Source organism: Clostridium sp. CTA-1 (assembly GCF_054768215.1).
In genome coordinates this window covers 1-47,169 of record NZ_BAAAAP010000027.1, presented here as the reverse complement: position 1 = coordinate 47,169, position 47,169 = coordinate 1, and the positions used below count along the sequence as shown (strand labels likewise).

The window sequence follows — 47,169 nt, the reverse complement described above, 5'->3', positions numbered from 1 at the left end:
TATATATATTGGGTTAAAGAAAAATTTTTAATATAAAAAATTTTTTTATTTAATACTATCTTTATATAAACATAACAATAATAAAATTCTTATCCAGAAAATAAATATTTTTAACTGATTTGCTTATGATTAATATACCTCTTCAATTCTTTTTTTATAAAGTATTTTAAGAGTATTAGAATAGCGATTTGTTGGATAAAATATATGTTTTTACAGATAGTAAAATATATAGGGTTTAAGGGAGTGATTAATATGTTTCAATTTATAAAATATAAATTGAGGAAGGCTTTAGATGAAAAATTTGTTTTAAGTGCCTACCTGTTAACTATAGTATTTTTATTTATAATTAGTTTAGTCTATGATTTAGGGAAAAAAATAGGGGGATTTATAATGGTACTTTAAATAAATTAAATGAATGTATTATAAAATATAAGGGGAAAATAGTTAATGTAATTTAAAATAAAAGTTATAAATTAATTAACAGGATATAAGTTTAAATCTTAATGAAAACTTAAAGAATAAGTGCAGGTATAGGAGGACTTTATGAATACTAGAGATGAAATTAATAAAGATATACAGAAGGTATTTAAAGATATAGATGAGCATATTTTAAGGGATGAAAAACCTTCTGATTATATAAATAAATTATATGAAGAAGGAAAATTAGAAGGATATCCTTTTGATATGCTTACAACCTTAAAAAAAATAGATCAGTCACCTAAGTATCATCCAGAGGGAAGTGTTTGGAATCATATTATGATGGTTTTAGATAATGGAGCTAAGGAAAGGGAAAAAAGTGAAGATAAAAGGATATTTATGTGGGCGTGTCTTCTACATGATATAGGCAAAGGAACTACTACAAGGATAAGAAAGGGGAGAATAACTTCCTATAACCATGATAAGGAAGGGGAAGGATTAAGTATAAAATTTTTAAAATGTTTCACAAAAGATGAGGAGTTTATAAGGGGAGTTTCTAAACTAGTAAGATGGCATATGCAACCTCTTTTTGTTAATAAGAATTTGCCTTTTAAAGATATAGAAACTATGGTAAAAGAAGTTTCTATTAAAGAAATAGCTCTAATTTCTTTATGTGATAGATTAGGAAGAGGAGGTATGTCAGAAGGAAAAAGAGAAGAGGAAATTAAAGCAATAGATTTATTTATAGAGAAATGTTCCAATTATATGTAATAATATTTCCATTTGCATTATAATAGTATATATAATGTAAAGAGGGGAAATAGATATGGAAAGTATAAGAGATATGTTGAAAAAACAGAAGAGTTTTTTTGAGAAGGGATATACAAAGGATATAAATTTTAGAATAGAGGCTTTAAAAAAATTAAAACATAATATAAAGATGAATGAAACCAATATCTTTAAAGCTTTAAAGATAGATTTAAATAAATCAGAATTTGAAACATTTATAACAGAAATAGGTATTGTGTATGATGAAATAAATGGAGCAATTAAAAATATAAAAAAATGGTCAAAATCTAAAAAAGTAAAAACCTCAATTACTAATTTTCTAGCTAGTAGTTATATATATAATGAGCCTTACGGTGTAGCTTTAATAATGGCTCCCTGGAATTACCCATTTCAACTTATTATGGCTCCTTTAGTGGGAGCTATAAGTGCTGGTAATTGTGTTTTGTTAAAGCCTTCTGAACTAGCAGTAGAAACAGAAAAAATAATAGTTAAAATAATAAAAGAAACATTTTCTGATGAATATATAGGGGTTGTTACTGGTGGGGTAAAGGAAAGTGAAGCTTTGCTTAAAGAAAAATTCGACTATATATTTTATACAGGTGGAATAAATGTAGGTAAAATAGTTATGAGGGCAGCGGCAGAACATTTAACACCTATGACCTTAGAATTAGGAGGGAAAAGTCCCTGCATTGTTGATAAGGATGCTAACATAGATTTGGCAGCTAGAAGGATAGCTTGGGGGAAATTTTTAAATGCTGGACAAACTTGTGTAGCACCAGATTATTTAGTTGTGCATAGAAACATAAAAGAAAAATTAATAAGCTCAATAGAAAATTATATAATTGAGTTTTTTGGTGAAAATGCTTTTGAAAGTGAAGAGTATCCTAGAATAATAAATGAAAGACATTTTAAAAGATTAGAAGGGTATTTAAAGGAAGGAAAGATAATTTCTGGAGGAAAAACAGACATAAGTAATTTATATATAGAACCAACTATTATAGAAGGAATAAATTTTAAAAATAGAATAATGGAAGAAGAAATATTTGGTCCTATTTTCCCAGTTATAGAATTTGAAGGCATGGATGAAGTTATAGACATAATAAAAAATAATCCTAAACCGCTGGCACTATATTATTTTTCTGAAGATAAAGAAAAACAGGAATTTATCATTAAAAACATATCTTTTGGTGGAGGATGTATAAATGATACTATAATGCATTTGTCTACTTCTACATTACCCTTTGGTGGTGTAGGAAGTAGTGGAATGGGAAGCTACCATGGGCGAACTAGTTTTGAAACCTTTTCTCATAAAAAAAGTATACTTAAGAAGAGTAATTTAGTAGATATAAAAATAAGATATGCACCTTTTAAAGGAAAAATAAATTTAGCGAGAAAATTATTTAAGTAAAAAATAACATAAATAAATAAGAGGGGCTCTCAAAATAAAATCTATTTTGAGAGCCCCTCATTTGTTATTTAGCAAGCTTTTTCATTATTTTTATTATTCATTTTTTTTCCTGCTGGTGGATAATATTTTGGATCAGAGAAGAATGCTATTTTTAATTCTTTAACTTCTTTTCTCATAGCAAGTACACCAATCATGTTTGGTATAATAACTAGAGCTAAAAGAATATCAAGAATTGCAAATAAATTTTCTAGATTTCCAAAAGATCCATATATTATAGCACCTAGACAAATAAATCTTATTATTTTACTGAAAGTTGGGTTAAATAAAGCTTCTGCTTGTTTTTCACAGTAGAAAACTATAACTATTATAGTTGATAAAACAAATAACAATAAACTGAAAGAAACTATTGCACCACCAACACTTTTGCCAAATACTGATTGGAATGCTAATGCAGGCATAGAAGCTGCTTGGGATGCAGGTAGTTTTTGCCATATTCCAGTAGTTAAAATAACAAGAGCTGTCATAGTACAAATTAATATAGTATCAACTATAACTTCAAATACTCCCCAGAAACCTTGACGAACAGGGTGATCTGTAACTGCAGCTGAGTGAGCTATAGGAGCGCTTCCCATACCAGCTTCATTTGAGTAAGCACCTCTTGCGATACCACGGCTAATACTTTGTGCAATAACAGAACCACCAAAACCACCGGCGGCTGCCATAGGAGTAAAGGCTCCTTTAAATATTAATGCAAAAGCATATGGTAATTGTTTTATATTAATAAATACTATTGCAAGAGAGCAGCATATAAATGCTAAAGCCATTAAAGGAACTAATTTTTCAGTAACTTGTCCTATTCTTTGAATACCACCATATACAACTAGAGCTACAAGAATTGTAACTATAATACCAGTTGCTAATTTTGGTATTCCTATAGTTTCGGCAGATTCACATAGAGAAAGGGATTGTGTTGCAATTGAAGGAATAATTTCTAACATAAATGCGAAGGAGCACATAGTAGCTAGAAAAGGAGATTTTAAACCTTTTTTTAAGTAATAAACAGGTCCTCCAACGAATTCTCCATTTTCATTTTTTTCTCTATACTTTATTCCTAACACTATTTCAGAGAATTTAGTAGCTTGTCCTATAATTGCTGTTACCCACATCCAGAATATAGCGCCTGGGCCACCAAAGGCAATAGCAACAGGAACACCTATGATGTTAGCAGCACCAACTGATGAAGCTAGAGCGGAGCTAACAGCTTGGAAAGGTGTTATTGTACCTTCACCTTCAGGTTTATCAAATATTCTACCAAAGGTCTGTTTTAATATGAAAGGTAAGTATCTAAATTGAACAAAACCTAATGTTAAAGTTAGTATGATTCCGCCACCTACAAGTAAAATCATCATAGGCGGGCCCCAGATCCAACCAGAGATCTTTGAGATAATGTCTAAAAACGTTTGCATGATTAACCTCCTTAAAATATAAGTAGTTAGTTTTATGTTATAATTATGAATTTTATGTATATTTAAACGATAACATAAAAAAAAATGTTTTTCAATAGAAGATGGTTAATTTATTATTTAAAATGATATTAAAAACAGCATTAAAAAATTAAAAATATTGTTTTTTGTATAGAAAAAAATACATAAAAAGATATGATAAATTATATATAGGAATAWACATTATCTTTTATTATCTTAATAATTTAATGTTTTACTCCTTTTTAAGGATATGTGTAATTTAATGTAATATTATGTATAAAATTTAATAAAAACCACATTAAAACAAAGATATCAGCATAAAATTTAATAAATCTTTGTTAAATAATAAATATTTAAAAAACAAATGTATAAATATTTATAGTTTTTATACATTAATTAATATAAATATATATGTTTATTTGTTTATTAATAAGGAATATATATATTATTATTAATGAATTGCAAAAAAACATAAAAAATTCTCTTTAGAGAATTTTTTATGTTTAGATTTAAGAAACCCCTATGCAGATACATAGGGGTTATATTATTAAGAATCAGATTTTGAAGTTTTTGCTCCTGGGTAATATTTTGGGTCTGAGAAAAATTCTTCTTTCAATTCTTTTATTTCATTTCTCATAGCTATTAAACCAATCATGTTTGGTATAACAACTAGAGCTAAAAGAATATCAAGTAATGCGAATAAGAATTCTAATTTACCAACGGCGCCGTATATTATAGCCGCTAGACAAACAACTCTTATAATTTTTGAGAATGCGAGTCCAAATAAAGCTTCGGCTTGTTTTTCGCAGTAGTAAACTATAACTATAATAGTTGATAGAACAAATAATAATAAGCTGATTGATACTATAGCACCACCAAAAGCTTTACCAAATACATTTTGGAAAGCCATTGAAGGCATAGAAGCTGCTTGAGAACCTGGAACAGTATTCCACATTCCTGTAGTTATAACAACAAGAGCTGTTAAAGTACAAATTATTATTGTATCTACCATTATTTCAAATATACCCCAGAAAGCTTGGCGAACAGGGTGATCTGTAACTGCAGCAGAGTGAGCTATAGGAGCACTTCCCATACCTGCTTCATTTGAGTAAGTACCTCTAGCAGTACCCCATCTTAATGCTTGAGCAAGTGTAGCTCCACCAAATCCACCCACAGCAGCTTGAGGTGTAAAAGCACCTTTAAATATCAATGCAAAAGCATTTGGTAATTTTGTAATATTAAATAATAATATTATTATTGAGCAAATAATGAATATTAAAGCCATTATAGGAACCATTTTTTCAGTAACTTGTCCTATCCTTTGAATACCGCCATAAACAACTAGAGCAACTAAAACGGTTACAATTATAGCAGTAACTATTTTAGGTAATCCTATGGTTTCCGCAGTTTGGCAGACTGATAATGATTGAGTAGAAATAGATGGTATGATTTCAATCATAAAGCAGAAAGAACACATTGTAGCAAGGAAAGGTGATTTTAAACCTTTTTTTAAGTAGTAAACAGGTCCTCCTACATAGTTTCCCTCTTCGTTCTTTTCTCTGTACTTTATACCAAGAATTATTTCGGAAAATTTAGTAGCTTGTCCTAAAATTGCAACTATCCACATCCAGAAAACAGCACCAGGACCTCCAAAAGCTATTGCAACAGGAACTCCTATAATGTTTGCAGCTCCTACAGTGGATGCTAATGCTGAACAAGCAGCTTGAAAGGGTGTAATTGTACCTTCCCCTTCAGCAGGTTTGCTGAACATTTTACCAAAAGTTTCTTTCATTATATAAGGAAAATATTTAATTTGAAAAAATTTTAATGTAAAAGTTAAAATAATTCCTCCACCAACTAATAATATTAACATAGGTGGACCCCATATCCAGTTGGAGATTTTACTAATAAAACTCATAAATGTTTCCATTATACCCCTCCTAATATATTAATAAAAATRAGATTTATGTTAAAATTATATCATTTATTGTCAAAACTTTCAACCTATAAAAATAAATATATAATATTATTAAAATAACAATAAATATATAGTGAAAAGCTTGAAAAATAAAGGCTTTTCTTAAGAAAAAGATAGCGAGGGTATATGTATATTTTATCAAATAATTTGCATAAATAATGATGTATTATTAAAAAAAGAGGGTATTACCAACTATTTTAAAAGTTAAAATATAACTTTTATCGTTATATATTTAACAATATTTTATGATATAAAAATATGAATTTAAGGTTATTTGTTAATTTTAAAAGAGATAAAGGAAAATATTTGAATATTAGTTGCAAATACAACTAATTTGTGATATATTAAGTTGTATTTGCAACTATTATAAATTTAATGGAGGAGTACAAAATTGGGTAAAAATACGCAGTGCGTAGGTAGGTATATATCTATGTTATATAGAGCAGGCAATTGTTATATAAATAAGGAACTTTGTAAATATGGTATAGGTAGTGGACAATATATTTTTTTATTATATCTATCTAATAATGATGGATGTAATCAAGAAGAAATAAGTAGTGCTTTAAATATAGACAAAGGGACTACAGCTAGAGCATTACAAAAATTGGAGAAAGAAGGCTATATAAATAAAGAAATTGATAAAAATGATAGAAGAATTAATCATATAATAGTTACTAAAAAGGGTTTTGAAATAAAACATATTATAACAAAAATTCTAAATGCTTGGGACAAAATGTTGTATTCAGATTTTACGGAAAAGGAAAAAAAAGAACTTTTGAAATTATTGGAAAAAGCTTCTTTAAATTGTCACAATCATAAAGTTAAATAATAGATTGGAGGAATAAAATGGATAGACAAAAACAATTAGGAGAAGAAAGTGTAAAAAAATTATTGTTAAAATTTTCTGCACCAGCCATTATGGGAATGATAGTTAATGCTTTATATAATATTATAGATAGAATGTATATAGGACATATAAAGGATGTAGGATCTTTAGCAATTACAGGAGTAGGCTTAACATTACCTATAATGACTGTATTGATGGCCTTTAGTATGTTAATAGGTATAGGTTCAGCCTCTATTATATCTATAAGATTAGGACAGCAAAGAAAAGATGATGCAGAAAAAATATTAGGGAATGCTTTTACTTTACTCTGTATTATTATGATTTCTATAACTATAATAGGACTAATATTTATAGATCCTCTTTTAAATATATTTGGAGCTAGCACTAAAACATTTTATTATGCCAAAGAATATGTGGTTATTATTTTAATAGGCTCTATAACCAATGCTTTGGGATTCGGTTTAAATAATTCAATTAGGGCCGAAGGAAATCCTAAAATGGCGATGGTAACTATGCTTTTAGGAGCTGTATTAAACTTAATTTTAGATCCTATATTTATATTTGGATTTAATATGGGGATAAAGGGAGCAGCTATAGCTACCGTTATATCACAGACGGCTAATACTATATGGGTACTTAGATATTTTACTGGTAAAAAAAGTACTTTGAAGCTCAAAAAAGAAAATTTTAAAGTTGAAAAAACTATATTTTTAGAAATAATATCTATAGGTATGGCTCCTTTTGCATTACAATTGGCAGCTAGTATAATAACAGTTATTTCAAATAATGCATTAAAAAATACAGGAGGAGATTTAGCAATAGGGGCAATGACTGTTGTAAATAGTGTATCTTTAATGGTTTTAATGCCTATATTCGGTATAAACCAAGGTGCTCAACCTATAATAGGTTATAATTATGGAGCAGAGCAATATAAAAGAGTTAAAGATACTTTAAAAATAGCAATATTTTCTGCAACTATAGTGGTTACAGTAGGGTTTTTACTTGTACAGATATTCCCACAATATATTATAAAAATATTTAATAATGATGCTAAACTTATGGAAATAGGAATTAGTGGTTTAAGGATAGTTTTATGTATGTTACCTGTAATTGGATTTCAAATTGTTAGTTCAAATTACTTCCAAGCTATAGGAAAAGCTAAAATATCTGTATTTTTAAGTTTATTAAGACAAGTGATAATTTTAATACCATTACTTTTAATACTGCCAAAGCATTTTGGACTTACAGGAGTTTGGATGTGTGCACCTATATCAGATGGAATTTCTTCCGTAGTTACAGCTATATTTATTTACAGGGAAATGAGTAATTTAGGTAGAGAAAAATCCTATAAGATTAAGTGTTCTTATAAATAAAGTTAAATTTAATTAACAATTGCTTCATATTAAGGTTATAAATCTTTATAACTTATAATTAAAGCTTAGAAATAATTTTATTTAGTTATTTCTAAGCTTTTTATAAATTTAAAGGGAATATATACTAAGACGAATTTTAGATAGCATCAACAAATTTATTTAGAACTGTAGTATAATTAAAATGTGTATATTTTGTAAATAAATTTTGACCATATATATGGAGGTAAATAATGAATTTTAATAAGAAAAAATATTTTGTAATATTTTTTATTTTAGGATTAGTTTTGATGATTGTATCGGTCATTAGTTATAATTATGGTAAAAATGTTGTAATAAACAATCTTATTAAATCAGGAGATGTATATATAAATAAAAAAGAATATATTAAAGCCATAGCAGTATATGAGGAAGTAGTAAAATATGATAAAAATGATACTGATAAAAACATGTTAAAGTTAGCAATGTCTATGCAGAATTCTAGAAAATCCTATCATGATGGAATGATATACTATAATAGAAAGCAATACTTAAAGGCTTTAAAATGTTTTAGACAAGTTATGGAGAATGATACTATAAACTTTAATAAAGCTCAGGAAAAAATTAAAGAATGTACAGAAAAATATATAGAAGACAATTTAAAAAATGCAGAAAAATCTATACATAATTTAAAATATAAAGAGGCTAACGAATATTTAAATAATATTTTTAAATTAGATAAAGATAATGAAGAAGGCAAAAAATTAAAGAGCATATTAAATAAAAAATATTTTAATTAAAGTAAATAAAATATTTTCTAAAGGATAAGAATAATAAGTAAAAGCTATGGTAGAAATCATAGCTTTTATAAATTTACATTAAATGAGGTATTGATATTATGAGCAAACCTATTATAGATACATATATAAATAGATTTGAAAATAAAGAAAAAATATTTAGATATAATTTGGATTTATATCAATGTAAAAGTATAAATAAACTATATTATTATACTAGTATAAGTACTTTAGAAAATATAATAAGTAAGGAAAATATTTGGCTATCTAATAGTAAGTATCTTAATGATAGTACAGAAATAAATTACACTAACAATTTGATTTATGATATATGTGAAAAATATCTAAATGAGAATGAAGAATTTGATGAATTTTTCAAAGAAAATATAGAAATTTTGTTGCATACCATAGATATGGAATTAGGGGATACTTACATATTGTCTCTTACAGAAAATAAAGATTCTTTAGCTCTTTGGTCTAATTATTCTAATTATGATGGATATAATTTAGCATTTAATTGTGATTATTTTCAAAATATATTTACAGGAAAAAATTACAGGTTTATAGATAAAAATAAAAATTCTATCTTTTTAAATGAGGGAGAAGATTTTGTATGGTATTTTGGAGAGGTTATATATAATAAGAAACATCAGCAAAATATAATAAAGGAAAGAGTAGAATTTTTATATAATTTATATAAAAATTTTTATGAATTTAAAGAAGACGATGATTTTAAATCTTTAATAGTATATGTGCTTTATAATATAGCTTATATAGCTACCTTTTTTAAAGATGAGAGTTTTAAAGAGGAACAGGAGCATAGGTTAGTGTTTAGAGTTATTAATAAAAATATAAAAAAGAAAATAGTAAAACATAGAATTTCAAATAGAGTTTTTATTCCTTATATAGAATTAGGTCTTAATCCAAATACAAAAGAAGGAAATTTACCTATAGAAAAAATAACTATAGGTCCTAAAAACAATTTAGATATTGCAGAAATGGGATTGAGGTCTTTTTTAGAAAGTGAAGGATATTACAAAATAATTATAAAGAAATCTAAGATACCTTTAAGATATTAAAATATATAAAAAAGTGTGGGATAAGATCTAGGTAAATATAAGCTAGAAATGGAAATATAATAAGTGTAGTATTATAAGCTTGAAGTTATAAATGGTAGTCTGTAATGGATAAGTAAACTCATAAAAAGTAAATAGATTAAAAGTAAATAGCTGATTTAAATTATAATAATTTAAATCAGCTATTTAAGTAGATTTTAAAAGAAATGAATTTTCATCTAATTGAATTATTTGAATTTTTTCATCCTCCTTTCATTTATAATTAAGAATTAATTTTAGTAAAGAATATTCTGTAACCAAATTTAAATAATTTTGATTCAGAATCTATCCTTACTAAAAAAATAGCATATAATAGATTTTTACTAAAGTCCCAATAACAAAGTTAGTTATTAAGGTACCTTGTATAGAGGGGAGTAAATTCACCATTAAGTTATAATATCTAATTTAGAGATATTATAACTGCTCATTAATTATATGGTGTTTATACCTCTCTTTATATGATCTATTATGATTAAATTATACAATATTCAGATAATTTTGTCAAATGTAATTTTTAGAATATTATATATTTCATTAGTATGTTAAATATCGTTAAAGTTAGATTGCTATAAGTAGCCTTATATATAATTTATAGAATATTGTATATATTATCTTCAATATTAGGTGGTTTGTTATAAATCATAATATGCAAGAAGCTAAAAATATAATATGAAATATTAAAGAAGAGCAGTAGGGGTTTATAAACTTTGAATAGGTAAATTTATGGGAGAATAAGGGTAAATATGCTATAATGTGTATTGGTATATATAGTTATTTTTAAAAGGAGGATAAAAATGAAAAAATTTATAAGTATTATAATTACTTTTACAATGGTTTTTTCTTTAGTAGCTTGTGGTAATAAAAAAGAAAGTAAAAATGAAGCAGATTTAAAGAATAAAGATTGGAATTCTATAGTTGAAAAAAGTAAAGGAACTACTGTAACATTTTACGGATGGGGTGGTAGTGAACTTACAAACAAATGGATAGATGACCATCTAGCAAAGGAATTAAAAGAAAAATATAATATAACATTAAAAAGAGTACCAATGGATATTGACGATATATTAAATAAAATGCTTGGTGAAAAGCAAGCAGGAAATGATAAAGGAACAATAGATGTAGTTTGGATAAATGGAGAAAATTTTTATACAGCAAAGAAAAATAATCTTCTTTATGGACCGTTTTCAGAGAACCTTCCTAATTATAAAAAATACATAGATAAGGATTCAAATGACGTAAAATACGATTTTGGAAAGTCAGTAGAGGCTTTTGAAGCTCCTTATGGAAAAGCACAATTTGTTATGGTATATGATGAAGAAAAGGTAACAAAAGTGCCAAAAGATCATAAAGAACTATTAGAATTTGTAAAAGCTAATCCAGGGAAATTTACATATGCTGCACCACCAGATTTTACTGGAAGTGCTTTTGTAAGAAATATAATATACGATATAGTAGGCTTTGAAAAACTTATAAAAATAAAACCAGAAAAAGAATTAGTAGAAAAAGAAATAAAACCAGCTATAGATTACTTAAAAGAAATAAAGCCTTATCTTTGGAATAAGGGTAAAACTTATCCTGCTAATATAGCTATGCTAGATAACATGTATGCGGATAAACAAGTTATAAATACTATGAGCTATAATCCAAACTCAGTAACAGAGAAAATAGATAATGGGACATTTCCTAAAAAAACACAAGTGTCATTATTTAAAAATGGAACTATAGGAAACACACATTTTGTAGCAATACCATTTAACTCACCTAATAAAGAGGGTGCTATGGTTACTATTAATAGCATATTAAGTTTTGAAATGCAAAAATCTAAATATGATCCTAAAGTATGGGGAGATTTACCTGTATTTGATAATAAAAAATTAAGTGAAGAGGAAAAGAAAGAAATAGAAAAAATCAAAGTAGGTTCTGGTTCCCTTCCACAAAGTGAATTATTACCACATAGGCTACCAGAGCTGCCAGCAGAATTAGTACCAATTATAGAAAAAATATGGCAAGAAAATATACCAGGAGATAAATAAAGTGAAAGAAAAAATGAAACCTTATATATTATTATTGCCAGTTATAATAATAATAGTTTCTATATTAGGAGTAGGAATAATAAATTGCCTAAGTCAAAGCTTAGGCTATTTTCCTACAGTGGGCTTAAATGAAATTACACTTAAATACTATAAAGAAGTATTAATTTCTAAGGAATTTATAGAATCTTTAAAATTTAGTTTGTTTACTTGTACTATATCTTCTTTAATAGCTGAATTTATTGGGATTAGTTTAGCTTATATTATATTTATCCATAAGAAGAGGAGTAAAATTTTAGATGTTATATATAAGATGCCTATAATAATACCTCATACTGTTGCAGTTTTACTTATCATCAATATGTTATCCCAAAATGGAATATTGGCTAGAATATTATACAATTTAGGGCTAATAAGTTCTAGAAATGTTTTTCCTGCGCTTATAATGGATAGATTAGGTATAGGTATAATCATAACTTATGTATGGAAGGAGATACCTTTTATTATACTGGTTATCTATGCTGTGTTAACTAATATAGATGAAAAAATGTGGCATCTTTCAAGAACACTGGGGGCTAGCAAAACGCAAACTTTTTTTTATGTCATATTTCCTATGCTTGTGACCTCTATTTTATCTTCTTTTATAATAATTTTTGCTTTTTCTTTTGGAGCTTTTGAGGTGCCTTATTTGTTAGGACCAACTACTCCAAAATCACTTTCAGTTAAGGCATATATAGAATATTCTAATCCAGATTTAACCAATAGGCCTTATGCTATGGTAATAAATACTATACTTATAGTTATATCAACCTTCTTAATAATTTTGTATAGAAAATCTTTGGATATTTTAAAAAAAAGAAATCTAAATAATAAATAGGAAAGGAAAATATTATAGATGAAAAATAAAAAAATAATTTCTAATATAATAATATATAGCTTCGCATTTTTCTTCCTATTTCCTATAATAATATTATGTCTATGGAGTTTTGCAAAAAATTGGAGTTGGCCACTAGTTATACCAAAGGAATTTGGATTAAGAGGATTAAAATATGCATTAGATCCTAAATCTCAAAATTTAAGTATTTTATTTAAAAGTATAGGAATATCAACAATAGTAACTTTTGTAACTATAATTATAAGTATTCCAGCAGCTAAGGCTTTAGGAATATATAATTTTAAAGGTAAGAATTTTATAAAGATATTAATATTCTCCCCTATAATAGTACCTGGTGTTTCTGTGGCATTAGGAATTCATGTATCCTTTTTAAAATTAGGTCTAGCTAACACTATATTAGGGGTAATAATAATACATTTGATGCCTTGTATCCCCTATTCAGTGTTTATGCTTACAGATATTTTTGAAATAATTGGAGATAAAATGGAGAAGCAAGCTAAGGTTTTAGGAGCCAATAGATATCAATGCTTTTTTTATGTAACATTACCATTGATTTCTTCAGGGATAATGTCCACTGTATTTATGACTTTTATAATATCCTTTAGTCAATATTTTTTAACTTTTTTGATAGGGGGAGGACAGGTTATTACATATCCTATAGTAATGTTTCCCTTTATACAAAGTGGGGATAGAACTATAGCTTCTAGTTTTAGTCTTATTTTTATTATTACATCTTTAATTTATTTATTAATTATAAATAAATGTATTAAGTCTTATTACAAAATAGATAAATTTTTAAATGTATAGAGGTATATATAATGAAGGAAATAGAAGTAAAAGGAATAAAGAAAATATTTAATAATAAAAATGTATTGGATAGTATAAGTTTTTCAGTGGAAAAGGGAGAATTAATGTGTCTTTTAGGACCTTCTGGTTGTGGTAAAAGCACTACATTAAATATAATAGCAGGATTGTTGCAAGAAGATGGAGGAGAAATCTTAATAAGTGGTAAAAATATAAAAAATACACCTGTAGAAAAAAGAGAAATAGTAATAGTTTTTCAAGAATATATGTTATTTCCACATCTAAATGTATATAATAATATAGCCTTTGGACTTAATATGAGGAAAGAAAATAAAAACAGAATAAAAGAAAAAGTAAATAAGATATTAGAAATGCTAAGTTTACGAGGATTGGAACATAAATATCCAAAGGAGCTTTCAGGGGGGCAAAAGCAAAGAGTAGCTATAGGAAGAGCACTAGCAATAGAGCCCAAAGTTTTGCTTTTAGATGAACCCTTTACCAGTTTGGATATTAATATTAGAAATTCAATAAGGGAATTAGTTTTAAAAATACAAAAAAAATTAGGAATAACTACCATATTAGTTACTCATGATAAGGAAGAAGCTTTAATGATGTCGGATCATATATCTTTAATGATTGATGGTAAAATAATGCAACAGGGAACTCCAAAGGAAATATATGAAACCCCCAATTCTAAAGAAGTGGCTAATTTTTTTGGAGAAAGAAACTATTTTAAAGGAAAAATTATTGAAAATAAGTTTTATTGTGATTTTGGAGAATTTGAAGTAAAGGATAAAAAACAAGGTGATTCAGAAATAATGATAAACCCAGAAAATATAAAAATATATAAGGATTTAGAGAATAAAAATTGTATAGGAGAAGTAGTGTCCTCTAAGTACGCTGGAGATAGAATTTATTATGTTGTAAAATATAATGATAAAGATATAAAAATAATAGATTATAGTAATAATTTATTACAAATGGGAGAAAAGGTATCCTTTAGTATTGATTTTTCGAAAGGGGTATTAATTTAGTTGTTATATTAACATTATTTGATTTTAAGCATAAAATTTATTATAATTAAAAAATATTATTTATCCTATGACTACCATCCGTAATACTATTATCATTTTTAGGTGGAAGATGACGGTTGATATGCCTCTGGATAAGTTTTCCTAAGACTTAGATGGAAAGGGGTATTTCTCACAAGCAAACTCCATTTGAGCACAAGAATCACTTGATTCTACAATTTATAACTTAGTTAAAAGTAAAGATTTCATCTGAATTGAGTTTTACTTTGGATTATCTAATCTTTAAAAGAATATAAATTCATATAGATAAGGTTGCAAAAAATTAGTAATGAAAGTATAATATAAATAGATAACCCTTCTTATTCAATAATAAATATTCGAAGGGTTATTTTTTTAATATTAAAGTAGAGTAAGTTACTAGGAAATAAATATATTTATTAAAAGAGGGGATAGTGTGTTAAATTTTAAAAGATTAACTATTAATGATAAAAAATTATTTGAAAGCTATATAAAACCATATGATTTTTTAAATTGCGAGTATTCTTTTACAACTTTATATATTTGGAGAAAGGCTTTAGATATAAAGTATGCTATATATAAAGAAACTCTTATTATTAAAAAGAAGGATTTTAATGATGAATATCATTTTATGCAACCTTTAGGATATAAAAAAGAAAATCTAAAGGATATAATAGAAACTTTAATGAATTATAAAAAAGAAAAATGCATTAAATATCTCTTTAAAGATTTAAGATATGATTTTGTTAAAGAATTAAAAAATCTATACAAAGATGAAGAAATTTATAGTAATATAATGGTAGAAGAGGATAGAGATAACTTTGATTATTTATATGGGAATAAAAAACTTATAACTTTATCAGGTAAAAAGCTTCATGGCAAGAAGAATCACTATAACTATTTTATAAAAAATTATAACTATGATATAAAGGATTTTACAGAAGAAGGAGTTATAGAAGATAGTTTAAGAATTGCTGAGTTATGGTATGAAAAAAATGATACAAAGGATAAACATTTACTTTATGAGCTTCAAAGCATAAGAGATATGTGCTGTAACATGGATGTTTTAGGATTAGAAGGTATGGCTTTATATATAGACGAAGAAATTGCAGGGTTTAGTATAGGAGAAAAATTTAGTGATAATATGGCTATTATACACATAGAAAAAGCTAATAAGGATCTTAGAGGGGCTTATACCTTTGTAAATAAAGCTTTCGTTGAAAATTATTTTAGTGATATACCTATAATAAATAGGGAACAAGATTTAGGAATAGAAGGACTAAGAAAAGCTAAATTGTCCTATTCACCCCTAGATTTTGAAAAAAAATATATGGTGGATATATGCTGTAACTGTGGATGTAGTGGTAGGGAAGAAAGAGAAAGACAGATTATATAAAGGTAGATACTACATTTTGTTTGTAGGTAGTGTATTTATAAAATATTTAAAAGAAAACTGTGCATAATGTAATATACAAAATATTAAGGAAAGGAATGAGATTTATGTCTATAGATTCTCTTTTAGTAGGAAAAAATTTAAAGCTTACGGCTGTTGAAAAAGACGATATAGAAACTATAGCTTCCTGGTATAGAGATGTAAATTTTTTAAGACATTACGATATAATATCAGCATTCCCTAAAAATAAAGAGCAAGTAGAGGAAATTATAAATAGTTCCTATAAATCACAGTATGGTTATGTATTTGCTATAAGAAATATAAAAGATAACAAGATTATAGGTCTAACAGGTCTTGAAGATATAGTATGGAATAATGGAACAGCTATCTTTTATATAGGTTTTGGAGAGGAAGAAGCTAGAGGAAAAGGTTATGGAACCCAGGTTACAGAATTAGTTTTAAACTTTGCATTTAAAGAGCTAAATCTTCACAGAATTCATTTAACAGTGTTAGAATATAATCATAGAGCTATAAAACTTTATGAAAAAGTAGGGTTTAAAAAGGAAGGAACCTATAGAGAATTTATTCATAGAGATGGAAAAAGATATGATCTTTATATGTATGGCATTTTAAGAAGAGAATGGGAAAGCTTGAGGTAGCAGATTATTATGGAGGAAATAAAGAATATAGATTATGTAGAAAATATAATAAAACACAATTCTATGGTGTTAATATATTTTTCATCAAATGAAAAATGTAATGTCTGTACTATCCTTAAAGATAAAATAAATGTTATTGGAGAAAAATATAATATAAAAGTTTTCAATGTAAATATAGATAATTTTAAGGAGACATCCGGAAGATATAATATATTTACGGTTCCAACTACCTTATTTTATATAGAGGGGAAAGAAATATTAAGAGAAGGTAGATATATAAGTCTTATAGAATTTGAAGAAAAAATAAAAAGATATTGTGATTTATATGGGGATGTTTCAAAATAAAATATATTTTGAGATATTCCCTTATAGGGGGTATTTTATGTGGGCTATATTATTGTTTTTATTTTTAGGAATGTTAATAGGATACTTTAAAGAGTTTTCTAAAAAGGGTAAAAAGATAAATGGAATTTTACAGCAAATAGGGGTATTTGCGTTATTATTTTTTATGGGAGCCTCCATAGGAGCTAATAAATCTGTAGTAAAAGATATAAAAAATATAGGACAGGTTTCTATAGTATTTGCAATAACTACAACTATATTTAGTATAATAATACTTTATATAGTTTCTAAGAGATTTTTGCAAAAGGGGGAGGAATAATTGACTTTATTTATGTTTTTATCTGTATTGCTAGGTGCTTTATGCGGATATTTTTTTATTCCAGAAACCCTTATTCCTAATATAGAATTTATAAGCACTATAGCTTTAAACTTACTTATTCTGTTTGTAGGTATCGATGTGGGAAGTAACAAAAATCTAATAAAGGACTTAAAAAGGAATGGATTAAAAGTACTTTTAATACCACTATCAATAATAATAGGCAGTCTTACTGGGGGAATAATAACTGCAATGTTTTTTAAATTATCTATAAAATCAGCTTTGTCTATAGCTGCTGGTTTTGGATGGTATAGTTTATCTGCAGTTATGCTTACTAGTCTTGAAAGTGCCCAAATAGGTACCATAGCATTTTTAACAAATGTATTTAGAGAAATAATAGCAGTAATTACAATACCATTTCTAGCAAAAAAATTAAATCATTTTACAGCCATAGCTCCAGCAGGAGCCACATCTATGGACACCACATTACCTATAATATCAAAAAACACATCCCCAGAGGTAGCTATAGCATCCTTTATAAATGGGGTAATACTAAGTTCCTTAGTACCAATACTGATATCCTTCATATACACAATATAAGGAAATTGCTACCTAACAACCTTTAAAGAGTGAGAATTAAAACAAGAAATACTTTTAGTCAATAGATAGCTATAAAAATAAAGAATACTAATATTTGTGCCCTAATATTTAAGCTAACGCTCTAATGCCACGTCCTGTTTACTTCACGCTTAAATATTAGTTCACAAATAAAGCATTCTAATTATTTTTTTAGATATCTATTTTCTTTAAAAGTATTTCTTGTTTTAATACCTTTAAAAGTTGTTATAATAATTTCCTGCTGAAATAAAAACCTACAAAAGGATGATTTTGTTTCGCTCCTTTACACAAAATTTTTAATTATAATTATTCCACTAAGTTAATCATTAATTTAAAGACTGTAAGATTAAATTTGTTTGCTACCGTAAATGGTTTAAATTGTAAGTTCATGCATTATAAATCTTATGAAAAATATAGTCTCTTGACATGCTACCGCATTAATTTTCTATCGAAAATTTTTTTGAAGCCTTTACTGAAAAGAATATAAATAATTAAAAATTTTTTATGTGCGTACAATGATATAAATATCTTCAAAAAGTTATGCTAACTTCCCTTGGTTTAAAAAGATAGGGATATGTGGTGTAAAAGGTATTTGAACAAGATTAGAATCTCTTATTGAAGTGAGTTGCCCTTGTAACCACATATCCCTTTTTTAAACCAAGGGTAGCATTACCCTTATATGTATCCATTCATTCCTCTTACAGATATTTCTCCAGAGATTAGTGGTTTTATTTCTTCATTTTCAAATTGAACTAAAAGTTCACCATTAGAATTTAAACCCACAGCTTTTCCCAAACGTTCTTTATTTCTGTTTATTATTCTAACTTCTTTGCCAATTAGTATAGAATTTTTTTTGCATATTTCTATAGAAGTATCTATATTGTTATATTCTATAAGTTCTGTATATAGTTTTTCAAAATTATTTAATATGTCTGCAACTAAAATATTTCTTTTAAATTCTTTATTATCTTCTATTTTTAAAGATGTTGCCTTTGAAATTAAATCCTTTGGTATATCTTCTTCTTCACAATTTACATTTATGCCCATACCCACTACTACATAATTTACTTTGTTTATTTCTCCGCTCATTTCCGTTAGAATACCACATACCTTTTTATTGTTTACTATAATATCATTAGGCCATTTTATATAAGCTTTAATATTATTATTAAGTAAAGTTGTTATTACAGCAGCAGCGGCTACTTGAGTTATTTTAGGTACATCCATAGTGTTTATATCAGGTTTTAGTATGATGGACATATAGACACCTTTAAATTTAGAGGAGGACCAAGTTCTACCTAATCGACCCTTTCCTAGAGTTTGTTCCTCAGATATTATTACTGTACCGTCATTTTCAGAAGAGGCTATTTTTTTCGCTTTGTCATTAGTAGAATTAATAGAATCAAAATGAATAATATTTTGACCCAAAAATTTAGTTTTTAATAGACTTACAATTTCTTCAAAGGTTAAAATATCAGGACAAGAAATCAATCTATATCCTTTTTTGGATGCAGATTCGATATTATAACCTTCTTTTTTTAGCCCATTTATATATTTCCAAATGGCTGTTCTTGAAACACCTAATTTATCACTAATATATTGTCCAGATATAAATGTATGAGAACTATTTTTTAATATATTTATTATGGCTTCTTTCAAACTATTTGCCTCCTTAGTTTATAGCTAAAAGTTTCTTTACTATATTATACTACATAAAAATATTTATAATATAATATTTTAAACTTAAATTGTTTTATTATAAATATTTTCAATGATAAAGAAAATAATAAACATATAGAATCAAAAAGAAAGGGGAATTTTTATGAATAATTTACATTTAAATGTATCAGGAATGGCAAATAATGAAAGTAAAACTAGATTATTAAATGCTTTAGACAGGGTTAAGGGTGTTCAAGAAGTTGCTATAGATTTAGCTAGAGGTACTGTGGAGGTAGGCTATGATAAGCCTACAAATGAAATGGATATAAAAAATTGTATAGAACATACTGGATATAAAATAATATAGAGGAGATTGTCCTAAAATTAAATATATTTTAAGATATAGATACTCAAAATTATATGTTATATAATAAAGGTAAAATATTAAGTTACTATAATTTAGCACGAAGTATATAAATGTAAATGATAAATATATATTTATTAAATTTTAATGAATATAATATTATCATATAGGATTTTTTTATTTTATATAGAAATATATATAATGGTTTTATTTTTACAAGTTTAAAGGGGGGAATATATTTCTTATATAAAACTAAATTATAGAAAGGAATATATATGAATATAGCGTTTTTTCTTACACCTAAGTTAGAAGTGATTTATGAAAATGAAAATAGTACAATGAGGCAGGCACTAGAGAGAATGGAATATCATAGGTATACAGCTATTCCACTTATAGATGATAATGGTAAATATGTAGGCACTTTAACTGAAGGAGATATGTTATGGAAAATTAAAAATACTCCATATATAAGTTTTAATGACACAAATAAAATAAGTTTAAAGGATGTTCCAAGGCATACATATAATAAGCCTGTTCATATTAATGCTGAAATAGAGGATTTAATATCTTTATCAATAAATCAAAATTTTGTTCCTGTGGTAGATGATAATCATATATTCATAGGAATAATAAAAAGAAGTCAAATTATAAATTATTGCTATGATTGCATTAAAGAAAAAAAGGATATTATAATAAAAGAAGGCAAGAGCTAAAGTGCTCTTGCCTTTCTTTTTTTAGATAATAAATAAATTAGAAACAAAATGTTAATTTATTTTAAATTTTAAAACCAATAAAAGGAAAATAATAGAAATAGTTGAATTATTTATATATAATGTAAAAATATGCATATATTAAAAGGGGAGTGGGGAAATGGAAAATATAAGTACTGTAATTATTAAAGAACAACAGGAAGTTATAAAGAAATTTTTACCCATAAGATTTATATTAATTAACGTGGTAATTGTTTTTATTTATGTAAGTCATGTTAAATCAGATTTAGAATCTTTTTGTATTTTTAATATTGCAATGGTAGAGGGAATAATAGCTAATAATATATTGTATGGATTTTCTAGTAGAGATATGAAAAATTTTAAAAATAAATTTAACAGTAAGTATAATAATAAAACAAAAATATATAAAAATTTTATTAATAATATTATTTCGCCTATAATAATATTAAAAGATGAAAAAATTTATTTTATGAATGATGAAGCTAAAAAATTTATAAAAATTAAAAAGAACATAAATTTTAATAATATAAATATATATGATTATTTAGAAGAGAAATTTTATAAAGAAGGATTATTAAAGATAAATAATATAAAAAATTCTACAGGTGTTACTTATTTAAATGAAAAAATTATTTTAAAAGATGGAGAAATATTGAAGGTAGATTTAAGATGCTTTGTTTTAAACTTAAATGACGAAGAATTTGTAAGTATATCTATTAAGAATAATATCTTATTACAAGAAAATAAAAAATTATATGAAGAGTTAGAAAAAAACAAAGTAGAACATAGACAAAGAGCTGAATTTTATGCTAATATATCCCATGATTTAAAGACACCTATAAATATTATATATTCTGCTATTCAGGTTATGAATATGGCTTTAGACAATAAAAAAATAGACACTATTGAAAAATATATTGGAGTAATAAAACAAAATTGTTACAGACTTTTAAGACTTGTAAATAATATAGTTAATACCAATAAAATCGAATCTGGATGTTGCAAAATTAAATTAAATAATAATAATATAGTTAGTTTAGTTGAAGATATAGTTACATCTGTTTCTACATATGTTGAGAATAATGATATGGATATAATATTTGATACAGATACAGAAGAAAAAATTATAGCTTGTGATAAGGATATGATAGAAAGAGTTGTATTAAATCTTATATCAAACTCTGTTAAATATAAACAAAGTGGAAGAGGCTGTATACAAGTCACTGTACAAGATAAAGAAGATAGAGTTATTATTTCTGTTAAAGATAATGGTATAGGCATAGCTAAAAATATGCAAAAGAATGTGTTTAATAGATTTGTACAATCTAATAGAAAAGAATATGATTTAACAACTTGTAGTAGTGGTATAGGTCTTGCTTTAGTTAAATCTATAATTGATATGCATGAAGGAAATATTCATATAAATAGTAAAGAAAATAAAGGTACAGAAATAATATTTGATCTTCCTTCTAGAAGAGTTAAAGAAGCTGATAAATGTAAGGAAATATATACTAAAAATATAGGTCAGAATGTAAAAATTGAATTCCCAGAAATATATGATAGCGCTATTTGAATAAAAACCTTTATATTTGTCTTTAGTAATAAAGAGGGCGTTTCAAAATTAAATATATTTTGAAACACCTCCCTTTTATTATTTTATTAGGCAAATTGATTTTAAAAATTTATTTGTTTTTATTCTTATTTTTATTAGTTATTTTATTTTTTCCTTCTTCTGAAATTATAGGGGTCTGATAATTACACTTTTCCATTCTAGCTTTTTTATTATCAGGTTGACTATCTTTAGGCATGAAACATCTCTCCTTATTGTAAATTATTAAGTTCTTTTAGAATCAGAGTTATTTTATTAAAAAGTATTTTTAGCTTTTTTAATATTGAAAGAACTTATATATGTGATAAACTTATTTTTTACATAAAGACTGTTTTATATTACTTAAAATATTAAAATTTTGTACGAAAAAGTATATGAACGAATATAATATATCTTTAGAGTGTAATAATAAAAATTAATTTATCTATTGATTTTTATAGGAGGATAAAAATGGTGAAAAAGAATAATAGATTTAATGTTATATTTTTAATTATGAGCTTAATTATAGTGTTTTTTACTATGTTAAAAGTACATATAAATATAAAATAAAACTATACAATTGAAACAAGGTCTGTCTCTAAAAAAGTTTAAATCTATTTTATTTACAGATAGACCTTGTTAATGTTAAAAGATAAACATAAAATAATAAAAATTTATTAATATTTAAATGAATATTAAGATAAATAAGATATAATTAAGCTAAATGATGTTATTTTTATAACAATTTTTGTTTTTATATTTTAAAATTTGTGGTAATATATATTTATAGATTATTTATCTAAAGGTTTACAATGAAGGATAGTATAAATTTAGAGGTGGATTATATGGAAAAAGATTTTGCAATAGCTTTTATAGGAAATAATATTTTTTATCATTTAGGTGTAGTTAAAGCTATAGAAGAATATAATATGTATAATAAATTTAAGGCAGTATCAGGAAATGGGTTAGGATCATTAAGTGCTATAATGTTTGGGAAAAAAGATTGTAATTCATTTAAATATATATGTACTTTAATGAATAATATAAAAAGAATACATATTAAAGAAGATGAAATTTATCAAATTTTGAATATGCATACTATGAATAAGAGTTTAAATGAAAAAATACATATATGGAGTAGAAAGATTTCTGAGGAAGGCATGATAAGTTGGAGCGATATGCTAAAAATTATAAATAATAAATATACAAATGTAGGAAAGAATGATTTTAACATGGATTGTTATTTAGGGTGCTATGAGTTGCCTTTTATGAGAAAATCAGTATTTAAATTAAACAATTATGATAGTAATTATATGGAGAAAGTTATATTAAATTCAGTGGCAGAACCTAGTATATTTAATAATAGAGTTAAGAGTAAATCTTTTATTACAGGAGATATAAATTGTGAATTGCCTATAGAAATATTAAAAGATAATAATTATAAAAATATACTAATAGTTGATTCAAATAATATGAAAATAAAATATAAATATAAAGGGTTAGAAAAATTTAATGGAAAAGATTTAGAGAATAAGATTAAATATGATGAACCAGAAAAATACATACAAAAAGCATATGAGGACACAATAAATATTATAAAAAACAGTTTAAAAAATATAGCTTAAATAAAAATTTTATTAGGTTTAAGAAAAGTTGCTGATGATTATTAAAGTATCTTTAGCAACTTTTTTATTTATAGATACTGTTAACCAAAATATAAATGTAGCATAAGAATAAATTAAGGGAGTTTTATTATATTTAAAATAAAAATATTCTTAAATTATAGAATATAAGATTTTTGTGTTATAATGTATGAGTTAAACAAATAAGTGTTAGGCGAATAATATTTTGATAAGAAAGGTTGGTGGTAGTTGTGGAATCTGGACCTTATGAACCCAAATCGGAACTTAATACAATAAATAGCAAGTACCACAGTTACAAAGCCTTTCTATTTAGTTTAGGCCTAAATTTCATAAGTAAACTATAAATTCATGTATAAATATTATATTTATATTTGAAAAGTTGATTTAGTTATATAATGCTTATTAATGAAAACTGTACTCTAAAAACTAAAATTAATTTAATATAAAAGGTTTTGTTTGTGGTGCCTAAAGGAGGAACCACAATGGAAAAAATACTAGAACTTATAAACGGGAAAAAATATTCAGAAGCTAGAGAAGAACTTTTGAAACTAAATAGTGTAGATATAGCTACTTTATTAGAAGAAGTAGATAATAAAAAAAATATGCTAGTTTTGTTTAGATTATTACCTAAAGATATAGAAATAGATGTATTTTCCTATATGTCCAATGATATGCAACAATATATAATACAATCTATAACCCATGAGGAAATGACTACTATAATAGATCAATTATATTTTGATGATGTTATTGATTTATTAGAAGAAATGCCTGCTAATATAGTTAAAAAGATCTTACTAAATACAGATGATAAAAAAAGAAAGCTTATAAACCAGTTCTTAAAATATGAAGAAGATTCAGCTGGAAGCATAATGACTATAGAGTTTGTAGACTTGAAAAAAGAAATGACTGTAGAACAGGCTATAGAACGTATAAGAAAAACTGGTGTGGATAAGCAAACTATAAATACTTGTTATGTTATTGATAAAAACAGAAAATTAGAGGGGATTACTTCTATAAGAAGACTTATATTAAGCAATAAAGACGTATTAATAAAAGATATTATGAAAGAAAATTATGTTTCTATAAATACCTTTGATGATCAGGAATATGTTGCTAATCAATTTAAAAAATATGATTTAGTTTCTATGCCAGTAGTTGATAAAGAACATAGATTAGTTGGTATCATAACTATAGATGATATAGTTGATATAATAGATCAAGAAAACACAGAGGATTTTCATAAGATGGCAGCTATGGAGCCTTCAGAAGAGGAGTATTTAAAAACAGGAGTTTTTGAATTAGCAAAACATAGGATAATTTGGCTTTTAGTACTTATGATATCAGCCACATTTACAGGAAATATTATTAGAAAATCTGAAGATGTACTTCAATCTGTAGTTATACTTGCATCCTTCATACCAATGTTAATGGATACCGGTGGAAACTCAGGTTCACAATCTTCAACTTTAGTTATAAGAGGTTTAGCATTAGGAGAAATAAAGCTTAAAGATATATTTAAAGTTATGTGGAAAGAGTTTAGGGTGAGTGTAGTTGTAGGTATAGCTTTATCAGTAGTTAATTTTTTAAGAGTATACTTTATAGAAAAGGTAAGTTTTATGGTATCTATGACAGTTTGCATAAGTTTATTTTTCACAGTAGTATTGGCAAAAGTTGTAGGTGGAATATTACCTATAGTTGCTAAGAAATTAAAGTTAGATCCAGCTATAATGGCTAGCCCATTAATTACAACTATAGTAGATGCAGTAGCACTTTTAATTTACTTTGGTATAGCTAAAATATTACTTGGAATATAATAAAAGAAATTAATAATAATTTTACTAAAAAGTAATTATATAATAAATATTAGAAGAAGTGAGCATAGGTATATTTAAGGCACTTAAACATACCTATGCTTATTTAAATATATTTTTAATAATAATTTATAATTTATGTAGAAGTTTTATAAAATTTTTTCTGTAAAGGCATATAATATTTTAAAATTCAGTAATAAAGATGTTACTTAAAGGTAATAAGGGCTTAGGTAAGTGAATTGGTATTTGTAGCAGGATATGATTTTGTTATTTAAGAATAATTTTATATAGTATACTATATAAAATTATAATATATTATGGATTTATAAAATTTTATAAAAAATTATAAAATCTTATCGTTGACAGTTCATAAAATAAAATTTATAATAGAGAAAAATGAAGGTTTAACACATTTAAAAATTCATATTAGCCCATGATGAGAATAGTAGCTTAAATATAGGTTAAAGAGAGTCAGTGGTTGGTGAAAACTGATACTGTTATTTTAGTGAATCCACCTCGGAGGTAATTGCGATGAGCAATACGGTTAAAACCGTTATATTTTTGAGAGAATCATATAATCTTTTATATGATTAATAAGGGTGGCAACGCGAGTCAATCGTCCCTACCAAGGGACGGTAGACTCTTTTTGTATTCTCAAAAAAGATTTCTATATATTTTTCTTAGGATTTTACTTTAATAATGCATAACTTTAAAATAAAATATAAAAAACAAATTAAGTAGTATGAAGTATATTATTGAATAAGTACTTTAATAGTAAAAGAAAAATATACTATAAATTCATAGTTCAGAATATTGAAAAAACATTCAAAAATATAGTTCAAATTAAGAGGAGGATATTTATTATGCATAAAAGATTATTTATTCCAGGACCGGTAGAAGTAGAAAGAGATGTATTAGAAAAAATGAGTATGGCTATGATAGGTCATAGAACAAAGGAAGCTTCAGTTCTTCAGAAAGACATTAGTGATAAATTAAGAAAAGTTTTTAATACAAAAGAGGAGATTTTACTATCTACATCTTCTGGTAGTGGACTTATGGAAGGTGCTATAAGATGTACTACAGTTAAAAGGGCAGCGGTATTTGCTATAGGTGCCTTTGGTAAGAGATGGTATGAAATGGCTGTAGCAAATAATGTACCAGCAGATTTATATGAAGTGCCATGGGGAGAAGCTGTAAAACCAGAATTAGTAGATGAGGTGTTAGCTACAGGAAAATATGATTCTATTTTTATAACTCATAATGAAACCTCTACAGGCATTATGAATCCAGTAGAAGAAATAAGCAAAGTAATAAAAAAATATCCAGAAGTAATATGGTCATTAGATTGTGTTAGCTCTATGGCAGGAACAAAAATAGAAGTAGATAAGCTAGGGGTAGATGTATGTATAACCTCTACTCAAAAGGCATTAGCATTACCACCAGGAATGGCTATCTGCTCATTCTCTCAAAGGGCTGTAGAAAGAGCAGAAAAAGTTACTAACAGAGGATATTATTTAGATTTACTTTCTCTTTATAAATATATACAAAAGAAAAACTATCAATATCCATCTACACCTTCTTTATCTCATATGTTTGCTATGGATTATAGACTAGATAAAATATTGGAAGAAGGCCTTGAAAATAGATACGAAAGACATATAGAAATGGCAGAGTATGTAAGAGCTTGGGCTAGAAAATACTTTAAAATCTATGGAGATGAAAAATATTTATCAAATACCCTAACTAATATAGAAAATACAAGAAATATAGATATTAAAAAATTAAATGAAGAATTAGGTAAAAGAGGTTTTCAAATATCTAATGGTTATGGAAAATTAAAAAATAAAGGATTTAGAATAGCTCACATGGGACAATGCACACTAAAAGATATAAAAGAATTATTAGAAAATATAAATGATATCTTAGGATTAGAATAGAGTTATAATTTCTAATTTAAAAAATAATAAAATTATAATTATATATATAAGGAATTAAAATAAGTTATTGATTTATAAGTTAAATAATAATGCAGTTGTACTTCAAAATATGAAGAATTATAAAATGAATTAATTATATTTATAAAATAAGAAAAATAAAAAAGATTAATGGGATTACCCATATATATTTGAGAGGATGAAATTTATGATAAAAATATTAGTTTCTGATGGAATGGAGCAGAATGCTTTAAATAAATTAAATGCACAGGGATTTGTAGTATTAGATAAACATTTTGAAAAAGAAGAGCTTAAAGATAAAATAAAAGATTTTGATGCTATTATAATAAGATCAGCTACTAAAGTAGACAAGGAAATAATAGATGCAGGAATAAAAGGAAATCTAAAATTGGTCGTAAGAGCAGGTGTTGGGCTTGATAATGTAGATTTAGAATATGCTAAAGAAAAAGGTGTTATTGTTTTTAATACACCTAAAGCTAGTAGTGTATCTGTAGCAGAATTAACTATAGGACACATGCTTTGCATAAGTAGATTTATAAATACAGCAAATGTCACTATGCTTGAAGGGAAATGGGAAAAGAAAAAGTATAAAGGAACAGAAATATATGGAAAAACCTTAGGCTTAATAGGATTTGGAAGAATAGCTAGAGAAGTTGCTAAAAGAGCTAATGCTTTAGGGATGAATGTAATTTATTATGATATAGCAGGCAAGTGTGAAGAATATGAAGAATTTAAATGCTGTACTTTAGAGGATTTATTAAAGAATTCAGATTTTATATCTGTTCATATACCTTTCAATAAAGATAGAGGAGCTTTATTAAAGGAAGAAGAATTTAATATAATGAAAGATGGAGTTTATATAATAAATTGTGCTAGAGGTGGAGTAATAGAAGAAGAAGCTCTTTTAAAAGCTCTTAATGATGGAAAAGTAACAGCAGCAGCTTTAGATGTATTTGAAAATGAACCAAAACCAAAAAAAGAACTTATAAGTCATGAAAGAGTAAGTGTAACACCTCATATAGGAGCATCTACTAAAGAAGCTCAGATGAGAATAGGAGAAGAAATAGTAGATATAGTAGATAATTTTTTTAATATAGGAGGAGAAAAGCATGACCATATTAAAGTCATTTAGAGCAATAAGACCGAATAAAGGATTTGAACGTAAAATAGCAGCATTACCTTATGATGTAGTAAATACTGAGGAAGCTAAGGAAATAGGGGACAAAAACCCCTATTCTTTCCTACATATAGATAGAGCGGAAATAGATCTAAATAAAGATATTAACCCTTATGATCAAAAAGTTTATGATAAGGCAAGAGAAAACTTGAATAATATGATAAATAAAGAACTATTTATAAAAGAAGAAAAACCAATGTTATATATTTATAGTCTTAATATGAATGGAAATGTGCAAACAGGTATAGTAGGTTGTTTATCTATTGATGATTATATGAATAATGTAATAAAAAAACATGAGCACACTAGAGAAGAAAAAGAACTGGATAGGATAAAGCATGTAGATATTTGCAGTGCTCATACAGGACCTATATTTTTAACTTATAAATATGAAGAAAAATTGAATACTATAATAGAAAACTGTACTAAAAATAAGGCTTTATATGATTTTGTAGCAGAGGATGGGGTTAGACATACAGTATGGCAAATAGATGATGAAAATACTACAAAAGAAATATGCCATATATTTAAAACTATCCCTTCAGTCTATATAGCAGATGGCCATCATAGAGCAGCTTCAGCAGTAAAAGTAGGGTTAAAAAGAAGGGAAGAAAATAAAAACTACACAGGAGAAGAAGAATTCAATTATTTTTTAGGTGTACTTTTCCCACATAAGGAATTAAAAATAATGGATTATAATAGAGTGGTAAAGGATACATTATACTATACAGAGGAAGAATTTATAAATAAAATAGAAGAAAAATTTATAGTAAGAGAGTACAACCCTAAATTAGAAAATAAAAAAACTATAAAAAATTGTGAAGTAGAGCATGAGTTGCAAAGTGAACAACTAGAAAAAATATCTTCAGAAGATTTACAATATAGACCTAAAGAAAAATATAATTTTGGTATGTATTATAAAAATAAATGGTATGTGTTAGCCGCAAAACCAAATACATTTAATGCTCAGGATGAAGTAGAATCACTAGATGCTGCTATATTACAAAATAATTTATTAGAACCAATACTTAAAATAAAAGATCCAAGAAAGGACAATAGAATAGATTTTGTAGGTGGTATAAGAGGATTAAAAATATTAGAAGAATTAGTGGATAAAACAGAAAACGGGGTAGCCTTTTCCATGTATCCTACAGCCATAGAAGAAATAATAAAAATAGCAGACAATAATAAAGTTATGCCACCAAAATCCACCTGGTTTGAACCAAAATTAAGAAGCGGATTATTTATACATGAAATATAATGAAGTGATAAAGGTAAAGTAATAGGATGTTGAAAATATAAATATCAGGGGTAGTTTATTATCAAACATCAAATTTTTAAATAAGAATAAAAAGCATTGAAGAAGTTAGAGAAGAAGTAGTAGAAAAGGTAAGGTAAAATTAAAGTGAAACAATAAAAAAGTGAGCATTAAATATAGAAAAAATAGGGTAGAAGGAATAAGGTGAAGTATTAATTTTCAAAGCTTGAAAAAGTATTGAAGAAAAATATTGAAAAACCTTATTCCTTTTTAATTTCCTCATTTATATGATTTTATTCTTATATCCATCTAGTGTATTTATTCTGATTTTTTTATCCAATATTTTTATACTTGTTCAAGTAATAATTCTAAATACTCTTGGTATTTTCATATTTCCCATGATGTATGTTTAGATGAAGCTTAATAATTTTAATAAATAAGTCTAATACAAAAATTAATTTTTAAATGATATAAATAGTTTTTTTAGACACAATAAGGATATACTAACTATATTGTTCTATATAGTTTCTAAGGATGTTTGTAAAAAAATTGAGGTAACATATAAAAAATTAGTAGAGTTAGAACAAGATATATTTAAATATATAAACCTTAAAAATAATATATTATTTAAAAATATACGATCAGGGAGGACAATGATTATGGCATTTAAAATCAATGATATGGTTACTTGGGTTGGAAAAATAGATTGGGAATTAAGAAGTTTCCATGGTGAAGAATATTCTACATATAAAGGATCATCTTATAATTCATATTTAATAAAAGATGAAAAAAATGTACTTATAGATACTGTTTGGCAACCATTTGCAAAGGAATTTGTTTCTAACTTAAAAAAGGAAATAGATTTGGATAAAATTGATTATATTATTGTAAATCATTCAGAAATTGATCATAGTGGAGCATTACCTGAACTCATGAAAGAAATTCCAAAGACTCCTATATATTGTACTAAAAATGGAGCAAAGTTATTGAAAGCTCATTATCATGAAGATTGGAATTTTGTTGAGGTTAAAACAGGGGATACTTTAGAAATAGGAAAAAATAAGTTGACATTTATTGAAGCAAGAATGCTTCATTGGCCAGATAGTATGTTTACTTATTTAAGCGGTAAAAACATGTTGTTTAGTAATGATGCTTTCGGACAGCATTATGCATCAGAACTTATGTACAATGATAAAGTTGATAGTTCAGAATTATTACAAGAGGCAATAAAATATTATGCAAATATTTTAACACCTTTTAGTCCATTAGTAATAAAGAAAATAGAGGAAATATTAAGTTTTAATCTACCAGTTGATATGATTTGCCCTAGTCATGGTGTCATTTGGAGAGAAAAGCCTCTTCAAATTGTAGATAAATATATAAAATGGGCTAAAAATTATAGAGAAAATCAAGTTACTATAATTTATGATACCATGTGGAATAGTACAAGAAGAATGGCAGAGACTATAGCAGAAGGCATAAAGAAAATAAATAAAGATGTTGCAATAAAAATTTTTAATTCCTCAAAAAATGATAAAAATGATATTATAACAGAAGTATTTAAATCAAAAGTAACCCTTGTTGGATCTTCAACAATAAACAGGGGTATGTTATCATCCACAGCATCAATATTAGAAATGATAAAAGGACTTGGATTTAAAGAAAAAAAAGCTGCAGCATTTGGAAGCTATGGATGGGGTGGAGAATCTGTTAAACTCATTACAGAAGAATTAAATAAAGCAGGATTTGAAATAATAAATGATGGAATAAGAGAAATGTGGAATCCTGATGACGAGGCATTAGATAGATGTAGAAGTTTTGGAGAGAACATAGGAAAAGTATTAAATAATATATAAGTATCTATAAAAAGGAGTAGGTTAGGATTAAATATTTATGACCTCTCTTTTTTATGCTTTAAAATAAGTATATTATGCCTTAAAAAGGGAAGAATTACAAAATAGTGTTTACATATTAATTATGATAATAATAATTGGTATCGAGGTGAAAAGTTTATGAAAGAAATATTACATTTAGGAATTGATATAGGGTCGACCACTATTAAGCTTGTATTATTAGATATGAAAAACAACATTATTTATAGTAAATATGAAAGACATTACTCTAATATAAAGGAAGCTGTAGTTGTCTTTATAAAAGAAGTTTTTAAGAAATATAAAGATTATAATATTACAGTAATGATAACAGGATCTAGTGGATTATCATTGTCAAAGCTTTTAGGAGTATCTTTTATTCAAGAAGTTATTGCTTGTACAGAAGCGGTTGAAACCTTTATGAATAATACGGATGTAGCAATAGAATTAGGTGGAGAAGACGCAAAAATAACATATTTTGAAGATAGTTTAGAGCAACGTATGAATGGAGTATGTGCTGGTGGCACAGGGGCTTTTATAGATCAAATGGCTACATTACTTGAAACAGATGCTAAAGGATTAAATGAATTAGCCCAAAATTATAAAATAATCTATCCAATTGCTGCAAGGTGTGGAGTTTTTGCAAAAACTGATATACAATCTCTTATAAATGAAGGAGCTGCCAAGGAAGATATAGCTGCATCTATATTTCAGGCTGTTGTAAACCAGACTATAAGTGGGCTTGCTTGTGGAAAGCCAATAAAAGGAAAGGTCGCATTTTTAGGAGGGCCTTTATACTTTTTATCAGAGCTTAGGGAAAGGTTTATTGATACTTTGAAATTAAAGGAGGAAGAAATATTATTTCCACAAAATCCTCAACTATTTGTAGCTATTGGCGCAGCTATTGAATCTAAAAAAGAGAAAGTTATAACATTTGAAGGATTGTTAAAAGCTGTTGATAGCTTAGATAACAGTGATAATATAGCTACTTCATATACATTAGAACCATTATTTGAAAATGAGAAGGAATTACAAAATTTTAGACAAAGGCATTATGGCTGCAAAGCCAAGAAGAGAGATATAACTACATATGAAGGAGAAGCTTTTTTAGGTATAGATGCTGGTTCTACAACTACTAAAGCTATACTAATAGATAATGAAGGGGCTATTTTGTATTCTTTTTATGGTAGTAATAAAGGTAATCCTATGGAAATTACTATAAACATATTAAAGGATATATATAGTAAAATCAATGAAAAAATAAAAATTGCTAAAGTCACTGTTACTGGATATGGGGAAGCACTTATAAAGTCAGCTTTAAATATTGATATTGGAGAAGTTGAAACTGTTGCACACTATAGAGCAGCAAAGCATTTTTTAAAAGATGTAGACTTTATTCTTGATATAGGAGGTCAAGATATGAAGTGCATCAAGATAAAAGATGGAGCAATAAACTCTATTCAATTAAATGAGGCATGTTCATCAGGTTGTGGTTCTTTTCTCGATATGTTTGCACAATCTCTAAATATGAACATTGAAGATTTTTCAAAAAAGGGTTTGTTATCAAAAAATCCAGTGGATTTAGGATCAAGATGTACTGTGTTTATGAATTCTAAAGTTAAGCAAGTCCAAAAGGAAGGCGCTGATATTGGAGCTATATCTTCTGGATTATCCTACTCTGTTATAAAAAATGCCCTTTACAAAGTTATAAAAATAAAAAGACCAGAGGATCTTGGAGAAAAAATTATAGTTCAAGGAGGAACTTTTTATAATGAATCTGTTTTAAGAGCCTTTGAAAAAATTACTGGTAAAGAAGTTATAAGACCTGATATTGCGGGTCTCATGGGAGCCTTTGGAGCTGCTCTTATTGCAAAAGATAAATACAATGAAAATGAGATTTCTAATGTTTTAGGAGAATCTGAGCTTAAGAATTTTAAAATGTCAAATGAATTTAGACATTGTGGATTATGTAGTAATAATTGTTTACTTACTGTAAGCAAATTTTCTGATGGCAGAAAGTTTATTTCTGGCAATAGATGTGAAAGATGTACAGGATCTAATAAGAATGGGAAAAAAGCACCAAATTTATTTGATTACAAATATAAAAGAATTTTTGGATACCAACCTCTTTCAATAGAAAAAGCAACAAGAGGGGAAGTAGGTATACCAAGAGTTTTAAATATGTATGAAAATTATCCTTTTTGGTATACTTTTTTTACAGAACTAGGCTTTAGGGTAGTATTATCTCCTAATTCTACAAAGAAAATTTATAATGAGGGTATTGATACTATACCATCAGAATCTATTTGTTATCCTGCCAAAATTGCTCATGGGCATATAGCAAGTCTTATAAAAAAAGGCTTGAAATTTATATTTTATCCATGTATTTCTTATGAGAGATTAGAGGATAAGAGGGCAGATAATCATTATAATTGTGCTATAGTAATTTCTTATCCAGAGGTTGTTAAAAATAATATTATATCTTTGAGAAGTAAAGATATAATATATAAAAACCCATTCTTAAATTTTAATGATATAAAATCAATGAAGAAAAACTTATATGAGGAGCTAAAAGTATTTGATATAAGTCAAAAGGAAATAAGTTTTGCAATTGATAAAGCCTATGAAGAAATTGATAAGGTTAAAGAGGATATAAAAAATAAAGCATTAGAAATATTAGAGGATTTAGATAAAAATAATGGAAAAGGTATTGTACTAAGTGGCAGACCCTATCACTTAGATTTAGAAATAAATCATGGGATAGCAAATATGATATCAGAAGAAGGATTGGCAGTCTTTACAGAGGATTCTGTAGCGGATTTAGTTGAAATTCCAAGACCATTAAGAGTACTAGATCAATGGACCTATCATTCAAGAGCATATAGAGCAGCGCAGTTTGTAGGTACTAGAAAAAACTTAGAGTTAATTCAATTAAATTCTTTTGGATGTGGACTAGATGCCATTGCTACAGATCAAGTACAAGAAATATTGGAGACCTTTGGTAAAATATATACACTTTTAAAAATAGATGAGGTTAATAATTTAGGCGCAGCTAGAATTAGAATTCGTTCTCTTAAAGCTGCCATGGATAATATAAATAAATCCCTAATTTCCAATTCAAAAAATATTAAATCAATTAAACCCTATGATAAAACTATATTTACAAAAGAAATGAGAGAAAAACATACAATACTTTGTCCTCAATTTTCACCAATACATTTTGAACTGTTGGAAGTTGCTTTTAAAAGCTCCGGATATAATTTGAAAGTATTACCTACAGTTAATCCACATATTATAGAAGAAGGATTAAAATATGTAAACAATGATACGTGCTATCCTGGAATTGTAGTAGTAGGTCAAATTATAAGTGCACTTAAGTCCGGGAAGTATGATTTAAATAATAGTTCTGTAGTGATTTCTCAAACAGGAGGTACTTGTAGAGCATCTAACTATATTGCTCTTATAAGAAAAGCATTAAAAGATGCGGGATATGAAAAAATACCAGTTATATCCATAAGTGCTCAAGGAATAGAAAATAATCCGGGATTCAAAATAACATTACCAATGATTAATAGAGCATTAATGGCATTATGTTATGGAGATATGCTTTTAAAAATGACAAATAGAGTAAGACCCTATGAAAAAATAAAAAATTCAACAAAATTACTTTATTTGAAGTGGTTATATAGATGTAAAAATAATATATGTAATGGAAGTTTTAAGGAGTTCAAAAATATTACAAAAGAAATGATAAATGATTTTGATAGTTTGGAAATTAAAAATGTAATTAAGCCAAAGGTAGCAGTAGTTGGAGAAATCTTCTTGAAGTATAATAGTTTAGCAAATAACAATATTATAGGAATATTAGAAAAAGAGGGAGCAGAAGTAATAATACCAGATTTAATGTATTTTCTATTATATTGCTCCTATAATCAGAAATTTAAATATGAGAAGCTAGGCGGAAACTTAAAAGATTTCTTAGGGGGCAGATTGGCTATCAAATATATAAAACTTTATTCAATAGAAATGAAGAGAGCACTAAGGAATAGTAAAAGATTTATGGCACCACAAGGAATTGAAAAATTAGCTAAAGGAACGGATGATATTTTATCTCTTGGGAATCAGGCTGGAGAAGGATGGTTATTAACAGCAGAGATTGTTAAATTATTAGAATCTGGAGTTAATAATATGATTTGCATACAACCTTTTGCATGTTTACCAAACCATGTAATAGGCAAAGGCATGATTAGGGAAATTAAAAGAAGATATTCTTATCTAAATATTACCCCAATAGATTATGATCCTGGGGCTAGTGAAGTAAATCAATTAAATAGGATAAAACTTATGCTTTCCACTGCGATTAAAAATCTAGAAAAATTAGAAAAGAACAAAAAAGATAAAGTGGAAATAAAAAATAAGAGATTTAGCTAATAAAATTTTAAATAAGGAAATTAAATAGTAAGGAAGGACATTAACATAAAAGAAACCTCCCTTACTATTATTAATTATATTACCTTTTCAATTTTTTTATTATTGGAAAGAGAAGGTGCTTTTATAAATTCAGTTTTTAAACTTTTCCTTAGAGATATCATTGCAATTATCATTATAAAAGCAAAGGGAAAGGCTGCTATTACAGAAACTGTTTGAATCATGTCTAACCCTCCAGCTATTAGAAAAACAACAGTTAAAGAAGCCTGAAGTATTCCCCAAATGAACTTTTTAGAGGTTTTAGGATTTAAGTCTCCATTAGAGGAAAGCATACCTAATACAAAAGTTGCAGAGTCCGCTGAAGTTACAAAGAAAGTTCCTAAAAGCATTATAGCTATTAAGGAAATGATATATCCAAAATGATATTCATTCATAACAACAAAAAAAGCTGTTTCGGCTCTTTTAATTGCAGTAAGTGCAACAGCGTGACTTACATTAAAGCCCATAGTTCCAAATACGGCAAACCATATAAAGCATATTATTGATGGAACAAATAATACTCCTAGTAAAAACTCTTTTATAGTCCTTCCTTTAGAAATTCTAGCTATAAATATTCCTACAGGAGGAGCCCAAGCTATCCACCAGCCCCAATAGAATATAGTCCATTTTTTATACCAATCACCAGTAACAAATATATTATTATTATCTATTAGTAGTTCTTTTGCATAAACTCCTAAGCCTTTAAATAAATTTTTATTTATATCTAAAGTAGGACCTATTAGTATTACGGATATTAATAAAATTGCTGCTAATAACATATTTAAGTTAGATAAGGCTTGAATCCCTTTATTAAGACCTGAAGATGCAGAAGCTATAAAGCATATAGTAACTAAAATTATTATGATAAGTTGAACCATAATGTTTTCAGGAATATTAAATAAATAGTTTAAACCTGCATTAATTTGAAGTGCACCAAGTCCAAGAGAAGTAATTACTCCTGCTACAGTTGCAAATATAGTAAAAATATCTATTGTATTTCCAATCCATCCGGAAGCTTTTTTTTCACCAATCAGAGGTATTAATAAACTACTCATTAGAGCTGGCTTATCTTTTCTAAATTGAAAATAAGTTAATGCTAGGGCTAGAATAGCATAACAAGACCAAGCTGAAATCCCCCAATGTAGAAATGATTTTGTCATAGCAAAGGTTTTTGCTTCTTCTGTAAATCCTTGCAAATTAAATGGATGAATATAATGATTTAAAGGTTCTGCAACTCCCCAAAAGATTAAGCCTATGCCCATACCAGCACTAAAAAGCATTGTAAACCAAGAAATCAAACTATATTCTGGTTTTTCATTATCCTTTCCTAATTTTAATTTTCCATATTTACTAAAGGCTGCCCACATGCAAAAAATAAAAAAAGATAGCATAACCAGTATATAAAACCAAGAAAACCTATCCAATAAGAAATTTAATATATTTTTAGTGGATTTTGCAAAAGCATCAATATTAAAAAAAGCCAATGACAATAGAAGTAATAAGCTTATAATTGATACATAAAAAACCTTTTCTTTTTTTAATTTTTGAATCATATAAATCCTCCTATAACTGACAACTTATAAAATATGCAAGTATGTCAGATTGTGATTCCCATTATAGCATACAAGCTTAAAATTGTAAAATTTACTAAATTTATTTTTAAAATCTTTAAAATTTTGAGTTTATATGAAATCAATGTATAATTATAGTATTATCTGTTATTTAATTGGCTTTAGCTGGAGTTTTTTAGGAAACTAAATTACTTCTGATGAAGGTTAGAAGAACTCAGCCAGGATCATGCTGACTTTTATTCTATCTTATAGAGGATGGAGCTTATAGATAGCAGGTGAATTTTTTAATATAATTTAAATAATAGGAACATAAGGAGAAGGATTATGGAAAATACAGATACTCCCAAATATATGAAAATAGCAATAGATATAGCTCAAAAGATTTATAATAATGAATTTAAGGTAGGGGAAAAAGTTAGAGGAAGATCCACACTTTCGAGCAAATATAATGTATCTCCAGAAACTATAAGAAGAGCTGTTTCATTGCTTAAAGATATGCAGGTAGTAGAGGTTACAGAAAAGAGTGGCATATATATTAAATCTGTTGAAAATGCATATTTATTTATACATAGATTTAATGCTAAAAACAATGTTAAAGAACTTAGACAAAAAATAAAATCTCTCAAAAAGGAAAAAAATAAACTTGAAAGAGAAATAGATAAATATATGGACTTAATTTTGGAAAATTCTATTCAATTTGAAAATATAAATTTAGAAGATGCTTATGAAATAGTTATATATTCAAATTCTTATATAGTAAATAAAACTATTTCTGATACAGAGTTTTGGAAACATACTAATGGAACTATAATATCTGTAAAAAGAAAGGATAAAATGTATATATCTCCAGGACCTTATTTTAGATTTGAAGCAGGGGATATTGCAAGAATCATATGTAGCGAAGATGATTTAAATAGAGCCAAAAATTATATACAGCAGGGAATAAACTAAGACTATTTTTAAGTATTCAATTTGACTTTAAAGTATAAATTGGGTTTATAGTGATATATAATATAAAATAGTAAGTAAAAAATATTTATAGGATTCTAGGAGGTATATTATGTCAGTAAATTTTACATTAAATTTAGAAGAATCTATGGAGCATTTACATAAAAAAGGTGCTTTTTTAACAGGTAGTGTAAATGGTAAAGTAAATACAATGACTATATCTTGGGGAAACATAGGATTTCAGTGGAGAAAACCTGTTTTTATAGCTTTAGTTAGAGAAAGTAGATATACTAAAGAATTTATAGACAAAAGTAATGAATTTACAGTAACAATCCCCTTTAATGATACTATGAAGGAAGCATTAGCTTTTTGTGGATCAAAGTCAGGAAAAGAATTTGATAAGATAAAGGAATGTAATTTAAAATTAAGAGATGGCGATAAAGTAGATACTCCAGTTATACAAGGTAATGGGATGCACTATGAATGTAAGGTTATCTATAAACAACCATTAGATTTAAAAGCTATGGATAAAGAATTAGTAGATACATTTTATAATGATGGAAATAATCATGTTTTATACTATGGCGAAATTTTAAATTGCTATAAATTATAATATATTATTTTTCTTAAGCTGTTGATAAACATATTTTATCAATGGCTTTTGTTTTTTATTTAAAGAGTTAAAAATAATTTTATACTATACAATAGAATATATTGAAATTTTTAAATTTTGGTTAATTTATATATATAGTATTTAAATAGGTATAATAATAATTATATAATTATTATTGATTAGCATATATTCTTAAGAATTCATTAAAGTATAAGAATTCTATAATATTTTAAAGATAATTATATGAAAATTAAAATTTTAGTTAAAGAAAGGGAATAGTTATGTTTAAATCAATACTTATAATAGACTGCCAAAATGATTTCATATCAGGTTCACTGGCTTGTGATAATGGAGAGCTAGCTGTTAAAAACATTATAAATTTATTAAATATAAATAAAGATTTAAAAGTATTTTACTCTTTAGATTGGCATAGTGAAAATAATAAATCTTTTAAAATAAATGGTGGTATATGGCCAGTACATTGTGTAGCTGATAGATTTGGTGCTAAATTAGAGAAGAGTTTTTATAAAGAATTACAACATAAAAATCATTCACCTAATAATAAAAAAATATTGTTTTCAAAAGGAAAAAATGATTATATAGAAGAATATTCAGCCTATGAAGGAGAAAATATTTTAGGTAATAAGATCAATGAAGTATTAGATAAGGATGTAATTGTATGTGGTATAGCTTCTGAGTTTTGTGTTAAAGAAACGGTAGAGGACTTAATTAGAAATGGATTTAATGTAGAATTATATGTAGATGGGGTAGGTTATGTAAATAAAAAAGAGCATGAAAAAACTTTAAATAATTTAAGAAAGCAGGGAGCTAAATTTATTTAAAGTATAATTTTTAAAACTTAGGTTAAAAATTTGACTAAGAGGATATTATAAAAGTATCATTAATATTTATAGAGCTTTCCCCAATTTAATTTAAATTAATATAATAGCAATATATAAATACAAAAAATAATACTATAGAAAGAAGATGAATTTTAAATGTATATTAATACAATAACATCAGAAGAAGCTAAGAAAATGATAGATGAAAGAGAAGATATAACAATTTTAGATGTAAGAGGCGAAAGTGAATATAGAGAAGGACATATAAAAGGTAGTAAATTAATACCACTAGAATTTTTAGAAGCAAATGTTGAAGATGAAGTACCAGATAAAAATTCTACAATTTTTATATATTGTAGAAGTGGAAAAAAAGCTAAAATTGGATGTGAATATTTAAAGGAGTTAGGTTATGACAATGTATATGATATGGGTGGAATAATGGATTGGCCCTATGAAATAGAAAATTAGTTTTTTAGATTTATTTATAATGAGTAGTGGGTATATACAAAAATATATACTAAAGTTTAGGGAGGACATAATTTAATGGCATACACAATAATAGATATAATAGATAATTTAATAGATATTGAGAAAAAAGGCTTTAGTATATTTAGAGAAATAAGTAATAACTGTAAGGATCCTAGAGTTTCAATAGTTTCTAAAACTATTTCTAATCAAGAAAAGAAGCACACACAATATTATGAAAATCTTAAAAAAGATATAGATGCATTAGATAAAGAAGATATAGATTTTTCTGTATATGATAAAATATCCTCTAGAATGCAACAATTTAAAACATCCAGGACTGTACCTGTAGTAACAGATATAAAAGAGTTAATAAATTTCGCTAGAGATTTTTCAAAAGAAAATTTAGCATTATTGGTAGATATACAAGGACAATTAATAAGAAAAGAAATAGATACTAATATGCTAGCTTATAATATTATAGGAAAAATAATAAAAGAACAAGAAAAACATTTAGAATTACCAAAGCCATTTTATAAGTAGTTTTAAAATACAAATGTGGTATAATATTGTTTATATATTTTAATTTAAATATATGTTATAAACGATAGATAGTAATTAAAAAAGGAAGCCCCCTAAAAGTAGGATAATTATTTTTGAACCTATGATTAGGAGGCTATTTTTTATAATATAGCAACTAACTTATCAACAATGTTTATAAATATCAGAAAGAATGTTTAATATTAATAACAATAGCCATAATTATTAATAAATAGTTTTTAAAATTTATTAGAAAAGATAGCATAGGAGGAGTTTGTTTATGATTATTGATAAAGACCAAATAAAGAATATGAATCCATACATATTACTTAGTTTAGTGAATACTAAATTAAGAGATGAATTTGAAAATTTAAAAGATTTTTGTAAAACCTATGATCTTAAAGAAGATGAAATTATAACTAAAATGAAAACTATAGACTATAAGTATGATAGTGAAATAAATCAGTTTACAAGCATTTAAAATAAAAAATGAAATTTTAATATCTTATTTTTTATAAGTTTATTGAGAGATTAAAATAAAATTTTTAGCTTTTATTAAATTTTTTACAGTTTATAAAGTCATATAAGATCTAATATTATTAGGATTTTTTGATTTTATATATTTCATATTATAAAATATAGTTAACGTATGCTTTAGAAGGAGTAAAAATATGCAACTATACAAAATAAATAATTACAAAGTAATAGCTAAAAATTTTTATAGAGAAAGAAATATAGTTAAAACTTTAGAATTCTATAATAAAGCTTATAATACTCCAATGGGTTCAAAAGATATAGAACTATTATTGGATATGGCTCTAGTATATGATGAATTAGAGGAATATGAAGAAGCTGAAAAAAAGTATAAAGAAATATTAAAAGTTGATCCAAAAGATTCTAGAGCTTTCTATGGATTAGCTATAATCTATGATAATAAAGAAGAATATAAGAAAGCGATAAAACTATATGAGAAGGCTATAGAATATGATAAAAATTATAATAGGGCCTACTTTTTCTTAGCAGGAGCTTATGATAATATAGGAGAAAAAGAAAAGGCTATAGAATGTTATGAAAAAGTAATATCTTTGGATGAAAAGGATTTTTGGAGTTATGTAAATTTAAGCTCTATATACGAAGAAATAGGTTCCTTAGAAAAAGCTTTATATATGGCGGATAAAGCTTTGGAATTGTATCCTAATCATTATATGCCTTTATTTAATAAGGGCGTTGTGTATAAAAAACTAAATAAATTAGAAGAATCTATATCAAATTATAAATTATCTATAGAAGATAATGAAAATTACTCTTATAGCTATTTGAATTTAGCTGTTATATATAAAGAATTAAAGGATTATAAAAAAGCTATAGATATAATAAGTAAAGGGATATTAAACAATACAGAGGAAGGATTTCTATACTATAATAGAGCTTGTTATTATACTTATTTAGAACAATATGAAAAAGCCATAAAGGACTTATACAAGTCAGTAGAATTGTATCCTGGATTTGTTAAATATATAAAAGAGGATGAAGAATTACATATACTAAAAGATAGAAAAGACTTTATGAATTTAATTAAATAAAATTAACTTACTAAGGCTTAATTAAAAATTGGCAAATATAAAGAAAGCACTTATATAAATTTAAGTAAGAAGAATTTAAGATATTATGATTGTAATTACAATAGTATAATAATTATATTTAATACAGTATATTTTATGTAGAAAGGGAAGGAATAAATATTTATGAAATTACTAGAAGATAAAATATTAAAAGAGGGTACATTATTAGAGGAAAATATACTTAAAGTAGATAGTTTTTTAAATCATCAAATGGATGTAAAATTATTTAATGAAATAGGGAAGGAATTTAAAAGAAGGTTTGAAGGATATAATATAAATAAAATATTAACTATTGAGGCCTCAGGAATAGGTATTGCTACTATAGTGTCTCAATATTTTGATTTTTGTCCTGTGGTTTTTGCTAAAAAGGTAGATGCAGCAAATATGGACAAAGATACCTATGAATCAAAGGTACATTCTTTTACTAAAAATAAAACTTATAATGTAAGAGTATCTAAAAAATACATAAATGAAGGAGATAAAATACTTCTAATAGATGATTTTTTAGCCAATGGTTGTGCGGCTTTAGGATTGATAGATATAATAAAGCAAGGAGGAGCAGAACTTGCAGGAGTAGGAATTGTTATAGAAAAAGGATTTCAAAAGGGTAGAAAAGAACTAGAAAAGGTGGGGGCTAAAGTGGAATCTTTAGCTATATTAGATAAAATAGAAAATGGTAAGGTATATTTTAAATAAATATTAACTTATTATATCATAAAAATCATATTTAAATATATGTTAAAAATAAATATGATTTTTGATTAATATGTTAAGAAAATGATAAATATGCTCTAATATTATTTAATATAAGCTTTATTAGTGATAGAATATATTTATATGTATATATTATTATAGTAAGCTAAGAAAAGTTAAAGTTATAATTATTATTAAATAATTATAACTTTAAATTTAAATTGAGAATTAGTATAAAATCTAAGTTAAAAGCTGAAATCTTAAAATAAATGTAATTTATATATTCTAGAAAGGAAGAAAAAAATGAGTGAAATTATAAATTTTAATGATTTAAAAAATAAAGCAACAGACAAAGATCTAGATAAATTTGAGCAATATATGTATAGTTTGTATAGTTCAGTAGTACAAGGCACATTAACTATGTCTGACTTTATGGAAAAAATACAAGAATATATGGGAAAAAACAATATATCTCAAGAAAAGTTCGTAAACATACAAAAAAAATTAATGGAAAAATATACTGAAGCCTATGGCATAAATTTTAAAGACGTAGAAAAACAGATGGAAGATCTAGGCGTAGATGTAAAAGGCTTAGGATTAAATGTAGAAAATTTTAGCTATGATAATGTTAAAAAAAATATAAGCTTTCATGAAAAATACAATGCAAAACCAGTAATGAAACAAGTTACAGAATATCATATTAAAAATGATAAAAATGATGTTAAAGTAGAATTAATAGGAGAAAATGTATTTCTTAAAAGTAGTAAAAAAATAGATTTAAAGGATACTGAATTAAATGAATTTTTATGTTCTTACAAAAAACTTTTTCATGATAAACAATTATTTATAACTGTTTGTGAAAGTATAACTAGTTATAATTATTAGTATAAAAAACGTATTATTATTTTGGTATAATAATAGGTAGATAAGTAATAAATGGAAAACCAATAGTTTTATAATATTAAAAACAAGTTTAATAATATAAAAGTAACACTATGAATTTCATTGATTTTGATGAATTTTCATAGTGTTTTTAATTAAATAAATTAAGATATATTTCAGCTTATAAGTTTTAGTTATAGTTGGAAATCTAACTATAATTATTTTTTATTTTAAAATATAAATTAAATATCGTAAAATGTAAAATATAATAAATACAGAATTCAAAACTATAAATGAAAAAGGGGTGTAAAAGTGAAAAAAAATTTTAAAGGAATAGTGTTATTGCTATTCGGTATTATGATGTTTACATTAATAGGTTGTACTAGTAATCAAAAAACAGAGAAGAAGGAAGAGAGTACTTCTTTAGTAAAGGAAATTAAAACAGATGAATTAAAGAAAAATATAACATCCAAGGAATGGGTAGTATTAGATACTAGATCTAATGATGCTTTTAATGGCTGGAAATTAGATGGAGTAAAAAGAGGTGGACATATAAAAGGTGCTACTGATTTTTCAGCAAATTGGCTAAAAGTAGAAGATACTGAAAAGAATAAAGAAAAAAGATTAGAAGAGTCTTTAAAAAATAAAGGTATCACAAAGGATAAAAATGTAGTTTTATATGATGCTAATGGAAAAGATGCAGAAGAAGTAGCAAAATATTTAAATAAAAAAGGAATAACTAAATTATATAAATATGATGTTAAAGAATGGGCAGAAAATGATAAACTTGCAATGGAAAGTTATCCTAATTATCAAATGTTAGTACCAGCTAGTTGGGTTAATGATTTAATAAATAATAAAAAACCAGAAACTTTTAAAGGAGATAAATATAAGGTTTTTGAAGTGAGCTGGGGAGATGAATCTAAAGCAGAAGATTACAAAAAAGGACATATTAAAAGTGCTGTACATATAAATACAGATGAAGTTGAAAAAGGACCAGTATGGAATCGTCTACCAGATAAGGATTTAGAAAAGTTTGCTAAAAATAATGGTATTACAGCAGATACAACAGTAGTGTTATATGGAGCAGATTCTATGCCTTCATTTAGAGTAGCAGCAATATTAAAATATATGGGCGTTAAAGATGTAAGAGTTTTAAATGGTGGTACAGCTGCTTGGACTAGTGCTGGATATGAGCTAGATACAAAATCAAATAAGAAAACACCAGTAGATTCTTTTGGAGCAGCAGTACCTCTAAATAAAGGCTATATAGTAGATTTACCTGAAGCTAAAGAAATATTAAAGGATAAAGAAGGAAGTAAACTTGTTGATATAAGAAGTTGGGATGAGTTCATTGGAAAAACTTCAGGCTATGATTATATAAAAGCAAAGGGTCGTCCAGCTGGAGCCGTATGGGGACACGCAGGATCAGATAGTTCACATTTAGAAGATTTTAGAAATGTAGATAATACTATGAGAAATCCATCAGAAATATTAGCCATGTGGGAAAAAGAAGGCATAAAACCAGATCAAAAATTATCTTTCTATTGTGGAACTGGTTGGAGAGCAGCCGAAGTTTTAATATACGCTGATGTTATGGGATTAAAAAATATATCTTTATATGATGGTGGATGGAATGAATGGAGCGCAAATAAAAATAATCCAATAGAGGTAGGAGAACCATCTAAAAAATAGTAACTATGTATCTATAATAATTTTAATTAATAAAAGAGTGTGTCTTAGAATAAATAGAGATTTAATTTTTATGAAATATATTTTATTAGAGCGGTTTATTTTGTTACTAATCTTTAAACCTAGCTCAATTAAAATTAAATCTACTTTAGACACTCTCTTTTGTTATATTTATAAAATATAAAGCAGGAGACATAAAGAATGAAGAAAAAATACAATATTTTCAACCTAATTTTAAGTATAATTCAAATTATATTTATTTTACCAGCTTTAATTTTAGAAAACTTATCTAAAAAGAAAATGGGGGTTATAAGATACCTTGTTTTTAAAAAAGAAGAGTTTTCAGCAGGAATTTTTAATGCAAATAATTTAATAATATATGAATGGATATTATTGTTTATTTCAATAATTATAATTATAATTTTTATAGTAAATATGAAAAAGAAATTAAAATATAAAATGAATTTTTTTATAATAATATTGC

At 26.0% G+C, this 47,169-nt stretch carries 42 protein-coding genes and 1 other annotated feature; of the genes, 37 read left to right on the top strand and 5 right to left on the bottom strand.

Translation table 11 applies throughout. The annotated features are described in order from the left end of the window. Window positions 1-252: 252 nt before the first annotated feature. The 3 genes from ACYUEW_RS16525 (at window position 253) to ACYUEW_RS16515 (ending at window position 2,614) form a co-directional block, all read left to right on the top strand. A complete protein-coding gene (locus tag ACYUEW_RS16525; RefSeq protein WP_030034236.1) occupies window positions 253-402 on the top strand; it encodes a hypothetical protein in 150 nt (49 codons plus the stop codon). Between the two features lie 141 nt (window positions 403-543). Next, window positions 544-1,188, top strand: coding sequence for an HD domain-containing protein (locus ACYUEW_RS16520; protein ID WP_003489538.1), 645 nt, complete (start codon window positions 544-546; stop codon window positions 1,186-1,188). A gap of 55 nt (window positions 1,189-1,243) precedes the next feature. After that, entirely contained in the window at window positions 1,244-2,614 is a 1,371-nt protein-coding gene (locus ACYUEW_RS16515) for an aldehyde dehydrogenase (protein WP_043031730.1), read from the top strand. Between the two features lie 68 nt (window positions 2,615-2,682). Here the strand turns inward: ACYUEW_RS16515 and ACYUEW_RS16510 are convergent, their stop codons facing one another. After that, window positions 2,683-4,080, bottom strand: a complete 1,398-nt coding sequence (locus tag ACYUEW_RS16510) for an alanine/glycine:cation symporter family protein (protein WP_003489543.1) — start codon at window positions 4,078-4,080, stop codon at window positions 2,683-2,685. A 565-nt stretch (window positions 4,081-4,645) separates the two neighbouring features. Further along, a complete protein-coding gene (locus tag ACYUEW_RS16505; protein WP_003487278.1) occupies window positions 4,646-6,028 on the bottom strand; it encodes an alanine/glycine:cation symporter family protein in 1,383 nt (460 codons plus the stop codon). Between the two features lie 439 nt (window positions 6,029-6,467). On the opposite strand from ACYUEW_RS16505, the gene ACYUEW_RS16500 reads away from it, so the two are divergent. The 13 genes from ACYUEW_RS16500 (at window position 6,468) to ACYUEW_RS16440 (ending at window position 18,272) form a co-directional block, all read left to right on the top strand. After that, window positions 6,468-6,905 carry a MarR family winged helix-turn-helix transcriptional regulator gene (locus ACYUEW_RS16500; RefSeq protein ID WP_265204355.1) on the top strand — a complete coding sequence of 146 codons (438 nt, stop codon included), beginning with the start codon at window positions 6,468-6,470 and terminating at the stop codon, window positions 6,903-6,905. A gap of 17 nt (window positions 6,906-6,922) precedes the next feature. Continuing rightward, window positions 6,923-8,296, top strand: a complete 1,374-nt coding sequence (locus ACYUEW_RS16495) for an MATE family efflux transporter (protein WP_003487276.1) — start codon at window positions 6,923-6,925, stop codon at window positions 8,294-8,296. 230 nt (window positions 8,297-8,526) lie between these two features. Further along, entirely contained in the window at window positions 8,527-9,072 is a 546-nt protein-coding gene (locus tag ACYUEW_RS16490) for a tetratricopeptide repeat protein (protein WP_460277369.1), read from the top strand. A gap of 98 nt (window positions 9,073-9,170) precedes the next feature. Then, a complete protein-coding gene (locus ACYUEW_RS16485) occupies window positions 9,171-10,148 on the top strand; it encodes a DUF2971 domain-containing protein (protein ID WP_003487273.1) in 978 nt (325 codons plus the stop codon). A gap of 830 nt (window positions 10,149-10,978) precedes the next feature. Beyond that, entirely contained in the window at window positions 10,979-12,217 is a 1,239-nt protein-coding gene (locus ACYUEW_RS16480) for an ABC transporter substrate-binding protein (protein ID WP_460277367.1), read from the top strand. 1 nt (window position 12,218) lies between these two features. Then, on the top strand, window positions 12,219-13,091 hold the full coding sequence (locus tag ACYUEW_RS16475) for an ABC transporter permease (RefSeq protein WP_460277365.1): 873 nt from the start codon (window positions 12,219-12,221) through the stop codon (window positions 13,089-13,091). An 18-nt stretch (window positions 13,092-13,109) separates the two neighbouring features. Next, window positions 13,110-13,916: an ABC transporter permease gene (locus tag ACYUEW_RS16470; protein WP_085333217.1), complete on the top strand. Its 807-nt coding sequence runs from the start codon at window positions 13,110-13,112 to the stop codon at window positions 13,914-13,916. An 11-nt stretch (window positions 13,917-13,927) separates the two neighbouring features. Further along, window positions 13,928-14,947, top strand: coding sequence for an ABC transporter ATP-binding protein (locus ACYUEW_RS16465; RefSeq protein WP_460277363.1), 1,020 nt, complete (start codon window positions 13,928-13,930; stop codon window positions 14,945-14,947). 451 nt (window positions 14,948-15,398) lie between these two features. Next, window positions 15,399-16,358, top strand: a complete 960-nt coding sequence (locus ACYUEW_RS16460; RefSeq protein ID WP_460277361.1) for a DUF2156 domain-containing protein — start codon at window positions 15,399-15,401, stop codon at window positions 16,356-16,358. Between the two features lie 104 nt (window positions 16,359-16,462). Next, window positions 16,463-17,014: a GNAT family N-acetyltransferase gene (locus tag ACYUEW_RS16455; protein WP_043031733.1), complete on the top strand. Its 552-nt coding sequence runs from the start codon at window positions 16,463-16,465 to the stop codon at window positions 17,012-17,014. Window positions 17,015-17,023: 9 nt separating this feature from the next. Continuing rightward, a complete protein-coding gene (locus ACYUEW_RS16450; protein WP_042385597.1) occupies window positions 17,024-17,359 on the top strand; it encodes a thioredoxin family protein in 336 nt (111 codons plus the stop codon). Between the two features lie 37 nt (window positions 17,360-17,396). Continuing rightward, window positions 17,397-17,675, top strand: coding sequence for a LysO family transporter (locus tag ACYUEW_RS16445; protein ID WP_042385357.1), 279 nt, complete (start codon window positions 17,397-17,399; stop codon window positions 17,673-17,675). Continuing rightward, entirely contained in the window at window positions 17,676-18,272 is a 597-nt protein-coding gene (locus tag ACYUEW_RS16440; RefSeq protein WP_042385354.1) for a LysO family transporter, read from the top strand. Between the two features lie 693 nt (window positions 18,273-18,965). Here the strand turns inward: ACYUEW_RS16440 and ACYUEW_RS16435 are convergent. Then, entirely contained in the window at window positions 18,966-19,949 is a 984-nt protein-coding gene (locus ACYUEW_RS16435) for a biotin--[acetyl-CoA-carboxylase] ligase (protein ID WP_043031734.1), read from the bottom strand. Between the two features lie 163 nt (window positions 19,950-20,112). Between ACYUEW_RS16435 and ACYUEW_RS16430 the strand changes: the two genes are divergently transcribed. The 3 genes from ACYUEW_RS16430 (at window position 20,113) to ACYUEW_RS16420 (ending at window position 22,617) form a co-directional block, all read left to right on the top strand. Continuing rightward, a complete protein-coding gene (locus tag ACYUEW_RS16430; RefSeq protein ID WP_460277357.1) occupies window positions 20,113-20,316 on the top strand; it encodes a heavy-metal-associated domain-containing protein in 204 nt (67 codons plus the stop codon). A 272-nt stretch (window positions 20,317-20,588) separates the two neighbouring features. Continuing rightward, window positions 20,589-21,026 carry a CBS domain-containing protein gene (locus tag ACYUEW_RS16425; RefSeq protein ID WP_003487252.1) on the top strand — a complete coding sequence of 146 codons (438 nt, stop codon included), beginning with the start codon at window positions 20,589-20,591 and terminating at the stop codon, window positions 21,024-21,026. Window positions 21,027-21,183: 157 nt separating this feature from the next. After that, on the top strand, window positions 21,184-22,617 hold the full coding sequence (locus ACYUEW_RS16420; protein WP_460277355.1) for a sensor histidine kinase: 1,434 nt from the start codon (window positions 21,184-21,186) through the stop codon (window positions 22,615-22,617). A gap of 109 nt (window positions 22,618-22,726) precedes the next feature. Here ACYUEW_RS16420 and ACYUEW_RS16415 read toward each other — a convergent pair whose 3' ends face one another. Then, window positions 22,727-22,852 (bottom strand): hypothetical protein, encoded by a 126-nt coding sequence (locus ACYUEW_RS16415; RefSeq protein ID WP_003487248.1) that lies wholly within the window; start codon window positions 22,850-22,852, stop codon window positions 22,727-22,729. A 625-nt stretch (window positions 22,853-23,477) separates the two neighbouring features. On the opposite strand from ACYUEW_RS16415, the gene ACYUEW_RS16410 reads away from it, so the two are divergent. From ACYUEW_RS16410 to ACYUEW_RS16380, 7 genes are all read left to right on the top strand, one after another. Then, the gene (locus ACYUEW_RS16410) at window positions 23,478-24,257 is read left to right on the top strand and encodes a hypothetical protein (RefSeq protein WP_460277353.1); all 780 of its coding nucleotides are present in this window, start codon (window positions 23,478-23,480) and stop codon (window positions 24,255-24,257) included. A gap of 500 nt (window positions 24,258-24,757) precedes the next feature. Then, a complete protein-coding gene (gene mgtE, locus ACYUEW_RS16405; RefSeq protein ID WP_042385350.1) occupies window positions 24,758-26,092 on the top strand; it encodes a magnesium transporter in 1,335 nt (444 codons plus the stop codon). A 421-nt stretch (window positions 26,093-26,513) separates the two neighbouring features. Beyond that, window positions 26,514-26,716: a binding site (T-box leader), on the top strand. 236 nt (window positions 26,717-26,952) lie between these two features. Beyond that, window positions 26,953-28,026 carry a pyridoxal-phosphate-dependent aminotransferase family protein gene (locus ACYUEW_RS16400; protein ID WP_460277351.1) on the top strand — a complete coding sequence of 358 codons (1,074 nt, stop codon included), beginning with the start codon at window positions 26,953-26,955 and terminating at the stop codon, window positions 28,024-28,026. Between the two features lie 205 nt (window positions 28,027-28,231). Further along, entirely contained in the window at window positions 28,232-29,176 is a 945-nt protein-coding gene (locus ACYUEW_RS16395) for a D-2-hydroxyacid dehydrogenase (RefSeq protein ID WP_460277349.1), read from the top strand. Beyond that, window positions 29,154-30,482 carry a DUF1015 domain-containing protein gene (locus ACYUEW_RS16390; RefSeq protein WP_460277347.1) on the top strand — a complete coding sequence of 443 codons (1,329 nt, stop codon included), beginning with the start codon at window positions 29,154-29,156 and terminating at the stop codon, window positions 30,480-30,482. Before ACYUEW_RS16395 ends, ACYUEW_RS16390 begins: the two co-directional genes overlap by 23 nt. Before the next feature lie 656 nt (window positions 30,483-31,138). Then, a complete protein-coding gene (locus tag ACYUEW_RS16385; RefSeq protein ID WP_042385593.1) occupies window positions 31,139-32,335 on the top strand; it encodes an anaerobic nitric oxide reductase flavorubredoxin in 1,197 nt (398 codons plus the stop codon). A gap of 156 nt (window positions 32,336-32,491) precedes the next feature. Next, window positions 32,492-36,781, top strand: a complete 4,290-nt coding sequence (locus ACYUEW_RS16380; protein ID WP_460277345.1) for an acyl-CoA dehydratase activase-related protein — start codon at window positions 32,492-32,494, stop codon at window positions 36,779-36,781. Between the two features lie 74 nt (window positions 36,782-36,855). Here ACYUEW_RS16380 and ACYUEW_RS16375 read toward each other — a convergent pair whose 3' ends face one another. After that, a complete protein-coding gene (locus ACYUEW_RS16375; protein WP_003487231.1) occupies window positions 36,856-38,370 on the bottom strand; it encodes a BCCT family transporter in 1,515 nt (504 codons plus the stop codon). A 342-nt stretch (window positions 38,371-38,712) separates the two neighbouring features. On the opposite strand from ACYUEW_RS16375, the gene ACYUEW_RS16370 reads away from it, so the two are divergent. From ACYUEW_RS16370 to ACYUEW_RS16320, 11 genes are all read left to right on the top strand, one after another. Next, a complete protein-coding gene (locus ACYUEW_RS16370) occupies window positions 38,713-39,339 on the top strand; it encodes a TrkA C-terminal domain-containing protein (RefSeq protein WP_003487229.1) in 627 nt (208 codons plus the stop codon). Between the two features lie 109 nt (window positions 39,340-39,448). After that, window positions 39,449-39,949 carry a flavin reductase family protein gene (locus tag ACYUEW_RS16365; protein WP_460277342.1) on the top strand — a complete coding sequence of 167 codons (501 nt, stop codon included), beginning with the start codon at window positions 39,449-39,451 and terminating at the stop codon, window positions 39,947-39,949. Window positions 39,950-40,230: 281 nt separating this feature from the next. Then, entirely contained in the window at window positions 40,231-40,791 is a 561-nt protein-coding gene (locus ACYUEW_RS16360; RefSeq protein WP_003487225.1) for an isochorismatase family protein, read from the top strand. Window positions 40,792-40,947: 156 nt separating this feature from the next. Next, window positions 40,948-41,259, top strand: a complete 312-nt coding sequence (locus ACYUEW_RS16355) for a rhodanese-like domain-containing protein (RefSeq protein WP_003487223.1) — start codon at window positions 40,948-40,950, stop codon at window positions 41,257-41,259. Window positions 41,260-41,334: 75 nt separating this feature from the next. Then, on the top strand, window positions 41,335-41,799 hold the full coding sequence (locus ACYUEW_RS16350; protein ID WP_003487220.1) for a hypothetical protein: 465 nt from the start codon (window positions 41,335-41,337) through the stop codon (window positions 41,797-41,799). A 277-nt stretch (window positions 41,800-42,076) separates the two neighbouring features. Beyond that, window positions 42,077-42,277: a DUF4250 domain-containing protein gene (locus tag ACYUEW_RS16345; protein WP_003487218.1), complete on the top strand. Its 201-nt coding sequence runs from the start codon at window positions 42,077-42,079 to the stop codon at window positions 42,275-42,277. Window positions 42,278-42,467: 190 nt separating this feature from the next. Beyond that, window positions 42,468-43,379: a tetratricopeptide repeat protein gene (locus ACYUEW_RS16340; protein ID WP_003487216.1), complete on the top strand. Its 912-nt coding sequence runs from the start codon at window positions 42,468-42,470 to the stop codon at window positions 43,377-43,379. Between the two features lie 162 nt (window positions 43,380-43,541). Further along, on the top strand, window positions 43,542-44,114 hold the full coding sequence (locus ACYUEW_RS16335) for a xanthine phosphoribosyltransferase (RefSeq protein ID WP_003487213.1): 573 nt from the start codon (window positions 43,542-43,544) through the stop codon (window positions 44,112-44,114). Window positions 44,115-44,414: 300 nt separating this feature from the next. Then, a complete protein-coding gene (locus tag ACYUEW_RS16330; RefSeq protein ID WP_460277338.1) occupies window positions 44,415-44,996 on the top strand; it encodes a DUF3867 domain-containing protein in 582 nt (193 codons plus the stop codon). A gap of 309 nt (window positions 44,997-45,305) precedes the next feature. Next, window positions 45,306-46,688 carry a sulfurtransferase gene (locus ACYUEW_RS16325; RefSeq protein ID WP_080333504.1) on the top strand — a complete coding sequence of 461 codons (1,383 nt, stop codon included), beginning with the start codon at window positions 45,306-45,308 and terminating at the stop codon, window positions 46,686-46,688. 198 nt (window positions 46,689-46,886) lie between these two features. Next, window positions 46,887-47,169, top strand: a 283-nt coding sequence (locus ACYUEW_RS16320) for a hypothetical protein (RefSeq protein WP_460277336.1), incomplete at its 3' end; no start/stop codon positions are given.

What these genes read in the sequence shown, in the direction of transcription:
- ACYUEW_RS16525 (WP_030034236.1), top strand. Translation starts at nt 253, where the DNA reads ATGTTTCAATTTATAAAATATAAATTGAGGAAGGCTTTAGATGAAAAA.
- ACYUEW_RS16520 (WP_003489538.1), top strand. Translation starts at nt 544, where the DNA reads ATGAATACTAGAGATGAAATTAATAAAGATATACAGAAGGTATTTAAA.
- ACYUEW_RS16515 (WP_043031730.1), top strand. Translation starts at nt 1,244, where the DNA reads ATGGAAAGTATAAGAGATATGTTGAAAAAACAGAAGAGTTTTTTTGAG.
- ACYUEW_RS16510 (WP_003489543.1), bottom strand. Translation starts at nt 4,080, where the DNA reads ATGCAAACGTTTTTAGACATTATCTCAAAGATCTCTGGTTGGATCTGG.
- ACYUEW_RS16505 (WP_003487278.1), bottom strand. Translation starts at nt 6,028, where the DNA reads ATGGAAACATTTATGAGTTTTATTAGTAAAATCTCCAACTGGATATGG.
- ACYUEW_RS16495 (WP_003487276.1), top strand. Translation starts at nt 6,923, where the DNA reads ATGGATAGACAAAAACAATTAGGAGAAGAAAGTGTAAAAAAATTATTG.
- ACYUEW_RS16490 (WP_460277369.1), top strand. Translation starts at nt 8,527, where the DNA reads ATGAATTTTAATAAGAAAAAATATTTTGTAATATTTTTTATTTTAGGA.
- ACYUEW_RS16485 (WP_003487273.1), top strand. Translation starts at nt 9,171, where the DNA reads ATGAGCAAACCTATTATAGATACATATATAAATAGATTTGAAAATAAA.
- ACYUEW_RS16480 (WP_460277367.1), top strand. Translation starts at nt 10,979, where the DNA reads ATGAAAAAATTTATAAGTATTATAATTACTTTTACAATGGTTTTTTCT.
- ACYUEW_RS16470 (WP_085333217.1), top strand. Translation starts at nt 13,110, where the DNA reads ATGAAAAATAAAAAAATAATTTCTAATATAATAATATATAGCTTCGCA.
- ACYUEW_RS16465 (WP_460277363.1), top strand. Translation starts at nt 13,928, where the DNA reads ATGAAGGAAATAGAAGTAAAAGGAATAAAGAAAATATTTAATAATAAA.
- ACYUEW_RS16455 (WP_043031733.1), top strand. Translation starts at nt 16,463, where the DNA reads ATGTCTATAGATTCTCTTTTAGTAGGAAAAAATTTAAAGCTTACGGCT.
- ACYUEW_RS16450 (WP_042385597.1), top strand. Translation starts at nt 17,024, where the DNA reads ATGGAGGAAATAAAGAATATAGATTATGTAGAAAATATAATAAAACAC.
- ACYUEW_RS16445 (WP_042385357.1), top strand. Translation starts at nt 17,397, where the DNA reads ATGTGGGCTATATTATTGTTTTTATTTTTAGGAATGTTAATAGGATAC.
- ACYUEW_RS16430 (WP_460277357.1), top strand. Translation starts at nt 20,113, where the DNA reads ATGAATAATTTACATTTAAATGTATCAGGAATGGCAAATAATGAAAGT.
- ACYUEW_RS16425 (WP_003487252.1), top strand. Translation starts at nt 20,589, where the DNA reads ATGAATATAGCGTTTTTTCTTACACCTAAGTTAGAAGTGATTTATGAA.
- ACYUEW_RS16420 (WP_460277355.1), top strand. Translation starts at nt 21,184, where the DNA reads ATGGAAAATATAAGTACTGTAATTATTAAAGAACAACAGGAAGTTATA.
- ACYUEW_RS16415 (WP_003487248.1), bottom strand. Translation starts at nt 22,852, where the DNA reads ATGCCTAAAGATAGTCAACCTGATAATAAAAAAGCTAGAATGGAAAAG.
- ACYUEW_RS16410 (WP_460277353.1), top strand. Translation starts at nt 23,478, where the DNA reads ATGGAAAAAGATTTTGCAATAGCTTTTATAGGAAATAATATTTTTTAT.
- mgtE (WP_042385350.1), top strand. Translation starts at nt 24,758, where the DNA reads ATGGAAAAAATACTAGAACTTATAAACGGGAAAAAATATTCAGAAGCT.
- ACYUEW_RS16400 (WP_460277351.1), top strand. Translation starts at nt 26,953, where the DNA reads ATGCATAAAAGATTATTTATTCCAGGACCGGTAGAAGTAGAAAGAGAT.
- ACYUEW_RS16395 (WP_460277349.1), top strand. Translation starts at nt 28,232, where the DNA reads ATGATAAAAATATTAGTTTCTGATGGAATGGAGCAGAATGCTTTAAAT.
- ACYUEW_RS16390 (WP_460277347.1), top strand. Translation starts at nt 29,154, where the DNA reads ATGACCATATTAAAGTCATTTAGAGCAATAAGACCGAATAAAGGATTT.
- ACYUEW_RS16385 (WP_042385593.1), top strand. Translation starts at nt 31,139, where the DNA reads ATGGCATTTAAAATCAATGATATGGTTACTTGGGTTGGAAAAATAGAT.
- ACYUEW_RS16380 (WP_460277345.1), top strand. Translation starts at nt 32,492, where the DNA reads ATGAAAGAAATATTACATTTAGGAATTGATATAGGGTCGACCACTATT.
- ACYUEW_RS16375 (WP_003487231.1), bottom strand. Translation starts at nt 38,370, where the DNA reads ATGATTCAAAAATTAAAAAAAGAAAAGGTTTTTTATGTATCAATTATA.
- ACYUEW_RS16370 (WP_003487229.1), top strand. Translation starts at nt 38,713, where the DNA reads ATGGAAAATACAGATACTCCCAAATATATGAAAATAGCAATAGATATA.
- ACYUEW_RS16365 (WP_460277342.1), top strand. Translation starts at nt 39,449, where the DNA reads ATGTCAGTAAATTTTACATTAAATTTAGAAGAATCTATGGAGCATTTA.
- ACYUEW_RS16360 (WP_003487225.1), top strand. Translation starts at nt 40,231, where the DNA reads ATGTTTAAATCAATACTTATAATAGACTGCCAAAATGATTTCATATCA.
- ACYUEW_RS16355 (WP_003487223.1), top strand. Translation starts at nt 40,948, where the DNA reads ATGTATATTAATACAATAACATCAGAAGAAGCTAAGAAAATGATAGAT.
- ACYUEW_RS16350 (WP_003487220.1), top strand. Translation starts at nt 41,335, where the DNA reads ATGGCATACACAATAATAGATATAATAGATAATTTAATAGATATTGAG.
- ACYUEW_RS16345 (WP_003487218.1), top strand. Translation starts at nt 42,077, where the DNA reads ATGATTATTGATAAAGACCAAATAAAGAATATGAATCCATACATATTA.
- ACYUEW_RS16340 (WP_003487216.1), top strand. Translation starts at nt 42,468, where the DNA reads ATGCAACTATACAAAATAAATAATTACAAAGTAATAGCTAAAAATTTT.
- ACYUEW_RS16335 (WP_003487213.1), top strand. Translation starts at nt 43,542, where the DNA reads ATGAAATTACTAGAAGATAAAATATTAAAAGAGGGTACATTATTAGAG.
- ACYUEW_RS16330 (WP_460277338.1), top strand. Translation starts at nt 44,415, where the DNA reads ATGAGTGAAATTATAAATTTTAATGATTTAAAAAATAAAGCAACAGAC.